Raw genomic sequence first — 56412 nt, 5'->3', positions numbered from 1 at the left:
TCAACGGCCACCAATCAATCGCCAGCCATCGCCGAGAAGGCTGCCAAGGATCTCGGGATCAAGATCGAGTACGTGACGGTCACGACTGACGACGTGACCAAGCGCATCATCACGCAGCCGAACTCCTTCGATTTGGTCGACACAGAGTATTTCAGCCTGCGCAACCTTATCCCGTCAGGCAACCTGATGGGCATGGACGCCAACAAGATCAAACTCGTCGACAAACTCGTACCCGCTATCACTAAGGGCGAGATCGGTGGCAAGAAGATCGGACTTCAGGGCACTGCGCCCAATAAGGTGATGTATTTGGATGGGCAGAACTCGAGGAAGTTCGCGGCCTCTCCCACAGAGTGGATCACCCTGATCCCGACCACCTACAATGCCGACACCCTCGGCATCCGGCCCGACCTGATCGGCCGCTCCATCGAGAGTTGGGCGGAACTCCTGAACCCGCAGTTCAAGGGCAAGGCCTCGATCCTCAACATCCCGTCGATCGGCATCATGGATGCGGCGATGGTCATCGAGGCTTCCGGCAAGCACAAATATGCCGACAAGGGCAACATGACGAAGGACGAGATTGACCTGACGATCGCGACCCTCATCGAGGCCAAGAAGGCGGGACAGTTCCGTGCCTTCTGGACCGATTTCAACGAGAGCGTCAACCTGATGGCGTCGGGCGAGACCGTGATCCAGTCCATGTGGTCGCCGGCTGTCACGGCGGTGCGGCTCAAGGGCATCCAGTGCAAGTTCCAGCCGCTCAAGGAGGGCTATCGCGCCTGGGCCTCGGGCTTCGGCCTGCCAAGGACCCTCAAGGGCAAGGAACTGGATGCAGCCTACGAATTCATCAACTGGTTCCTGTCGGGCTGGGCGGGCGCCTATCTCAACCGGCAGGGCTATTACTCGGCGGTGCTCGACACCGCCAAGGAGAACATGGAGGCCTACGAGTGGGCATACTGGATGGAGGGCAAGCCCGCCGAGAAGGACATCAAGGGTCCCGACGGCGGTCTCCTGGAGAAGGCGGGCGCGGTCCGAGACGGTGGTTCCTACAATGAGCGCATGGGCTCGGTGGCGTGCTGGAACTCGATCATGGACGAGAACGCCTACATGGTCCGCAAGTGGAACGAGTTCATCGCCGCCTGAGCAAGGCATGATCGAGCATGGCTGAAGCCCCTCAGCCATGCCTCTTCCGGTTAAGACCGACGACAAGCAAGCGATGACCCATCACGCGCGTTGGACTTCCTACTGGCAGGCCGCCCCCCTGGCGGCGGTGCTCCTCCTGTTCTTCGTCCTGCCCCTCCTGGTGACCTTCATCGTCAGCTTCTGGAGCTATACGGGCTATTCCATCGAGCCCGGCTTAATCTTCGACAATTACCGCGATGCCTTTGACCGTTGCATTGTCGCCCTGCCCGATCTCTGCACCACGTTCCGCACTTACCTGTCGACGCTCCGGTTCTGCTTGATCGTGTGGCTCCTCACCCTCGTGATCGGCTTCACCATCGCGTATTACCTGACCTTCGAGATCCGGACCATGACTGTCCGTCTCGTGCTGGCGCTTGTGTGCACTATTCCGTTCTGGACCTCGAACGTGATCCGCATGATCTCCTGGGTCCCGCTCCTGGGACGCAATGGTCTCGTCAACCAGTTGCTCGTCGGAGCGGGCATCATGGACCAACCCCTCGACTGGCTCCTCTATTCCAACTTCTCGGTGCTGCTTGCCTTCGTGCATCTCAACACGGTCTTCATGATCGTGCCCATCGCAAATTCGATGTCGCGCATCGACAAGGCCTTGATCGAAGCGGCCAGGGATGCCGGCGCAACCGGCTGGCAGATCCTTTTGTACATCATCGTTCCGCTTTCGAAGACGGGCATCGCCATCGGGTCGATCTTTGTTATCACGGTCGTCATGGGCGATTTCATCACCATCGGCATCATGGGCGGGCAGCAGATCGCGTCAGCCGGCAAGGTCATCCAGACTCAGATCGGCGCACTTCAGTTCCCGATCGCAGCCGCAAACGCGGTGGTGCTGCTAGTGGTTGTCCTGATGATCATCGCCACGCTCATTCGCTTCGTCGACATCAGGAAAGAGCTCTAAGACTATGAGCGAAGGTCGGTCCCGCAGCTTCTATGTTCTGTCTTTCCTGTTCGGGCTCTACGTACTGTTCCTGTACGGGCCGACAGTCACCATCGTGGCCCTGTCGTTCCAGGGACCGGAAGGGGGCATGACGTTCCCCATGAACGGCATGTCTCTTCACTGGTTCCGCAACCTCGGGGCTGGCATCGGCGTGCCTTATGTGGTCGATGCGCTTCTTAACTCCCTCAAACTCGGGGCGCTCGTTACGGTCCTGACCGTCGTGATCTCACTGATGGCTGGCCTAGCTTTCCGACGGAGTTTTCGGGGTCAGAGCATGTTGCTTTACACGGCCATTGCGAGCCTGATCCTGCCTTCCATCATCGTGTCGCTTGGCATCGCCCTTGAGTTTCAGATTATCGACCAGAATGTGAAGGCGGTCGGCGATGCCTACGAGGTTGATGCGATCCAAAACTCCTATCAGACGGCTATGGGCCTTATGTCGTCAGGCCTTGGAGCACATCTGACGTGGACACTGCCATTCGGTGTGCTGATCATGTTCGCAATCTTCAACCGCTTCAACAGCGCATACGAGGAGGCGGCGCGGGACCTCGGGGCCTCGTCCTGGCAGACATTTGCCTATGTCCTCGTGCCAATCATCGCGCCCTCGCTCTTGGGCGTCGCCCTCTTCGGGTTTACTCTGTCATGGGACGAGATCGCCCGATCGAGCCAGGCGGTCGGAGCGGACAACACTCTCCCGCTCAATCTGCAGGGTCTGACGACGACCGTGACGACCCCCGTCATCTACGCCCTCGGCACGGTAACGACGGGGATCTCGTTTGCAGTCATCATCGTGACCGTATCGATCGTGCTCTTGGTCCAGAGGCGCCGCTCTCGACACGGTTCCGATGCTGGTAAAGGCTTGGCTTGAAAATGCGGCTTCTCATCGTCAATCCCAATACCACGTCCTCCATGACGCAAAAGATCGAGGCGGCGGCCAGGGCGGTTGCGCTTGAAGGAACGACGCTCTCGGCGGTCAATCCACTCGATGGCCCTGCTTCCATCGAGGGATATTTCGATGAGGCCTACAGCGTTCCAGGCCTGCTAGGTGAGATCCGGAAAGGCGAGGAGGCGGGCTTCCAGGGCTATGTGATCGCCTGTTTCGACGACACGGGATTAGACGCGGCCCGCTCGCTCGCGGCGGGTCCGGTGGTAGGCATTGGGGAGGCAGCTTTTCACTGTGCCAGCCTTATCGCAGGCCGCTTCTCGGTGATCACCACCTTGTCGCGGTCCGTGCCGGTCATCGAGCACAATCTCGCGAAATACGGCCTTGCCCCGCGTTGTGCCCGGGTTCGGGCATCCGACGTTCCCGTGCTGGCGCTGGAGGACGCGACCAGTAGTGCGCGAACCCGAATTTCCAACGAGATCGAAGCAGCCATACGCGAGGATCGGTGCGAAGCCATCGTGCTGGGCTGCGCCGGTATGGCGGATCTTGCGGCGGACCTTTCAGCCTCTCACGGGCTGCCAGTCCTCGATGGCGTCGCGTGCGCCGTCAAGCTCGTAGAAACTCTCGTAGGGCTGGGCCTCACGACATCCAAGATCGGAGGATATGCTCCTCCCCTGTCCAAGCCTTATGGCGGCCGGTTCGCCGCCGATGGGTTCTGACGGATCGGCACAGCCCTTTCTTGCCCAGTCACTCTGAGGTATCGCGGAATTCGTCCGTCGTGACCGAGAAGTCCGCGAGGGAGGCCGGGCCGAAGCTCGTCGAGATCGCGACGTCGATAGCGTCGCGCCCCGTGGCCATCAGGACCCGTCCGATTCTCGGCGTGTTGTGACGAGCGTCGAACGTGTACCACCGGCCATCAAGATAGGCTTCGAACCAGGCGCTGAAGTCCATCGGATAATCCACGGGTAGAATGCCGATATCGCCGAGGTACCCCGTGCAATAGCGCGCCGGAATGTTCATGCAGCGGCATAAGGTGATGGCCAGATGGGCAAAGTCACGGCAGACACCGACCTGATCGTTGTGTCCCTGCCAAGCCGTCCGCGTTGCACACGCATCCTGATAATTGAATCTGATCCGATCATGCACATAGTCGCAGACCGCCTGAACGCGCGCCCATCCGCCCTTAATGCCGCCAAAGAGATGCCAGGCAGTGTCCGAGAGTTGGTCAGTTTCGCAGTATCGGCTTCCCAGCAGATAGACGAGCACATCGTCGGGCAATTCCTCGACAGGCTGTTGCACTGCGCCCGGAACGACCGGGTCTTGCAACCCGGAGTCACGGATCAGGAAGTCCGCGGAAACCTCAAGCCGCCCAGCCGGCGCGAGCAGCCGAGTGCAGATGTTGCCGAAGGCATCACGATACTGCCTGCGCGCGATCGGGGGATCGCACGTGAGGACATCGGGCGTGACGAGGTCTGATACCCGCGAGGGATGAACATTCAGCATCAGAAGCAGAGGGGTTGGCTGGGGATACTCAAAGGCGATCCGGTAGCCGGCATGGATCTTCATCGAGCACCCTGCGGGTCGGAGATCTGCTGCGCACGGACCGGCGGGGCCGTCCGGCTGACGTGTCGCGTTGGTCTATCCTCCGGAGACGTCACGTTCACCTCGACAGTCATCTCCTCGAAATCGCCCGGCTTGCCCATCCATGTTCCAGAGAGCGGGACGGCCTGCCGGGGATCCCGTGCCACCGCGATGCGGATAAGATCGCGATTGCCGATGATGCCGTTGGTCGGATCGAACTCTACCCAGCCGGCGCCGGGCAGATAGACCTGGCACCAGGCATGGGTCGAGCCTCCGCCGATATGCCCGGATCCGTCCAAGCTCGGGCTGTAGATGTAGCCCGACACGAAACGGGCCGCGAGCCCCAGGGCACGCACGGCCTCGATCATCAGGATTGCGAAGTCGCGGCAACTCCCCCGGTTGAGCATCAGAGTCATCAGCGGATCCTGGATCCCGGTCTCGGAACGCCTGCTGTAGGTGAAGCTCTCCTTGATGGCATAGGTGAGCGTCATCAGGAGTTCGCCCGTCCGCGTCGGGCGGCCCTGATGCAAGAACTTCTGAACCCAACGATGGATCTGATGGTCGGGATCGAGATATTGCCGTTCCATCGTGCGCATCAGATCTGGCATTTCCTCCGCGCTGTAAGCGAAGGGATAGGTCTGGGCATAATCCTCCATTTGAAAGTCCGGCGCGTTCAACGGCTGATGATCGAGGCGAATGTTGCTATCGAACCGCAGCTCGGCCGCTTCTCCGGCGAACCGCGCTATAGCGACGCAATTGCCGAACACGTCATGGATCCAGCGCATGGCACTCGGAGCCGGCTCAATCTCGATCTTGGCGCCTAGGAGCCTTTGATCATAGCTATCGCGGGGCCGGAACATGATGCGGTGTTCACCGAACGACACCGGGCGCTGGTAGCGATACGTCGTTACGTGTCGGACCTCGAGGAGAGCCATTTCATTTGCCCGCTAGGGATGGAATGCTGTCACCGGCCTTCTGCCTGCGAAGAATGTAGAACAAGGATCTGGCTTAAGCAGCCCATAGTTTAGGCGTCATTTTCACCGGCGACAGGCCAACGGGTATCGGTTTGGCTAAGGCTATCCGATCCTGCCTTGTTTCGCTGGCTCGGCGACCTAAGCTTCCAAGATGCTGGCGGGCGGGTCAGGACCATGCGATCCTTGGAACGCGTCCATATCTTCGGAGCACCGGGCTGTGGCTCATCGACGCTTGGACGGGCGCTTGCCCGACACTTAAAAACCCAGCAAGTTGATGCAGATGATGTTTATTGGCTTGCGACTGTTCCGCCTCATCAAAGGAGGCGGCCGCCAACTGAGCGACGAGAGATGTTGGAGTCAGCAACCCGGTGGGCCAAGACCTGGGTGCTTTCCGGTTCGATTATCGGTTGGGGCGATGCCTTGATCCCAGGCTTCGATCTCGTGGTCTTTTTGTACGTCCCTGCTGAAATCAGGATGGCCCGTCTTCGTGCTCGTGAACAGGAGCGCTTCGGACACGAGATCGAGCCTGGCGGCTCGATGCACGAGCAGCATCGGGCCTTTCTTCGATGGGCGGCCGGCTATGACACGGGTACCAGCGGGCGAACTCTCGAGACCGACGCCAACTGGCTGGCCCAGCTCCAATGTCCTGTGATGCCCATGAAGGGCGAATACTCGACTTATGATCAAGTCAGCCACATCTTATCATTATGAAAGCGATCCCGAGATTGGCAGAGGCACGGTCCTGATGCACGGTAGACTGGTCAGACCCGCTCAGATGCGCGCCGGACGAGCGCTTCTCGGATTGTCGCAGGCCGAGCTTGCGGGACGCACGTGCCTGTCCATCGCGGCGATCAAGCGGGCTGAAGCGGATCTTGATCCTGCCGCCTCCGACGCGGCTCTGGCGGCCATCAGAGTGGCTCTGGAGGACCAAGGCGTGCTCTTCATTGATGCTGACGGTGGCCAAGGTCCTGGCGTGCGGCTGAAGTCTTCCGGTCCGCCCGACGAGGGTCTGCGCCCCGATCAACTCACGAGCTACAACGACATTTGAGATAAGCCACAGCGGCCAACCTCATTCGCCCCCTGTCAGAAAGCCAGCCGGGATGCCATGTTAGGACCCGCGATGCTGGAACGCTCCTCATGACTTACCGTGTCCAATGGCAAATGGTTGGACGATCCGGGCAGCCGCTCGACACCGGATGCCTCGGCGAGGGTCTTTGCGCCTACGGCGATGCCGTCGCGGCAGTTGCTGAGTTTCTGCGGTCTTACCCAAACGTGTGTCGGTGCCCGGCCGAAAGCTACTGGATAGCACGCCGGTCGATTGATGCCGATCTGGCGGTGTGGGTTTGGATCGAGCGTCACAGGATCGAAGAGACGGCTGAATTCAGCGCTGCTCGGCTGGCCTTGGACCCGGTAACCGAGCAAACTTCTCGGCCGGTGTGCGCTCAAAGCACTGTGCGTCCAGGGGGCCTGGTTTCTCGCGCCAGCTCCTGAGCCATCGGTCTGACGCTTGGCTTGCGGACGGTTATCCTCTTAACCTGGCTCCAATCGTTGCCGGCTTGTTTGTCCAGCACATGGACGAACTGAACAGCATCTGGAGGGCTTAGAGAATATGAAGCTGTACCGCCTCAACGTCACTACGGACGGGGAGCTTGCCGTAGCATTCACCCTTGCCGAGGATGTAGACAGCCTTCTCCACATCCTCGAATGCCAGGACCATGGCGAAGCCGATGAGGAAAGCCTGCTGCCGTACTTTGACGGGGAGAAGAAGCCGCGGGTGATCAGGAGCCTTGAGGATGTACCCGAGGACTATCTGGACTTCGTCTGCCTCGCCGATAATCCGGAAGAGCTGACAGTAACCGAGTTCCTCGACACGCAGGAATAGTCACCTTGGTCTCAAGGGTCGACTTGCAGCACTACCCATCGATTAGCAAGACAGCGAGATGCTGCCACATGCTCCTGATCTTCTTCTGACCCAGGCAAGCGAACTCGTTATACTGACGTTTCACCACCTCCACGAAGTGAGCGAGCGCGGTATTGACCGTCGAACCAAACGCCGGGCACTCAATTGGGGATCTGGGCTGTGTCGCGCAGACCTTGCTCATTCCCCTAGCTGCACGCGCGCTCGCCTGCCGTCTTCTCCCGCACCGGGGCTTTGCTGACCGGGCGGCCGAGGCGATCGTCGCGCGCCTCGCATACGACCTCACTCCGTTCGAAGCCGATCGCGAGATGCTACGGGGTTTGGTCGAACGCAGTCTGGTCTTGGACCAGATCTTGCGCGGCTTCCTCAATCATCACCCTGACGCTCAAGTGCTTAGCCTCGGGTCTGGCCTGTCGACGCAGTTCGAGCGGCTTGATAATGGCCGACTCCGCTGGGTGGATGTCGATCTCCCCGAGGTCGTCAAGCTGCGGCGCACCCTGTTCCCGCCCCACCCGCGCCGATGCCTGGTGAGCGCCTCTGTGACCGAGGCCGGCTGGACCTCCATCCTTGGTGATCTGCGTGGCCCGACCTTCGTGGTCGCCGAAGGCCTCCTGATGTATCTCAAGCGCGCGCAGGTTTTTCAACTGGCGCGAGACCTGGCAGAGGTGCAATGCGGTGGCCCAGCCGAGTTCGCCTACGACTATTACTGTTCCCATATGGTCGGCCAAGCATGGCTGAATCTGTCGCTGCGCCGGCTCGGGGCCGAGTTCCAATGGGGTTTGGCGAGCCCGGAGGAGCTTTCGCTTGGCGAACCGCGCTGGCGTGTGATCGACACCCACCCCGTGATGGAGCGGCTGGGTTGGCCCTATGATCTGCTTTGGTCGTGGTTTCGCTTGTTCGCGGGCGTTCGGCCCTATGGCATCGCACATTTGCGGCTCTTGGACGACACCCGTCCAGCATGCGAGTTGAGAGCTTGAAGGAGGTTAGTGGCAACCGAGACGCCGCCAGCATCAGCGCGACGCGTAGGGTCGGTCCTCAGCTTTTTACCCGGACATAGCTGCCCGGTGCATCCTCAATGGGGGTGAGCCTGCCCCCGCCGATCTCCCGGGCCGGAACGTGTCTCCCATCCTGCGCCTCGCTCCAGGCCTGCCAATCCGGCCACCAGGAGCCCGGGTGCTCCCGTGCGGCTTCGAGCCAGGTCTCGAGCTCTCCCCCCGGCAGGCCGTCGGTCCAGTACTGATAGCGGTTCCCTGCCGGCGGGTTCACAACGCCGGCTATATGACCCGAGCCGGCCACGACAAACCGGACAGACCCACCTAATAATTGCGCCCCTGCGAATACCGACCGCGCCGGTGCAACATGGTCCTCCCGGGCCGCCAGGTGGTAAATCGGTGTGATCACCTTCGAGAGGTCGAGGGTGACACCGCCCATCTGGATGCGCCGCTGCGAGAGATCATTGTTGATGTAGCAGCGCCTTAGATAGAAGCTGTGATTGGCGGCGGGAATGCGGGTCGAATCCGAGTTCCAGTATAGCAGGTCCAATGGCAGCGGTGTTTGTCCTTTCAGGTACACGTCGACGACGTAGGGCCAGATCAGGTCATTGGAGCGCAGCAGATTGAACGCTGCAGCCATCTTGTGACCATCGAAATACCCGTGCCGAGCCATGTCCCTCTCGATGGCGGCAACCTGTTCCTCGTCCGTGAAGACAGTCAAATCGCCGGCTTGGCTGAAGTCTACCTGGGTGGTGAGGAAGGTGGCACTTTTAACGCAATTGTCCCGTGTCGCGGCCAAATAGGCCAGCGTGGCGGCAAGCAGGGTTCCGCCGACGCAGTAGCCGAGCGCATGGATCGCCCGCTCGCCAGTGGCTTGCTGGACCGCGCCCAGCGCTTCCAAGATGCCGTCATGCATGTAGTCCTCAAAGGACTTGCCGGCGAGTTCCTTGCCTGGGTTCACCCAGGAGATCATGAAAACCGTCTGGCCTTGGTCTACCGCCCATTTGACAAATGACTTCTCGGGACTGAGATCGAGAATGTAGTACTTGTTGATCCACGGCGGCACGATTAGGAACGGGCGCTTGAGAACCTGCTCCGTGGTGGCCTCATATTGGATCAATTGCATCACAGCGTTCTGGTAGATCACCTTGCCTGGGGTGATGGCCAAGTTCTGGCCGACCTCGAACTGAGTCGCGTCGGTCTGCCGAATTTTAAGGCGACCGCTCCCGCGCTCGATGTCTTCGGCAAGCAACTGCATACCCCGCACCAGGTTCTCGCCATCGGACGCGAAGGTCTCATGGAGCAGCTCCGGGTTCGTGAACACCCAGTTCGAGGGCGCAAGCGCATTCATAATCTGCGTCAGGTAGAACCGAGCCTTGTTCCGGGTGTGGGGATCGAGATCGTCGGCCGTATCGACCAGGGATTCGGCCCAATGCGAGGTGATCAGATACGATTGCCGAAGCAAGTCGAAGTAGGGGTTTTCTGACCAAGCCGGATGCTGAAACCGGGGATCTGGGGACACAGAGATTGCTATTGGCTTTTCTTCCCAGGTCTTCAGTCCTGTGAGCCGACGGATTGAGGAATGCCACAACTCCAAACTGTTGTTCCAGAGCGCAACCTGGGCTTCCAAGACCTTGTGGGGTTGCTGCACCCAGGCGCGTTGAAGGTGAGTCAGTGTTCTGAGCACTGGTGCGAGCTCATCGTGGAGGGTGAAATGTGTCGGACTGGTTGCATGCGGCCGCAGCAAGACTGCCGATGCCTTGCTGGCTTCCTCGACGAGCCGTGCCATGTTGTGCGCGAAACGCTGCGGGTTCCTGATTTCGAAGCCAAGGCTCCGTCTTGCCTCAACGTGTTCCTGGCCCATTCTGGCCTCAAGTCTTTGGTTCTCACGGCCCGTCGCAGGACGAGATCCCGATCCATGATACCACGCCGCCTGTTGTAAGATATTATCCTTAATTGAACGAACCGCATCCGAGCAAGGTCATGCCAGCCCAATGATCATGGCTTCGGGCGCAGCCCAGCTGGCAAGCCCTGCGCCGCAGGCGTCCCACGACGCGGCGATCAGGTTTGAGCGCTAGCTCTGACCTCTCTCGAACATGGGCCCGCCTGCACCCGGATGATGATTGCCGATGCAATGCAGGTTCAGGTGGAGAGCATCGCATTGACTCGTGAGCTGCCTTGTACTCGCCGGCCCCATACCGGCCCTTGAATTGAGATCGTCCTAGGGGCGGCGAGGCCCTGATCGAAGTGCCATCCGCTGCGGGTGGCCGTCCCTTCCGCTCGCAATGGGCTTCTAACCGTGGGCTGGTCCGCAGGTGCGCAACTCATCGCAGCTGCAGGTCGGGTTGCGCCGTGAGCACTGATCGGAGGCCGTTAGAAGATTTGCGGAGCGAGCAACAAGGCCATAAATGGAGCAGCTGTGCTGCAAGCCACCGATTGAAAACTGCACGTGATCAAGTACAACTGAGTGGTGTTTCGTAGGTGACGGAGGCGCCTATGATCTCGCATGAAGACTTGATCGGCTTTTGTGATCTCACCCTTGACGAGATCCAAGCTGTGGCCGCGCACGAACGTGTTGCCCCGGCCGCAGCTGCTGTGCTTGGCAATTACCTGCTCCAGAGCCAGCGCGGGTGCGAAACGATCCGGAATATGCTGGTCGCTCAGATTCGTGCGGCCGTTCGGCAGCATGATGTTGCTCATGCTCGGCAGCTTGTCGCGACGCTGCGGCACTTCCTGCATGAGCACCCAGACGCCGCGTTCCGCCAAGCGGCGTGAGACACAACAACAGGATGCTCGCGCAGATACAAGATGTGCGGTCTCTGTACGCGTCGCACCACGGACCAAAGCCGCAGACCCGCTTTGATCCGAAACCTACGCAGTCCCACAGCAGGATAATTTCTCGTGCTAAAGATGATTGTACAATAGGAGCTTTGCTGTACGACGTTCATGCTTGATCGAGGGAAGAAGCCATGCGTGTCCAAGTCATTGCTTCAGCAATCTGCCTGTGCCTCTCGGCTCCCGCCATGGCGCAGGACAAAGCGACAATTCAGAGCCTGAGCGATCAGTTCGCCAAAGCGTTCAATGCCGGTGATGCCGCAGGCGTCGCGGCCCTCTACACGGAAGATGCCGTCATCCTCCCGCCTGGAGGAGAGATGATGAAGGGCAGGAGTGCCATTCAGGCATTCTGGAAGGGCGCTGCGGAGCAGCTTGGCGACGGGACGCTCACGACCGTTGATGTGAAGCCGCTTGGCAATGATACAGCCCGTGAAATTGGCACCTTCTCGTTTCGGTCGAAGGGAGCGCAGCCCCAGGAAGTCACCGGCAAGTATGTGGTGGTCTGGGAGAAGGTCGGGAGTGATTGGAAACTCGCAACCGACATCTGGAACACGAACAAGTAGGCCGTGACTTAGTACGTGCTGGCACCATGCTGGGAGCCATCTAAAGCTCGTGCGCGGAGACACAGAGCCTAACCGGAACTATTGTATCTGGATCGCGTTGGCTTCCGTTCTGCATGAATGGAGGACACTATGTGCCACTATCGCGGATCATATATGTCCGAGGACAGAGCGAGGGCTGAGGCGGATCGCCAACGGGAGCTTGAGGCTCAACGCACCCAGCTGTCGATAAGCTGAAGCAGGAGGCCGACACAGCGGCCCAGAAGGGAGCCTGTTTCGGCAAAGTAGCTATGCGCCCAATTCGGGCGATCATTGTAGGGACTGTGCCCCGCCTTGGCGGGGCATTTCACACCTGAGACGCGATACCGCTAACCCCCTGCGCAACAACCCACGGATAAGAACGACTCAGTGAAAACTCGGCACCTCGCAGCACCGAGTGCAGAGTTTGATTCGACCAGCTATGGCCGGTCCTGATCATCGCACGATAGTTAGGCATCTTTCTTGGTACGATGGCCCTTTGCGGGAGCGGCAGCTTCCGCAGCAGCCTCGACGGGAGCAGTCCTCTTCCGACGCTGCTGGCCCAGGCCCAATGATTTAGCAAGTTCGGAGCGCGCCTTGGCGTAGTTCGGTGCCACCATCGGGTAATCCGCTGGCAGGTTCCACTTGGCACGGTACTGCTGGTTCTGTTGCACCTTTGAAGCTTTCTCGGCCTGAGCTACAACAGGAGGAGGCTGAGAGGGGCTGGCGGTGATGCAAGGTAATAAGAAGGTTGGCGCTGACGCCATCTTGCTCGACAACATGAGTCCCGACACTCTCACAGAGGCTGTCGGGCGGGTGAACCGGCGCGCCATCACGGAAGCCTCCGGCCGGGTCACGCTAGCAACAGCACCGGCGATTGCTGCTACAGGGGTGGACCTGATCTCGACCGGCTGGATCACGCATAGCGCCCCCATCCTCGACCTCGGTCTGGACGTGACCTGAGACAGTCCCCTCGGTGAGTATGATCATACTGCTACTGCCGCTACACTGGGAGCGATCTGACGGCGACAAGAATGTTCTTTTTTTAGAACGTTCTGCTGTGGCAAATTTTCCTCCGTTTGGCCTAACGCGCAGAATTTTCTTCTAATGACCTATCTGCGCTTATCGCAGGTGAGATAGATCGTTGCCGAATGCGGCCCCAACGTTACAAACAGTCACTTGACATTGTTCTTTTTAAAGAACCATTGTCTGGCAGGCCGCGCCGTGCGGGGCGGATGACAATGGAGCGTGGGCGACGCCCGGCAGCCGAATATGGAGACGACGATGCCTTGCCTGTCACAATGGATTAAAACGCGCCGGGCATTCCTGGCCAGCGCTAGCCTCGTGGCAGCCGCCCTGATGGTAAGTCCGCAGGCCTTTGGGCAAAAGGCGCCCGTCGCAGCGCGCGTTGGCGTCATTCCTGTCATTGGAACGGCGCCTCTGTTCGTCGCACAAAACGAAGGTTGGCTAAAGGACGGCGGGCTCACTCTGACCGTCACCACATTCGAATCCGGTCCCAATATGATTCAGGCCCTCGCTTCGGGCACAATCGACATCTATGTGGCCGGTGTCGCTCCCCTGGCCGTGGCTCGCTCGAAAGGCATCGACGTGCGCGTCATTGCGGCGACGGCAACGGCTGAGAACGTGTTCGTGGCCTCTCCGAAACTTGCAAAATACTTCACGCCCGGCACATCCCACGCTGTAGCGTTCAAAAACTACCGCGTCGCGGAGGGCAAGCCGGCACGGCTTGCAACTCAGCCTGCGGGATCGGTTCCGAATACCACTCTGCAATACTGGCTGTGGGAACAGGCGAAGGCGGACAAGGCGGACATTGAGATCGTGCCCATGGGCATCGATGCGACGCAGCAGGCCACTCTCGCTGGGGCCGTCGAGGGTGCGACCATTCGCGAGCCGGCCGTTACCATCGTTCAGGGACGCAATCCCGGCATCAAGCTGGTGGCTTTGGGTGATGAGATGTTCCCTGGCCAGCCTGGGACGGTCGTCGCCGTATCGGGAGCATTCCTCGAGAAGAACCCGGAAGCCGTGCAGAGTCTGGTCAGTGGGCTCGTGAAAGCCGCAGATCTCCTTGCGAAAACCCCCGATCGCGCTGTTCCGCCATTGGAGGCTGCCCTCGGCAAGGGGATTGTCGATAGCGAAACGATCCGCAAGGCCCTTGCCTCACCGGCAACCAAGTTCCAGATCGACCCCCGCACCATCGTCGAGTCGTCGCGCCTCATGCAGGCCTACCAGGTGAAGCTCGGCTCGCTCGATAAGGAATTGCCATTCGAAGGCCTCTTCGAGCCACGCTTCTTCGAGCAAGCCACCAAAAGCAACTAATCTTTGATGCGCCTTCTCCTGCTTTCGTGCCTCGGCCTTCTCATCTTTCTCGGATTGTGGGAGGCCGTTCCGCGTCTGGGTCTCGTCAATGCGGCCATGCTGCCGGGCCCCAGCGCGATTCCAGCCGCCTTTCTGAAGGAAGTCTCAAGTGGTGCTTGGCTGACATCTGTGACTAGCAGCCTCAGCCATTACATCACGGGCTTAAGTGTCGGCGCTGGACTTGGGGTTGCCCTCGGCATCGTCACCGGCATGTACCGGTCGGCGGAGGGCTTCACAGCCTGGATCGTGCGTGTGCTGCGTCCCATCCCGGGTCTTGCCTGGGTTCCGTTCGCCATCATCTGGTTCGGCGTCAGCACGCCGGCGGCCGTGTTCATCATCGCAGTCGGAGTGTTCTGGATCGTCTACTTTGCGGCGCACGGTGCTGTGCGCACCGTGGATCACGATCTCGTGGAAGTGGCGGAAGCATTCGGCTTCCATTCCGGCTTGCGGCGTCTTCAGAAAATCCTGCTCCCGGCCGCTGCTCCCGGTATCCTGGTGGGCCTGCGCACGGCTCTGGGACAGGCCTGGATGGCCGTTGTCGCGGCTGAGATCTTTGGCGTAAGCGGGTTGGGTCAGCGCATGATGCAGGCCTCCAGCCTTCTCGCGACCGATGTGGTCGTGGTTTATATGCTGACCATGGCGGCCCTCTACGGGCTCTTCGACACAGCTTTCGTAGCCCTGCAAGGATGGCTTCTGAGATGGAAAGCGTGATCGAGATTCGAGACCTTTCGCTGGCCTTCGAGAGAAATGGCCAGAAGACAATCGTGCTCGACCGCCTCTCGTTGGATGTGCGCCGCGGCGAGTTCCTCGCCATTGTGGGCCCCTCCGGGGTCGGCAAGTCCACCTTGCTCCGCGTGCTGACAGGACTTGCCCGTCCCAGCGCCGGTACTGCGCGAGTCATCGCGAACAATCCGCAGCGCCGACCCGTGGCCTTCGTGTTCCAGGACTCTCGTCTGCTGCCGTGGCGCCGCGTGATCAGCAATGTCGCGTTCGGCCTGGAACATCCTCATACACCCCGTCGTGAGCGCAAGACAAAGGCAGACAGTGCACTCGAATTCGTAGGCTTAAGCCATCTGGCGCAACGGTGGCCGCACGAAATGTCGGGCGGGCAGCGCCAGCGTGTGTCCCTGGCACGGGCACTCGCAGTCCAGCCCGAGGTTCTGCTCATGGACGAGCCGTTCTCGGCTCTCGACGCCATCACCCGCGAGAGCCTCCAAGATGAACTCATCCGCATCTGGCAGAAGACTGGCAAGACGATCCTGTTCGTGACGCACGACATCGATGAGGCCACGTATTTGGCGGACCGAGTCATTGTTCTCTCAGGATCCCCTGGGCGGATCGTAGCGGAACATCGCATCGACAACCCGCATCCACGCCGGCGTCAGGATGTGGCTCTCGCCCAAACCGCGAAAGCCCTGCGCGACGGCCTGGCGTCAGACATCGTTACGGATGGCGGGATGATCTAGCCTCATTTGCCGCCCTGATAAAGGAGAAGAGATGGCCGGACATGGCTGCCCTTCTCTGTCATTACCAGAGTCATCAATGCCTGTTGTGAGCGCTCTCAGCCATCGCGGAAGATCACGCCGTCAAGGATGTCCAGACCGATCTCCTCGCCGACACTCAGGTTCGTCACAAGAGCAACCTCGACCTCGAGCTTCTTCCCATCAGCTTGCGAGACCTCGATCCGTCGCATGGATCCAAGGCGCCGAATGCCACTGACAATGCCCTGATGGTATCCATGGCCGGCGGGTACCGGCTTCAAATGCCATGGCCGGCAATAGAGACTCGCTTGGCCAATAGTGGATTTCGGTGCGGCTACGGGAGCAGGCTTTCCGTTCACCAGCACTCGCCCATCGCGGATCTCGGCATTGAAGCGAGCGGCCTGACCAAGAAAGGTCATCACGAAGGGCGTTGCAGGATGATCCTGAACATCGTCGGGACTGCCGACTTGCTCCAACCGACCCTGATTGAGAACGGCGACCCGGTCCGCCAGCTCCAAGGCTTCGTCCTGATCGTGCGTGACGAAGACCGTTGTCTTTCCGGTGCGCTCGTGAATGTCGCGCAGCCAGGCGCGGAGGTCCTTACGGACCTTGGCGTCGAGAGCGCCAAAGGGCTCATCGAGCAGAAGGACGCGAGGCTCGACGGCCAGCGCCCTGGCCAAGGCGACCCGCTGGCGCTGCCCGCCGGAGAGCTGTGCCGGGAACCGGTTGTCGAAGCCTGAGAGCTGGACTAGATCGAGCAGTTCGGAAACGCGGCGCTGGATCTCGCTCTTGGAGGGACGGTTCGCCCGCTCACGCACCTTCAGACCATAGGCAACGTTGTCGGCAACGCTCATGTGCTTGAACAGGGCATAATGCTGGAAGACAAAGCCAACCTGACGCTTCTGCACCGGCAGTCTGGTGGCATCCGACCCCCCGAAGAAGACCTGTCCGCGATCCGCCTGCGCCAATCCTGCAATGACGCGCAGAAGCGTCGTTTTCCCGGATCCGGACGGCCCGAGCAATGCCAGGAGTTCCCCAGGCCTCACGGTCAGGTTGACGTCGTGGAGCGCGGCCGAACCCGCGAATACCTTCGTCACGTCTGCGACGCGGATGTCGACCGCCTGACCCTGCTCAGCGATGCGTGCCACTGGCGAGATCGGCTCCATGACGCCACTCGAGGAAAGATTTGAGCGCCAATGTGACGAGGGCGAGGCCGGCGAGGAGCGAGGAGACGGCAAAGGCCGCAACGAAGTTGTATTCATTGTAGAGAATCTCCACGTGAAGCGGAATGGTGTTGGTTAGGCCGCGGATGTGGCCCGAGACCACGGAAACCGCGCCGAACTCGCCCATGGCGCGGGCGTTGCACAAAAGGACGCCGTACAGCAGCCCCCATTTGATGTTGGGAAGCGTCACCTTCAAAAATGTGCGCCAGCCGCTGGCCCCGAGGGTCAGGGCAGCCTCCTCCTCTGCCGTTCCCTGTTCCTGCATAAGGGGAATGAGCTGGCGCGCCACAAAGGGGAAGGTCACGAAGATCGTAGCCAAGACGATGCCCGGCAGCGCGAAGGCGATCTTGATGCCATGCGCCATGAGCCAAGGTCCGAACAATCCCTGCGCGCCGAAAAGGAGCAGGTAGATCAGGCCCGACACGACCGGCGAGACGGAAAACGGCAGGTCGATCAGGGTGATCAGCAGGCTCTTGCCCTTGAACTCGAACTTGGCGATGGCCCAGGACGCCATGAGGCCGAACACGACATTCAACGGCACCGCGATTGCGGCGACGGTCATCGTCAGCCTGATCGCGGCCAGCGCGTCCGCCTCCTGAAAGGCGGCGAGAAAGCCTTCGAGCCCTCGCCTGAAGGCTTCCACGAAGACGACGACGAGCGGCAGAACCAGGAACAGAAGCAGGAAGACAAGCGCGATCGAGATGGCCAGCCATCGGATCGGCTTCTTCTCGGTCACCACGCTCTGCTGCGAGGAAACCGGCAAGGCCAGAGCTGCGCTGAGATCAGACATAGCCGAACCTCTTGCGGCTCCAAGCCTGGATCAGGTTGATCAGCAAAAGCACTGAGAACGAGATCGCCAGCATGATGGTGGCGATCACCGTCGCGCCGGTGTAGTCGTATTCCGACAGCTTGATCACGATCAGCAGCGGGGCAATTTCGGAGACATAGGGCAGGTTCCCGGCGATGAAGATCACGGAGCCGTACTCTCCGACCGCACGGGCGAAGGCCAGGGCGAAGCCGGTCAGCACGCCGGGGAGAAGCGGAGGCAGGAGAACACTCCAAAGGGTGCGCCAGCGGGTTGCGCCGAGGGTGGACGAGGCCTCCTCCAGCTCATTCTCGATTTCTGTGATCAGCGGCTGGACAGTGCGAACGGTAAAGGGAAGCCCAATGAAGACCAGCGCGACGAAGATACCAAGGGGTGTGTAGGCTACCTTGAGACCGAGAGGCTCGAGAAGCGAGCCCACCCAGCCATTCGGTGCGTAAAGGGCAGCGAGTGCAATGCCGGCAACAGCCGTTGGGAGGGCAAAGGGCAAATCGACAATGGCATCAAGGAGCTTGCGGCCCGGGAAGTCGTACCGGGTGAGAACCCAGGCGATCAAGAGGCCGAAGAGAGAGGCGACGCCGGCGGCAAGCAGGGAAATGCTGAAACTCGTCTCGAGGGCCGCAGCGACCCGGGGATCGGTGGCAGTCGCAGCAATACCGGTGATCCCGATGCCTGAGGCCTTCACCACCAGCGCGCCGAGCGGCAGCAACACCAGCAATCCAAGATAGAGCAGCGTGTAGCCGAGCGTGACGCCGAAGCCCGGCAGCACGCTCGCTTGCTTGAGACGCAGATACGATGCCGAGGCCATGGTCAGCGCTTGCTGATCTGATCGAAGAGCCCGCCTGAATCGAAGTTGTTCTTCTGGATATCGTCCCAGTTGCCCTGGAGCGACTCGATCGTGAACAGCTTCAGGTTCGGCAGAGCCGCGAGGTCCTCCGGTTTGGCGGCTTCGGACTTGATCGGGCGATAATGGTGCTTGGCAAAGATCGCTTGGGCCTTGTCGGTATAGAGGAAGCCGAGGAAGGCTTCAGCCACCTTGCGTGTGCCCTTGCCATCGACATTGCCCTCGACGAGAGCGACCGGCGGCTCCGCTAGGATCGACAGCGTCGGCACCACGATCTCGAACTTGTCGCGTCCGAATTCGTCGAGCACGAGGAAGGCTTCGTTCTCCCATGCCGGCAGAACATCCCCGAGGCCGCGCTGCGCGAAGGTTACGGTCGAGCCGCGAGCGCCGGTATCGAGCACCGGGACATTCTTGTAGAGGGCGGTGACGAACTCCTTCGCCTTGTCAGCACTGCCGTCCTTAGTGTGCGAATAGCCCCAAGCCGCCAGGAAGTTCCAGCGGCCGCCAGCGGAGGTTTTCGGATTGGGCGTGATGACTTGGACGCCTGGCTTCACAAGGTCGTCCCAGTCCTTGATCGCCTTCGGGTTTCCCTTCCGAACGAGGAAGACCACGGTCGATGTGTAAGGCAGGGAGTTGTTGGGCAACTTGCTGCGCCAGTCGGTCGGGATCTTCTTCGTTGCCTTTACGATGGCATCGATGTCGGAAGGGATGCCCAACGTCACCACATCGGCGTCGATACCGTCGATGACGGTACGGGCCTGGGCGCCGGATCCGCCGTGGGACGTCCGGATCGAGACGGTCTCGCCCGTTTTTGCCTTCCAATCGTCCGCAAAGGCCTGATTGATCTCACGGTAGAGTTCGCGCGTCGGATCGTACGATACGTTCAGCAATTGCGACTGGGCCGATGCGGGACCAGTCAGAGGCAGAAGGCCGACGCCTCCCAAGACCATCAGACCGACGGCCGGCAGGACGGACCGCAGGCGAGAAGACGTCTTCGCGCCAGCGACTTCTAGGGAATTGCCGTGCATTCTACCCTCCGGGTTGAGATCGAAGCGAGAGCTGGCAGCAAGCTACCCAGGCTCCCTAACAGGGCACTGAAATATCCGCTAAAAAGAACGAGTGTCAAATTCCCCAAGTCAATTACTTTGCTAGTTGTGCTGTGTCGTATGTTCTTTTGTAGTATAGCGACGCACCTTCATAGAATGATGTTCTACGGCATCCCCATTGACGCAGTATGTTTGTACTAGAGACTGCGATGGATGCGTGAAATCCATTTTTATTTGCCCAGGCATTTGCGGCGAACGCGTTGCTTGGTGGTCCAAATGGCTGTCACAGACCGGTTTGGAAGATTCTCCTCTAAAAGCAGACCCTTTTAGCAAACACTTTTATCGCGGCCCGTTCTATAAAACGAACATTTTATTGACTTGGTGCATCGCTTGCTAGACATTTCGATTGCCCAGTCTGTGCATTCACCGATCCACGTAAGCATCCGACACGATTTCATGCGCATCAAACGGCAGAAGTCGAAACCCGAATCGGGCGCGTGCGCCTTGCGACTGGTGGCGAAACGATGAAACACACGTGATCGGACCAATCGATTGCACCCTGCCTTGCACATGCAGCGACCAATCCACGCGTAACGGAGAGAGATCCCTGCTATGACACTTCAAATCGGCCAGATTGCCCCTGACTTCGAGACGGTGACGACCGAGGGCCCGATCCGCTTCCATGAGTGGATTGGCGATTCCTGGGCGGTGCTGTTCTCGCATCCGAAGAATTTCACCCCCGTGTGCACGACGGAACTGGGCGAGGTGGCGCGGCTCAAGCCTGAATTCGATCGACGGGGTGTGAAGGTTGTCGGCTTTTCCGTCGATCCCGTCGAGAAGCACGAGGCTTGGGCCCGTGACATCGAGGAGACGCAGGGAGCGGCCGTCAACTACCCGATCATCGGCGATCAGGACCTCTCGATCTCCAAGCTCTATGGGATGCTGCCGGCCCAAGCCGGCGACACCGCGGAGGGGCGCACGGCCGCCGACAACCAGACGGTGCGCAACGTTTTCATCATCGGTCCCGACAAGAAGATCAAACTCGTCCTGGTCTATCCCATGACCACGGGTCGCAACTTCGACGAAGTGCTGCGGGTCATCGATTCCCTCCAGCTGACGGCCCAGCACCGGGTCGCTACCCCTGCCAATTGGAAGCAAGGCGAGGATGTGATCATCGCCGGCTCCGTATCGGACGAGGAAGCCAAGGGCCTGTATCCGGGCGGCTGGAGAGCGCCAAAGCCTTATCTGCGCATCGTGCCGCAGCCCGCCAAGGCGAACTGATCTGCGGGGGCAATTACCTCTTGCCCCGGATAGGGACACCGCCAGCGTGATTGCTGGCGGCGTCCCAATGCGCTGATGGCCGGGCTCCTGGATGCTCATATGCAAGGTAACGAAATGACCAGCATGAAAGCGCGCGTATCGTGGGTTGAGGGCATGATGTTTACAGGCGAGTCCGGAAGTGGGCATGCCATCGTGCTGGACGGCGCCCCCGAGAGCGGCGGCCGCAATATTGGCATTCGTCCCATGGAACTCATGCTGTTGGGACTTGCCGGCTGCACGGCCTTCGATGTCGTGCTCATCCTCAAGCGTGGCCGCGAGCCTGTCACCGATTGCGTGGTGGACGTGGAAGCCGAGCGCGCATCGACGGATCCGAAGGTGTTTACGACGATTCACCTCAAGTACTATTTGTCAGGGCAAGGACTCTCGCCCGAGAAGGTCGAGCGCGCCATTCAGCTATCCAAGGAAAAGTATTGCTCCGCGTCCATCATGCTGGGTCAGGTTGCGGAGATCACGCACTCCTGGACCGTTGATCCTCGCCAAACCGCGTAATCGCTCGGGACCACTGTCATGACACCTGCTCCTCTCGTTTCAGTCGACTGGCTTTCAGACCGTATCGCAGATTCCTCGGTTCTGATTGTTGACACCCGCTCGGCAGAGAGCGGCGGGCGAGCGGCCTTCGAGGCCGGTCACGTTCCGGGCGCGGTTCACAGCGACTATGCCGGCGACGGCTGGCGGATCGCTGAGGGTGGCGCCGGCGGCCTCCTTCCCGGTGCCGACCATCTGTCCGCCCTGCTGAGCCGTATCGGCATCACGCCGGAGCACCACGTGGTCATCGTATCGGCTGGAGAGGCCGCATCCGATTTCAGCGCAGCCGCAAGGGTCTATTGGACACTGAAAGCCCTTGGCCACAGTCAGGTATCGATCCTCGATGGGGGATTCAAAGCGTGGCGGCAAGCCGGCAGCTTAGAAGAAACCGGCCCGTCTGCGCCAACTGCGAGCCCGCTCTACCCCGTACGGCTCACCGGAAGCCTCCGCGCCGAGCTCCATGCTGTCGAGAAGGTTGTAGCCCATGGCGACGCAACGCTGCTCGATGGGCGCTCACAGGCTCAGTTCGATGGGCGTGAGAAAAGTCCGCAGGCCCTGCGCGCCGGCCACCTGCCAGGCGCCCTCCACCTGGACCACAGCAGAGCCATCCAGCCGGGGACCGGACGTCTACGCCCTGTCGCGGAACTCGAGCAATTGTACGAGCAAGTTCCCCTAGGGCCCGTGGTGAGCTATTGCAACACCGGCCACCTCGCCTCCACGAACTGGTTCATCCTCTCGGAGGTGCTCAAACGCCCGGATGTGAAGCTCTATGATGGTTCGATGTCGGAGTGGACCCAGGATCCCAGCCGGCCTGTCGCGACGAACGTGAGCTGAGACGGACAAAGACCTCAGACGCACTCAAGAGCCTGCGTCAGGTCCTCGATCAGATCATCGGGATGCTCAAGGCCCACTGAGAGCCTGACGAGACCTTCCGAGACCCCCATGTCCGCACGCTCCTCTGCTGTGAAGCGCTGGTGCGTCGTCGTCGCCGGATGAGTGATCAGGCTCTTGGCATCGCCGAGATTGTTGGAGATCCGGACCAAATCGAGAGCGTTCAGGAAGCGGAAGGCCCCTGCCTTGCCGCCTTCGATCTCAAGGGCGAGCAGCGTCGAGCCTCCCGTCATCTGCCGGGCAATGATATCAGCCTGTGGGTGATCGGCGCGGCCCGGATAGATCAGGCGGGGGATCTTGGCATGTCCTGCCAATGCGTCCGCCACGGTCCCTGCCGTCCGGGTCTGGCGCTCGACGCGCAGCGGAAGCGTCTCCAGGCTTTTCAGAAGCACCCAAGCGTTGAAGGGAGACATCGAAGGGCCCGTCTGCCGGAGCAACGTATGGACGTGCGTCTGAATGAACTCCTCGGACGCAAGAATGACCCCGCCAAGGCAGCGCCCCTGTCCATCGATGTGCTTGGTGGCCGAATAGACGACGCAATCAGCTCCGAGTTGCAGCGGCTTCTGCCAGATCGGGGACGAGAACACGTTGTCCACGACCAGCTTCGCCCCGGCGTTGCGCGCAATACCGGCGACGGCTTCAATGTCGATGATCTCCAAGGTGGGATTGGCCGGGCTCTCGAGAAAGAAGACCTTCGTCTCCGGCCGCACGGCCTTTCGCCACGCATCGAGATCCGTTCCGTCGACCAGAGTGGCTGCCACGCCAAACCGCGGCAGGAGCTCAGCGACAACGTAACGACAGGAGCCGAAGAGGGCGCGGGCGGCAACGATATGGTCCCCCGCCTGCAGCAAGCCCATCAGGGCTGCCGTCACGGCAGCCATGCCGGTTGCGGTGGCGCGAGCAGACTCGGCTCCTTCGAAGGACGCGATGCGCTGCTCGAACATCGTGACCGTCGGGTTCGAGAAGCGGGCATAGAGAAAGCCAGGACTCTCTCCCTTGAAACGGGCCTCACACTCTTCCGCGCTGGTATAAACATGGCCCTGCGTGAGGAAGAGCGCTTCGGAGGTCTCGCCGAATTCCGACCGCAGCGTGCCGTCATGGACAAGGCGGGTCTCCGCGTGCAGGGGCCGGCTTCGGCGTGAGCGCGTGCTCATTGTTCGTCCTTCAACCTGGCCTGCTGCTCCTCCTCGGTGGTTCAGCAGGCGTCTGTCTTGATGATTGATGTTTCAGAAAGAGGGCCGGAACCTACTTGGCGCCGGAACTCTGGGGACCGCCGCCATGCTGGCCGGTTGCAAAGGACAGGCCATAGCGGATCCGGGCCCACAGGCGCTCGTGGCCGTAATAGAGCACTAGCTTGGTCACCACCTCGGTTGCGCCAATAGCCGCGGCCAAGCGGATATCCTGGCTCAGGACAAGCGCTGCCCCTATGGTCGCAACCGATCCGATGACCCGCCACGACATGGCCTTGAGAGCGCTGCGCCGCTTCTGCTCGCCCGTCCACTTGATCCAGGCCAACGGGGCGTTGTTCCGGACGACCTGGAGGTTGACGGGCTCCTCGGCAACAGCGCCATCCGCGAGACCGATTGCCACCGTGTCGAAGCTCTCCCGGTCGATGAGGATGAACCCGCCCGTGCGACGGCTCTCGGTATAGGGATCGAAGGCGATGGGCTGGTCCAGGGCAAGAACGACGGTGCCGACGTCATTGGCTCCGAGCGACGACACGGGCACGGCGGCGAGCGAACCAAGATCAATCCGCTGGCGCACGCGCTCAATTCTTGCAGGCACCGCCGCAGCACCGAGTTTCAGAAGAAACTGGTCACCTTCCTTCAGATGCTCCGTCGCCATCCAGAACAGGCGGGCTTCGATTTTGTTGGCAACCTGAGCTTGCCTCTTTACGGAAGCAATGACGTCACCGCGCGAGATGTCGACCTCGTCGGACAGGATGAGTGTGACGGATTGACCGGCAACTGCCTCATTCAGTTCTCCGTCCATCGTCACGATCTGCGCAACGGATGTCTCCAATCCCGATGGGAGAATCCGCACCTGGTCTCCCGACCTGATACGGCCGCTGGTGATAAAGCCGGCAAAGCCGCGAAACTCCGGGTTGGGCCGGTTGACCCACTGCACCGGCATGCGGAACGGCTCCGCATCGGCTTTCTGCTCGACCTCGACGGTTTCGAGATAAGAGAGCAATGTTGGCCCGCGATACCAGGGCGCCTGCGCTGACGGCGCGACGACATTGTCGCCATGCAGTGCCGACAACGGGATGGAAGCGATCTGGTCAAAGCCAAGATTGATCGCGAAGGCCCGAAACTCCGCGTCGATCTGCTTGAACCTCTCCTCGGACCAGTCCACGAGGTCCATCTTGTTGATGGCCAGGGCGACGTGACGGATCCCGAGCATGGAAACGAGAAGGGCATGCCGCCGGGTCTGGCGGGTGATCCCTTTGCGCGCATCGATCAGAAGGATGGCCACATCCGCGGTCGAGGCGCCCGTTGCCATATTGCGCGTGTATTGCTCATGGCCGGGCGTATCGGCGACGATGAAGGTTCGCCGGTCAGTCGAGAAGAAGCGATAGGCGACGTCGATGGTGATGCCCTGCTCGCGCTCGCTGGCGAGCCCATCCACCAGGAGCGCGAAGTCGATACCACCGCCCTGTGTTCCATGCTTGCGCGAGTCGCGCTCCAGCGTTGCGAGTTGGTCATCGAACAGACGCTTGGACTCGTACAGCAGACGCCCGATCAGCGTGGACTTGCCATCGTCGACGGAGCCGCAGGTGATGAAGCGGAGCAAACTCTTGCGCTCATGGGCCGCGAGATAGTCCTCCAGCAGGAAGCTGTCGGGTGCGGGATGGACAGTCATCAGAAATAACCTTCCTGCTTCTTGCGTTCCATGGACGCAGCCGTGTCCTTGTCGATGGCGCGCCCGTGACGCTCGGACGTGCGCGCCTCAAGCGTCTCGCGGATGATGTCCGGGAGAGTGGCGGCCGTGCTCTCCACGGCTCCTGTCAACGGATAGCAGCCGAGCGTCCTGAATCGGACCGATCTCAGCTGCGGCTGCTCGCCGGGATGCAGCGGCAGCCGATCGTCATCGACCATGACGAGCATGCCGTCGCGCTCCACGACCGGTCGTCCGGCCGCGAAATAGAGCGGCACGATCGGGATGTTCTCACGGTGGATGTAGAGCCAGATGTCGAGCTCGGTCCAGTTCGAGAGCGGGAAGACGCGCAGGCTCTCGCCGCGACGCTTGCGCCCGTTGTAGAGCTGCCACGGCTCAGGCCGCTGCCGCTTGGGATCCCAGCGATGATGGGCATTGCGCAGCGAGAACACCCGCTCTTTCGCCCGCGACTTCTCTTCGTCGCGGCGGGCGCCGCCGAAAGCGGCGTCGAACCCATACCGCTCCAGGGCCTGCTTGAGCGCCTGGGTCTTCATGACATCGGTATGGACCTCCGAGCCATGACTGATCGGGCCGATGCTGCGGGACAAGCCATCCGGGTTGGTGTGCACCAGCAGGTCGAGACCCAGCTCCTTTGCCCGGCGATCCCGGAATGCGATCATCTCGCGGAACTTCCAGGTGGTGTCGACATGCAAAAGCGGGAACGGCGGCTTCGCCGGGTAGAAGGCTTTTAGTGCAAGATGCAGCAGGACCGACGAGTCCTTGCCGATCGAATACAGCATGACCGGGTTGTCGCTCTCAGCCACGGCTTCCCGCATGATGTAGATGCTCTCGGCTTCGAGCCGATCGAGATGGGTCAGCCCGGTCTGGAGCAGCGCGCCATCGGAGATAGGCCTCGGGGGAGGAACCTGGTCTGTGGGGCGCACAGCTCCCTCACGCCAGTTGGTCATGGGATTGCTCCTAAACGTTCTGTGTTGGCACGAGGTGCAGGCCACATTCCTTCTTGCTCTCCTGCTCCCACCACCAGCGGCCTGCGCGCTCGGGTTCCCCCAGACGGACGGCACGGGTGCAGGGCGCGCAGCCGATGGATGGGTAGCCCTGGTCATGCAGCGGGTTGTAGGGAATGGCATTGTCCGCCACGTACCTTACGAGGTCTTGGCGGCTCCAATCCGCCAACGGGTTGACCTTGATCAGGCCATAGCCGCTATCCTGGACCGCGAGCGGCACGGCGGCTCGAAACGCCGACTGCTCGGCACGAAGCCCCGTAATCCAGCCTGCCGCTTCGGCAAGCGCCCGGCCAAGGGGCTCGACCTTCCGGACGTCGCAGCAGGCCTTTCGGGCCTCGACGGAATGACGGAAGCCGTTGATGCCCTGGCGGGACACCAGCGCTTCCAGGCTGGAGCGGTCCGGGCTCACGGCATTGATCCGGCGCCCGTAATGATCCTCCGTCTGCGCCCAGAGATCGTAGGTTTCGGGAAACAATCGTCCGGTATCGAGAGTGACGATCTCAATATGAAGATCGAGGCCTGCCCTGAAGATCGCATGGGTGATGGCCTGATCCTCGAGGCCGAAGCTCGTCGTGAAGACCAGCCGGCCAGTGAGCGATCGTGTGGCGAGGGAAAGCCGCTCAGGGAGGCTGGCATCACTTAGGGCAAGGGCCAGAGCCTCCGCCCTTGCCGCTCCTGATGAAGCAAAGTCCATCGCAATATTCTCCAAACTGCGAGATCGAACTTGTTCTTAATAACGAACGGTGTCAAGGTCGGGTTGTTCTGGCCCGAAGAGGCGATCGAGTGATCGAAGGGGCAAGTTGTCCCAAGAAGAGAAGATTCTTTCCTCAAGGCTCAGAACAAGGACAATCCTATTCGACAAAAGGCGGGATGCAGAGATGGATCGCATCGACCGAAAAATTTTGAACCTTCTTCAGCAGAATGGCACACTTTCTGTCGCGGACATCGGCCATCGGGTCGGTTTATCTCAAACGCCATGCTGGAAGCGGATTCAGCGTCTTGAAGCCGAGGGCGTGATCGAGCGACGGGTTGCACTACTGGACCCTGAAAAGCTGGGGCTCGGCCTGACGGTCTTCGTGTGCATCGAAGCCGGTGACCATACCCAGGACGCCATCGACCGGTTCATCGATGCGATTGAAACCATGAACGAGGTCGTTGAGTTTCACCGGATGGCCGGCGACGTCGACTACATCCTCCGCGTCGTGGTCTCGGACGTGAAGGCTTATGACTTGTTTTATAAGCGGTTGATTGGGATCGTCCCGCTCAAGAAAGTCAGCTCGCGCTTCAGTGTCGAAAGGGTCAAGTTCACGACAGCGCTACCGATCGAGATCACGGCGTAAGGTAGGCCGATTATAGCACTATAATCCTAAGTTTATGGATAAACAGAATTCTCTTCTCCCATTTTAGAATCTGACAAAAGAAGTTTTCTTCAGGCTATCGTTCTTTAAAAAGAACATTTCATTGACTTGCTCCGGAGCCCCGCGCGACATTCGGAGCATGTCAGCATCAGCCCTTCTTCCTCAAACGGCTCCCTTTGGAGACGATGACCGGCTCAGCCTCGATCGTGTCCTGAGTGCGGCTTCCCCGATCCAGCGTGCGTGGCTCGCCGGCTTTCTCGCCGGGGTCGATGCGGGCCAGGCGCCCGCCCCTCGTGTCGATGCGCCAGCCCGTGCGGCAGAACCGCTGACGATCCTCTTTGCCAGCGAGTCCGGCAATGCGGAGCGGCTGGCTCAGGACGTGGCGAAGCTCGCCCGCAAGAGCGGCTTCAAGCCGAAGGTCGTCGACTTCGCCGACCTCGACATCGTCGACCTGTCCAAGCAGAGCCGGCTTGTGGTGATCGCCGCGACCTGGGGCGAAGGCGAGCCGCCGGCCCGGGCGACCCGGGCCTATGCCGACCTGATGGGCGCTTCGGCGCCGCGTCTCGAAGGCACCACCTATGCCGTCCTGGCCTTGGGCGATACGGCTTACGCGGAATTCTGCGGCGTCGGCAAAGCCATCGACGCGCGGCTTGCTGAGCTCGGTGCGGTGCGGGCCGTCGACAGAATCGATTGCGACCTCGACTTCGAAGCTCCGGCAGCGGCCTGGATCAAGAGTACTCTCGAAACGCTCGCACCGGCTCTGGAGAACTCGGGCAATGTGGTGGCCGTCGATTTCAGCATCCGTGCCGGCGCCGAGATCAGCCGCGAACCGGTGGTGGCCGAGATCGTCGAGCACGTCAATCTGAACTCCTCCCGCTCGGACAAGGAAACCGTTCACCTGGCGCTCGGCTTCGATGGCACCGCTCCGGCCTACGAACCCGGCGACTCGCTCGAACTCTTCCCCGAAAACGATCCGGCCCTTGTCGAGTCGGTTCTTGCGGCCACAGGGCTTGGTGGCGAAGACGCTCTGCGCGCCACCCTAACGACCGAGCGGGATATCACCACACTCTCCATCAAGACGCTCGAAACCTTTGCTGCCGAGACAGGGCATGCGGACGTGCGCAAGCTTCTGGAGGAGGGACACGCTCGCGCCTGGATTGAGAGCCGCCAACTGATCGATCTGGTCGAGGCCTTTCCTGCATCATTGACCGCTCAGCAGCTCACGGCTATCACGCGCCCGTTGCCGCCGCGCGCCTATTCCATTGCCTCCTCGCGCAAGGAGGTTGGCGACGAAGCTCATCTGCTCATCGCCGCCGTTCGCTATCAGACGCATGGCCGTGCCCGTGGCGGTGTCGCCTCGACCTTCGTGGCGGATCGCCTCAAGGCGGGCGCGGCGACCCGTGTTCGCCTCAAGCCGAACAAGCATTTTCGGCTGCCCGATCCGGCGACCGACATCATCATGATCGGCCCGGGAACCGGTATCGCGCCGTTCCGCGCCTTCGTGCAGGAACGGCGCGTCATCGGGGCCAGTGGAAAGTCCTGGCTGTTCTTCGGCAACCGGCGCTACACGCACGACTTTCTGTATCAGCTTGAATGGCAGGATGCCCTGAAGGACGGATCGCTGGCCCGGATCGACCTCGCCTTCTCGAGGGATACGCCGGAAAAGGTCTACGTCCAGCATCGCCTCTGGGAGCAGCGCCGCGACCTCGTCGGCTGGCTGGACAACGGTGCCCAGCTCTATGTCTGCGGCGATGCCAAGGCGATGGCGAAGGACGTTCGCGCAGCGCTCGTCGCGGCCTTCGCGGACGTGAAGGCCCTCTCGTCGGAGGCTGCCGAGATCGCTATCAGCGACCTTGAGCGCGGCCGCCGCTATCACCAAGACGTTTATTGAGAAGCACCAATGATGTCCAAGGAACTCTCGCGCAACGAGCGCATCAAAGAGGCGAGCGGCTATCTCCGCGGCACGCTCGCGGAAGGCCTCACCGACATCGTGACCGGTGCGATCACCGAGGACGACCAGCAGCTGGTCAAGTTCCACGGCATGTATCTGCAGGACGACCGGGATCTGCGAGCCGAGCGGACGAAGAAGAAGCTCGAGAAGGCCTATTCCTTCATGATCCGCCTGCGCATTCCCGGCGGCGTCTGCACGCCGGCCCAGTGGCTCCAGCTCGACCGGATCGCCCAGGACTATGCCAATGGAACCCTGCGCCTGACGACCCGGCAAACCTTCCAGTTCCATGGCGTGATCAAGGCGAACCTGAAGGCGACGATGAAGGCCATCGACACGGCCCTTCTCGATACGCTGGCAGCGTGCGGCGACGTCAACCGCAATGTGCTGGCCTCCACCAACCCGCATCAGTCCCGCGCCCACAACGCGGCTCTCGATCTCGCCCGGTCGATCTCCGAACATCTTTTGCCGCAGACACCGGCCTATCGGGAGATCTGGCTTGACGGTGAGAAGGTCGTCGGCGGCGAGGAAGTCATCGAGCCCGTCTACGGCCGGACCTACCTGCCGCGCAAGTTCAAGACCGTGGTCGCCGTTCCTCCGTCGAACGAGGTCGACATCTTCGCACAGGACCTGGGCTTCATCGCGATTCTCGATAAGAAGGGCAACGTCAAAGGCTGGAACGTGACGGTCGGCGGCGGCATGGGCATGACCCATGGGGAGGAAGACACCTACCCCCGGACCGCCGACGTGATGGGCTTCTGCCTACCCGAAGATGCTTTGGCCGTAGCCGAAGCGGTGGTGACCGTACAGCGCGACTGGGGCGACCGCACACTTCGCAAGCATGCGCGCCTCAAATACACCATCGAGGATCGCGGCCTTGAGGCATTCCGTGCCGAGGTCGAGAAGCGCATTGGCAAAGCCCTGGGCAAGGCACAGCCCTTCCAGTTCGATAGCAACGGAGATCGCTACGGATGGGTCGAGGGCGAGGACGGTCGCTCCCACCTGACGCTCTTCATCGAGAACGGTCGCCTGCGCGACATTCCGGATGGACCATCGCTCCTGACGGGGTTCCGCCGGATTGCCGAAAGCCATGACGGCGAATTCCGCCTCACGGCGAACCAGAACGTCATCGTCGCCAATGTCTCGCCGGCAAAACGTGCGCAGATCGAAGCGCTCGTGGAGGAATACGGCCTGACGAGTCATGCCACGGCACTGCGCCGCAACGCAATGGCCTGCGTGGCTCTGCCGACCTGCGGCCTGGCGCTGGCCGAGAGCGAGCGCTATCTGCCGTCGCTGGTGACGGCCCTCGAGGAGCGTCTCAGCCTTCGCGGGCTTGCCGAAGACGAGATCACGATCCGCATGACCGGCTGTCCCAATGGCTGCGCCCGCCCGTACATCGCCGAGATCGGTCTCGTGGGCAAAGGCCCCGGTCGCTACAACCTGTATCTTGGCGCCGCGTTCGACGGCTCTCGTCTGTCCAAGCTCTATGCCGCCGACCTCCAGCACGACGAGATCGTTGCCGCTCTCGACCCGCTGTTTGCGGCCTATGCCCATGGCCGAAAGCCCGCCGAACGGTTCGGAGATTTCGTCATCCGTTCGGGCATTGTGGCTGCGACGGGAAACGGGCGGGACTTTCACGCCAACACGGGCCCTCTGGCCGAGGCGGCGGAATGAACGCGCCTCTCCGGCCCGACGATCGGCGTCCTGCGCGCCTCAACCCTCTGCCGAAGCTGCCGATCTTCGTCGATCTCGCCGGGCGTTCGATCCTCGTGGTCGGCGGATCCGATGGAATCGCCTGGAAAGTCGAACTCCTCGCGGCCGCCGGCGGCACGGTCAGAATCCTGGCGGAGGATCCGTCACCCGAACTTCGCGCCCTCGTTCAAAACGATCCGGCGCGCTTCACCCTCGTCCAAAGGCCATGGCGTGAAACGGACTTCGTCGGGGTCTCGGTCGCCATCGCGGATATCGAGGATCAGCGGGACGCCGCAATCTTCGTCGACGCGGCGCGCCGGAACGGCGCTCTCGTCAACATCATCGATCAGCCAGCCTTCTGCGATTTTCAGTTCGGCACCATCGTCAATCGCGCTCCCGTTATCGTGTCCATATCGACCGATGGCGCAGCTCCGATTCTGGGCCAGGCCATTCGCCGGCGCATCGAAGCGGTCCTGCCCTCCTCCCTCGGGGCATGGACGCAGGCCGCGAAGGACTTCCGTGATCGCCTGCGGGACTTCGTGCCGTCGAAGCCGGGTCGACGCCGGTTCTGGGAACGGTTCGTCGATGTCGCATTCGCGAACGGATCCCAAGAACGGGATTTGGACCGCACCCTGGATTGCCTCGCACGCGAGGCTGACCGAGACTCCCCGGAGATGCGGGGACGGGGTGAAGTTGTCATTGTCGGCGCGGGTCCAGGGGATCCCGAGCTTCTGACCCTAAAGGCGATGCGGGAGCTGCAGGCGGCGGATGTCATCGTCTACGATCGCCTCGTCACACCGGCCATTCTCGAATTGGCGCGGCGGGAGGCTCGCCGGGTCCATGTCGGGAAGGAAGGCCATGGCGCATCCTGCCGCCAGGAAGACATCAATGCCCTGATTGTCGATCTGGCGCTTGCTGGTGAACGTGTCGTCCGGCTCAAAGGTGGTGATCCGGCCGTCTTCGGCCGCACCGGTGAAGAAGTCACCGCTTGCCGGGAGGCTGGGGTGCCCGTCCGCATCGTTCCCGGTATTACGACCGCGAGTGCCGCGGCAGCCTCGCTCAATGGATCACTGACTCACCGGGATCACGCTCAACGAGTCCAGTTCGTCACCGCTCATGATCGGCACGGAGATCTACCGGAGAATCTAAACCTCGCGGCATTGGCGGATCCACAGGCGACAACAATAGTCTACATGGGGCGGCGGACAGCGCCCAAGCTGGCGGCGCGGATGATTGAAAGTGGCCTACCTCCCGAGACGCCTGTCGTCGCGATCAGCAATGTGTCGAGAGATGGTCAGGAGAGCATACACACGACCATCAAGGATGTGTCTCGTGGCACCGCTCTGCCCGAAGACGGGCCACTGATTATTGCGATCGGTGCGTCCGTGGCGGCACCACCTGACATCTCACCTTATGCGAACAGCAGGTTCACCGCTCGCAATGGGCAAGGGCGGTTCTCATCGACGAACGAACAGTCGGCCGCTGCACTCGTGGGACACTGACGGCGTTCATATCTTTTCTCACAGCGGCTGGGCCTTTGCCGGGGCTGCAATCTGATCAAAATAAGCAACCCGACCTGCAACAGCCGCTCCGACCGTGAGCCAAAAAAGAAGTATTCCAAGAATCATCTTGCGCCATGAGGGCGAATGTCCACGAGCCATGCAATCGTCAGAGCCTACAATCATCTCCTTTCAACCTTACAGGTTTCATCATGAGGCCGGCAAGTAAACTCAGATTATCGGACGCAATTTGGAATAAGCTTCTCATATAGTCCTATTTTAGGTGATAGTCATCTCGCGGACACCTTGTCGTAGAGGATAGATTTCTGTCGAGAGTGGATAAGGAAAGTTGGGAAGCATAAACTCAAGGAGCAGTCACGAATTGCGCAATCATTGCTTCTGTCGAAAGGATCACAGACCATGGATGTCTCTGTTGAAGCCATCCCCATAGCGAGCGTTGTCGGCGTTTCAGCGACCGTGGATGGGGCCTACATTCTTGTACGTTTTGGGGCTGATAACGATCAGGAGCTTGTACTAGCCTTACCGTACGACGTAGGGTTTGGTCTTCTTCGAGCTTCATCCGCTGCACTTGGAGAAGCCCTCCGGAGGAAACTCGACGATCCTGGTTCGGTCCTGGTCACGCCTCTCGACTGGTGGGAGTTTCAGCCCCTCAAGGACGAGAAGGTCCTTTTGTCGCTCCGGCAACCTGGAGGGCTCGCGACCCACCATATCATCCCCAAGTCCGAAGCTTCTCACATGAGAGACGTGCTTAGTGCCGTATTGCAAGACGGGCGCAAACAGGACCTGAGCAAGCCTCTGAACTGAAGCGTTTCATCCTAAACATGGGGCGAACCAGCGCACCAGCATCAGTCTCGGGCACCCTTCGGAGTGACGGTGACCAGCACTGGTTGAGGTCTGTCTCCCTGGCCTCAAGACTTCGTGCGACTTTATTAGACCCGCACCGTAGACAAGCGGGTTTGCAGATAGCTGACGGAGTTTACAGACGGTCTTGCCACGATCGGTCTGAGCGAACTCGCTCATTCTGGGTTTGTCTTGGACGAGAAATTTCGGCTGTTACTACCAACGGGGTCGGTGAGGTGATGCGTCTCGCAACCACGTCGTACGGGGCTTTGTGAGCCGGACGGTTGATCTGTAGCGTCACTCAGAGACCGAAAGCAAAGGGAGACGTTCACCCGCAAAGACAATCTGCGGGTTGCGCTGGTGGCCTGCGCCCCCTGGTTGGCAATCCGGCCATCGACAAGGAAGCCATCGCGGCGGTAGGCGGCAGCTATAGCGGCTAGTCTCGCCACAGTCCTGAGCTTACAGCGCCCCGTACACTGGCTCACGTTGCGCGCACTGGCGCTTTGCCGCAACGAGGGCTAGCCGCTGCCAAAGCATCAGATGAAGAAGCTCTGTCTGCCAATTGCCGTCGCGGGCGGGTGATACTGCCCAGAACGGGGCCTGGCCGCTTGCGCAGTGTTCAGGGATAACGTGCAGGCCGTGAAAACGGAGCACGACGACATCATCAGGTCTCGGTCATCGAGGACTATCTGGCGGTTCTCAAGGGTACTCGCTACCTTTCCGAGTGATTGATGGACCGCTCATACCGTCTCTGAGGTGATTACAGGTGGCCCTTACCTTCCAACTGTTCAACTGCCCATCCGAGCTGGTGTCGGGAACTTGGGAAGAAGCGGGCGCCAGGTAGACCAACTCGCGCCACGCCCGGTACCTTCGACGGCAGCGTGATCTTAAGCGTGCCACCCGGCTTGGAGGGCTCTCAGGCCCTCTATTAAAGCAGAGGTCCATCCAACAAAACAACGGTTTGTTCGATCTGTTTGCCTGACCTCCAATAAGATGGAGGAAAGAAGCGATCCTGCTGTTGGGTCGCGTTGCTGCAGGGGACTGTTGGGCTCATCCTTTTCTTCGGCCCAGCGGAGGCGCTGGCGAATTGCTGACAAGCAGATGAGAGACGGACCGATGACCAGCTCAGCCGCGATGCCCATGATGGGCAATATGATGCCGGGGATGATGCCTCAGATGCCCATGGGTGGAATGATGCCAACCATGATGCCGATGATGGGTGGCATGATGCCTCAAATGCCAATGGGAGGCATGATGCCCATGATGGGCGGGATGATGCCTCAGATGCAGATGGGTGGGATGATGCCCGGCATGATGTGCCGCATGTCCTGCGAAATGGCAGCCGACGGTTCCATGACCTGCACCATGATGCCAATGGAAGGCATGTCTGCCGACATGTTCAAGATGTGCTGCGAGAACATGACAAGGATGATGGAGATGGGCATGCCCTGCATGATGATGTGCGGCGGCATGATGCTGATCGGCATGAGCTCGGCCATGGGCTCGCAGACCAAGCCAATGAAGAAGAGCGCTTGAACCCATCGGCTTCGAAAGGTGGTGCCGCCCGATCCGGATAGGCGGAATGAACTATCCGACCGTCTCGACGTATGACATCACCAGATACATGATCGCCATCACGTGGCCGGGATTCCGGTAGATGTGCGGCACGTCAGCTTGGAAGATGATCGAGTCGTCCGCATGGAGACTGTAAACGGAGCCGTTGACCTCGATCTCCACATCACCGACTACGACGGTAAGGTTCTCAATCGTTCCCGCCGCGTGGGCAACTGCGTCTTCCTGTGACTGTGCTGAAAGGGTGAGCTTGTAAAATTCGACACGCCGCTCCGCTTCGAAGGGAAACAATGCCCTCGAGGTGAAGCTTCCGTCTGCAGAGGTGAGGATCTTTGCGTTCTTCGAGCGCATGACAACCGTGCCGCTGCCGCTACTTGGGCTTGTCAGCGCCGAAAATGGAACGTTGAGTGCTCGCGCCACCTTCCACAACAATGAAATCGTCGGGACGCTTCGCCCTAGCTCAATCTGGCTTAGCATGGCACGGCTGACGCCAGAAAGATTCGCAAGGCGCTCTAAAGAGTGACCGCGCGATCGTCGTAACCGCTTGAGATTGCTGCTGACGATGTCAGCAAGTTCCTGAGCCTCACTCTCGAGATCGCTCTCGGGTTCATGCGCAACGCCGGCGAGATGATCCTTTGGTACATCTCCCACGGCGACACCTCGTCTTACCGATTCATTAGCCAGGCATTCCCTACCCAGACGGGCACAAAGAACCATACTGCAACCCAAGTACCGGGCACAACGGTCGGCATCGGCGCCACGGGCTGCGTTAGCACTTGGCGCTGGCGCCTCACTTCGTTGAGATCAATGATTTCTGCCGTCGCGGCCATGGCCTATGCCTAGTGTTCATCAAACAGAACGTATGATCCTTTATAAAGAACTGATTGTCAATATTACGGAAGCTTAGCAGCTAGTTTGGCTGCATCATGCTGAAATTGCTTGATTTCCGGAGTTGGCTCGGGTGTCAGCCCTTGTTCTGAGTGACGAACAATCGGACTGAACTGCGCCGTCGCCAGCACGTTCGATCCATCTCGCCTTTTCAATTATGTTGGAACGTTTCGCTTCTAGGCAATTGCTAGTATATGTTGCTATGGAGACTCGTCATCCAGAGTAACGCTGGCCTCGAGTACTGATAGTGCCGGATCTCGCCGTTCTCGATATGCCCGCGGGTCTGCACGACCTCGAACCAGTGCAGATTTCTCAATGTCTGGCCGGCACGCTTGATCGCGGTCTGGATCGCATCCTCAATGCTGCTCTCAGACGAACCGACGAGTTCGACCACCTTGTAGACATGGTCTGACATGACACGCTCCAAATGACGATCCTGCGAGCAGATAGGACCTTATGCCGGGACTGCCAGTCTCACGGTTCTGTAAGATGGATTGGACCGAGTGCATGACTTGCTACGGCAGCTGCGCGCACAACAGCAGAGCGACACTGCCAGCTGTCAGGACGGTGGCCAGCAGAATGCGATCAACCAGGACACTCGGTGTTGGTCTGGGACCCACGACCCGCCGCATCATCGTGCAGCCTGCCTTGTGAAACGAACTTCGCGGAATGACCCTCGCCGAATGATGCAGCTGTGAGGCGCCTGCAAGGGGAAGAGGATCATCGATTGGCTCCCTGTCGAAGAGTGAACGTGTTGTAGTGTTTCGAGGCCGATCGTGGGCTTGAGGCTCCCGTTGAAGCGGCCTCGCTGTTTCGAAGTTCGCCTGCCTGGAAACGAGGGCTGCCGTCATCGTCGCGGAACCCGAGGGCCTCTGCGCTCGACAACTATCACTTTGGTCTCACGCGGGCGGGCGCGAGCCGCGCCTGCCACTCCGGTAGCACCTTCTGCTGCCTTCAGCACCTCCGGCCGAACCTCAGCCTCTGGCAGGCCCATCAACTGCGCTGCAATCTCAACCTGATCCTCGATGTGCCCTGTCAGACCCTGAGCAGCCGCAATAGCTTCCTTCAGCACCGGTGGATCATGGCGCGTTCGTCGACGGCTCCACTCGGTGGCTGTTGGCTTGCGATCCATCTGACCAGTTCCCCTTGACCGAGAGGACAACGCCCAGAGCGGAAATTTGTGCGTTGCACAATTGCCGCAGCCGATCGGAAAGCGGGATTCAGGCGTGCGGCCTCCCCGTTCCGCCTCTCCCGCCGCCATGCGGAAAAGCCTGGTTGCCGTCGGCCAGTTGCCCGTCATGAGCGAGCCTTGAGCACTCCGCGTCATGATCTGCGAAACGCCGAAGCCTGCTTCACCCGATCTCGTCTCATTTCGTGTGGCTGCTCCACGTTCGGCATCACGGACGATCCAAAGCGCCTGAAGGCGGGATACCTCGCCACATCGAAAGTTCGTCTCGACCGAGGGGATCCAGCGACCTATCGTGGTTCTCCCGTGTCTTGTGCGCCTCCCGAGTATCCATGGCCTCTTCCTCCCGACGACCAAAGACCCGCGCGCAGCCTCATGTGGCGCCAACTGTCGACCTCAGTGCCGTCATCATGGCGGCCACGCCGGACGAGCCGCGGGTCCTCACGGTGCGGGCCACTCCACAGCAGCCCGACGGCCTGCCTTCAGGTCCCCTGCAGTCGGAGCATCGCACCCTGGAGATGGGGCTGCGGACCTGGGTGGCCGAGCAGACCCAGCTGACCTTGGGCTATGTCGAGCAGCTCTACACCTTTGGTGATCGCGACCGGACTGAGGCCGATGCCTCAGGCGCGGGGCATGCTCTGTCCATCGCCTATCTGGCGCTCGTGCGCGAAGCCCGGCCGGCAGGCTTGGCGCATGCCGCCTGGCGGAACTGGTACAGCTATCTGCCGTGGGAGGATTGGCGCGAGGGCCGACCCAAGGCCCTCGATGTGATCAAGCCGCGCCTGAAGGTCTGGGCGCGAGCAGGCGGCAAACCTCTTCGACAACTCCGCGAGGAGCGGATCGAGCTCACGTTCGGATTTGAGGCCGAGGGCTGGTCCGACGAGCGGGTTCTCGAGCGCTACGAACTGCTGTTTGAGGCCGGCCTCGTTCCCGAGGCTCTCCGCGACACCCAGCCACCTGTCCCGTCGAAGGTGCGGCTGGCGCCCGGTCTCCCGATGGCACTGGACCACCGGCGGATTCTGGCGACAGCCATCGGCCGCCTGCGCGGCAAGATCAAGTACCGGCCAGTGATCTTCGAGCTGATGCCGGCCTCCTTCACCCTGCTTGAACTCCAGAAGACGGTCGAGGCTCTGTCGGGCGTTCGGCTTCACAAGCAGAACTTCCGGCGCCTGGTCGAGGTGCAGGGGCTGGTGGAGGAAACCGGCGAGGTCACGACCGAGACAGGCGGGCGCCCGGCCCGGCTGGTGCGCTTCCGGCGCGAGGTTCTGATCGAGCGCCCGGCCCCTGGCGTGCGGTTGCCCCGCTTACGGTGATCCCGAGGACGCCGAAAATAGCTTGACGCGGGCTTATACTCGTGTCTAGCATTACTCATGTGCCGGCTATCCAGCCGGCTTTCTTGTTACCGTATAATGCTCTAGTCGAGCATAAATATGACTCATTAATGCTCGTCGCGAGCATAGGAGGCTCCAATGTCCGCTGCTGCTGTGATGGCGCCTGCGTCGCTGCCCCTGCCCGATCTCTACGCCCGCGTGCGGCATCACGTTCCGGCGATGGAATGGCCCGTGTTCGCCCACGATATTGAGGCCATCCTTGCGCTCAAGCGCGAGCACAATGCAGTCATCCTCGCCCATAACTACCAGACGCCCGAGATCTTCCATACGGTGGCTGATATCGTCGGCGACAGTCTCGCGTTGGCGCGAGAAGCGGTGACCACGGACGCCGATGTGATCGTGCTCGCCGGCGTGCACTTCATGGCGGAGACCGCCAAACTGCTCAATCAGGACAAGACGGTGCTCATTCCCGACGCTGAGGCCGGCTGTTCCCTGGCCGAGTCGATCACAGCAGAGGATGTGCGCGGGTTGCGGGCACGCTACCCGGGCGTTCCTGTCGTCACCTACGTGAACACCTCTGCGGCGGTAAAGGCCGAGTCGGACATCTGCTGCACCTCAGGCAACGCCAAGAAGGTCATCGAATCGCTGGGCGTCAATCGGGTGATCATGCTGCCGGACGAGTTCCTGGCCCAGAACACGGCTGCTCTTGTTCCTGACGTCGAGATCATCACCTGGGCCGGCCACTGCGAGGTGCATGAGCGCTTCACCGCGGAGGATATCCGTGAAGTGCGTCAGAGCTATCCGGATGTCGTGGTGCTGGCCCATCCGGAGGCGCCACCGGAGGTGGTGGCAGCGGCGGACTATGCTGGATCGACGGCCGGCATGGCGGACTTCGTCGGCGAGAAGCGCCCGGCCCGGGTTGCCCTCCTGACGGAGTGCTCGATGAGCGACAACGTGGCGGCTCTCTATCCGGAGGTTGAGTTCGTGCGGCCCTGCAATCTGTGCCCGCACATGAAGCGCATCACCCTGCCCAAGATCCGGCGGGCTCTCGAAACACGTCAGCACGAGGTCATGATCGATCCGGCAGTGGCCGAGCGGGCCGGGCTGGCCGTCGAGCGCATGCTTTCTGTGCGCTGAGGGCTAGCCATGAGAACAACCCATCCGCATGATCGTGTCGTGATCGTGGGTGGCGGCATCGCGGGGCTGGCGACAGCCCTGCAACTGGCGCCGCTGCCCGTGACCTTGCTGGTCGCCTCCCCTCTTGGGCAGCACGCCTCCACGCCTCTGGCGCAGGGTGGGATTGCGGCTGCTCTCGGGGACGACGACCACCCCGCCCTGCATGCCGCCGATACCCTGCAGGCCGGCGCTGGTCTCAGCGATCCCGATGTGGCGGCTCGTGTCACAGAAGCCGCGACATCCTGCATCGAATGGCTGATTGCTCAAGGCGCCGGCTTTGATCGAGCCGGGTCTGATGCACAATTGATCCTGGGACTGGAAGCTGCCCACTCCCGCCGGCGGATCGTTCATGCCGATGGGGACAGAACCGGCAAAAGGGTTCTGGAGACCCTCATCCAAGCCGCCAGGAGCGCTCCCTCCATCCAGATCATGGAAAACCGCCGCGTCACCAATTTGGCGCTCGACGCCAATGGCGCGGTGGCCGGCGTGTTCTGCGTCGGACCCGATACTGGCGCTGAACCTGTCCTAGTCCTCGGCCGGGCCGTGGTGCTGGCAACAGGCGGGATCGGAGGCCTTTACGCCCATACCACCAATCCCCTCAGTGCCCAGGGTGGAGGTCTGGCGCTGGCAGCCCGGGCAGGGGCGGTGTTGCGCGATCTCGAATTCGTTCAGTTCCATCCCACGGCCATCGTGGCTGATCTTGATCCGATGCCGCTGGCCACCGAGGCCCTGCGCGGCGAAGGTGCTGTGCTCGTCAACGGCCGTGGCGAGCGCTTCATGCAAGACATTCCCGGAGCGGAACTGGCGCCGCGCGATGTGGTCGCGCGGACGATCTTTGCCCAGATCCGCGCGGGTGAGGGCGTGTACCTCGACACCCGTCCTGCACTCGGGGAACACATCACCAGGAAATTCCCCGGCGTGACGGCTTTGTGCCGGGGTGCCGGCATCGATCCGGTGCGCGACCCGATCCCAGTGCGCCCGGCCGCCCATTACCACATGGGCGGGATCAAGGTGGACCATCAGGGTCGTAGCTCTGTCGATGGGCTCTGGGCCTGTGGCGAAGTCGCCTCAACCGGCCTGCACGGGGCCAACCGGCTGGCAAGCAACTCGCTTCTCGAGGCGCTGGCCTATGCGGCCTGGATTGCTGACGATATTGAGGGATCGGCATCCCGGTTGCCTGCGAGCCAGCCCCTCTCACCTCCTGTAAGGCGTCAATACAAATCGGGTGGACAGCCGTCTCTGGATCTGCGGCAGATCCGCTCGGGCATGGATCGGCACGTTGGTGTGCTCCGCGAAGCGGCCGGGCTGCAGCAGGCCATTCGCCACTTCAACGCGCTCACCCAGGAGGCCCATGCAACGGGCGAGCGCGATGGTGCCTTGGTCAGCCTGCTGATTGCAACCGCCGCCTACCGCCGAAACGAGAGCCGAGGTGCTCATCAGCGGCTCGACCACCCTCACCTGATGCCGGAACAGCATACCGAGATCACCCTCGATCGGGCGCTGCGCATCGCAGCCGAGATCGCCAACGAAATGGCAGCACCTGCCAGGAGAGTCGCATGAAGCCGATCCTCACCCCGCTAGGCATTTTGGCGCCGCTGCCGCGCCTTTTGATTGAGCCGATCGTGCGCGCTGCCCTGCTCGAGGATCTGGGCCGGGCAGGCGACATCACGACGGATGCCGTCATTCCCGCAGCGGCTAGGCTGCGGGGGGCAATCGTGGCCCGTGAACCCGGTGTGGTCGCGGGCGTGGATGCAGCGCTGCTGGCCTTCACCCTGATCGACCCTGCCGTCGCGGTCGCCGTCGACCGCCCCGACGGCAGTCGGGTCGAACGGGCAGAGGCCGTTCTCCACCTGGAAGGTCCGGCCCGGAGCATACTCTCGGCGGAACGTGTGGCTCTCAACCTGCTCTGCCGGATGTCAGGCATTGCAACAGCGACCGCAGCGCTCGTTGAAGCCATTCGGCCCCATGGACATGCCCGGATCGTCTGCACGCGCAAGACCACGCCGGGACTGCGGTCGCTCGAGAAGCACGCCGTTCGGGCTGGCGGAGGAGCCAACCATCGCTTTGGCCTCGACGACGCCGTCCTGATCAAGGACAACCACATCGCCATCGCTGGAGGCGTCCGGCCAGCTCTTGAGCGAGCCCGTGCCGCCGTCGGCCATCTGGTCAAGATCGAGATTGAGGTCGACACCCTTGATCAGTTGAATGAGGCGCTGGAGATCGGCACTGACGCGATCCTGCTCGACAACATGAGCGCGGACACGCTCACAGAAGCCGTTCGACGAGTGAACCAGCGCGCTATCACGGAAGCTTCGGGGCGGATCACCGTGGCCACGGCACCCGCCATCGCCGCGGCGGGCGTGGATCTGATCTCCACCGGCTGGATCACCCACAGCGCGCCCATCCTCGATCTGGGCCTAGACGTCACCTGATGAGCTTTGGCCCGATGGACCTGGGCTCCCAGTGAAAGTTGCTAGACTACGCGCTCCAGCGGATCATCCAACGGGTGCTGGATGGGGTGCCCTGACCGCGCTACCACGATGGCTGTCGTTGCGTGCTTCAGAGCATCTCGATTTGAAGCCCGTCATAGGCTGTCTCGATATGCGGCGGCAGTTCGCGGCGAAGCGTCTCGTACTCGAGAGCGTTCGAAAGCTCAGGTCGATGAAATCAAGGAATAAATCGGCTACTGGCTTCAGCAGTCGTTGTTTTTACAAGGCCGTAATCGTGCAGGATCTGACGCTTCGGTTTAGCGGCGACGTGGGTTGGTTGATCCGGGTTGGCCGATGTCGCTGATGTAGCCGACGCGATCACAGGACGCTTCGAAGTGCCTCAGCGCTCTACTCAACTTTCGCGTCATGACCGAGGAAGTGATTTGACCAGACTTTCGGATGTCCGGTATTCGCACAACGTGTCGGCGCCTGGTTTTCCGGAGAGCGGATCGAGCTTGGCACGGGGTTCCTGGTGTTCAGACGCTCCGTTCGCTGGCTCCGGCGCGTCTTAAGCGACGTCTGCTCTCGTCTCTGCGAACCTCCGGGCTGAGGGGCTCGAGCTAGTTCCGGGCGAGTTCTGATAGCGCAGCGAGTTGCTGCAGGTAGGGCTGCCGCGTAATGCGGTACTGGTCCCTGAGCTTTGTAAGTAATCGGGCTTTCAGCGCGGCACCGAGCGAGCTCCGGCTGAGGATCTCCCGCTCCCGCTCATAATCCAGGTCGAGGTCGACCAGCGCATCAATCAGCCCTTGCCGTGGAAGTTCATCCTCCGGCAATTCCATACAGGATGATGGCGTTTCCTCGCCCGGACCGACGTTGTACAATTCTCCAGCAGTCACACTTTGCTCCTCCGGATTGCCGAATTCCACGACAGTTCACAATTAGCGGCTGGCTGACCTTGCCTCCGGCTCGAATTAAGAAGCTCCCTCCAGGGAGCAGACCGCGATGAAGATGGAAATGACCCCGAGCAAGGGGACGAGTTCATTGAACACCGACGCCATGACGCCCTCGAAATGATAACGGCCCGAGCTCACGCACTAAGCTGGAACACTATGCGACAGTAACGGCCATCCAGAGGAAAAGGGTTGCTCGCGACAGCTTCTAATATCGGCATATTGAGCCTCAATTTTAAGCACCGGACAATCGGATTAGCCTTGCTGGAGGCGACTTGTCTTCCTGAGAGTGATCTGAAGCGCGGCTCGCGGGTACGTCATGTGCATCCTCGCGTCCGACCGCTCGCATCAGTCGAACCGATGCTCTCATAAGTTGATACAGCAGGCCGACCATCGCACGCGTCCGAACTCACCATGTGCGAAAGAAGCATCGCATCAATGCCTCCACTCAATACGAGGACCACCGCCACATATGCGATCAAGACAGGTCTCCGCCAACATCGCAGGGCTTGACGGTCTGATCAAAAGCGGCGAAACGGTCCGCGTCTCTGCCGGCCGCTCTTATCCAGCTCTCGTATGCGGAACTCAAGCTCGTGGCGATCCGAGGCTGACGCGAGATACTTCGCATCACATTCCTCATCACTCGGCAGGAGCTCGTGTTTGATCCAGCTCAGATGACGCCCCAGGTGTATGGACAGCGGCGGCAGATTGCCAGCAGCAAGTTTACAAAGCGAGAACAAAACCATGTCATGGCTCCTCATATGAAAATGGAGCCTTCCTGGTGTTTCCTGTATCGGCTTATTGCAGTCGTCTTCAGATGTTACCTAGAGGTAGCGCGCTGAGATGAAGGGTCCGTTATTCGGACCTCAGCTCCCTTGAATGCGAGAGCCTCTGCGCTTGATCACCACGATTTCTGTCTGGCGATTTCGAGCGGGCACTATTCGGCTTTTTCTGGTGTGAGCCGGCGCCAGCAGCACATGGGTTCTCACCTCTTCCTCCGGCAGGCCGATCAGCTGTGCGGCAATTTCGATTTGGCTTTCGACCTGATCCGTCAGACCTTGGGCCGCTGCAATCGCCTCATCGAGCGCTGGAGGATCGTGGCGCGTCCGTCGCCGGGACCATTCAGCAGGTGCGGTTTTTTCGTGATCCATTGCCCCCTCTCCAGCATCCGAACAGCAAACGACAGAGAAGGCATTTTGTGCAATGCACAATTGTCGCAGGCTCAGACACAGCCGGATTTCTGCATTACCAGGTTCGATTACCTGCGCCACACAGCACGACAACCTTGTTGTAACCAACTTCAATGCTTGTGAAACCGAGCGCCCCCAGCTGCCGGTCGCTACTGGCGTGTTGGCATCCCGCCTCACAGGCCCCGGCATGGATCTGGAAAACGGCGCAGAATCGATGGCAAGATGTGAGCCGGGTCGACTTCAATGACCCTCTAGCGGCTCCCCTCCATAAGGCGGACGGGGAATGCTCTTGTGGGCGGCCCGCAGGGCTGCCGACCAGCGCTCGCTCAAGTCATGGAAGTAAGGCTCACCCGGCTCGATGCGGTGGAGAACCTCAAAGGCGAGCGCGTCCCGCCGTGCAATCGCCAGATCAATCGGGAGCCCGACCCCGATGTTCGAGCGCATGGTCGAGTCCATTGAGATCAAGCTGATCTTCAGGGCCTCGTAGAGATCCGTGTTGTAGCGAACCGCGCGATCCAGGATGGGCTTGCCGTATTTGTGTTCGTCGATCTGGAAATAGGGGGCATCCGACCCGCAGCGAATGAAGTTTCCGGCTGAGTAGACGAGGTAGAGCTCCATTGGCCCGCCTGCAATCTGCCCGCCGAACAGGAATGTCACGTCGAACCTGAGGCTCGCCTTCTCCAAGGCCTCCTGCTCCATTGCCCGCACTTGCCTGACGGCTCTGCCGATCAGCAGCGCGGCCTGGAACAGCGTCGGCACGGTCTGCAGCGTTTCAGCCTCGTTGGTCTCGTCGTTGCGTAGCCCCTCCGCCAGCAGCCCTAGGACAGACTGTGACAGGGACAGATTGCCGGCACTGGCGAGGACCAGAACGCGCTCTCCTGGAACAGCCAGCGTTGTTAGCTTGCGGTAGGTGGAGATGTCGTCGAGCCCCGCATTGGTGCGGGTATCGGCAATCAGCACCAGGCCTTGCTCCACCAGAACACCGACGCAATACGTCATCGACGGCCCCCATCTGTATCACCAGTGATCGGAGAATGCCGAGCTTGGTCCTGTCATGCAACAAGTGTCTGCCCAGGGATCCGGCGCTCTCGAAGCTTATTGGCACAAGAAGACCAACAAGCTAAACTGTACGGGAGTTACGCATTCTCGCTGTAAGCTGAAGCATTCATGCCAAACGAGGGCTCTTATAACGCTTATGCAAGCCACACGTTCCAGATGAAAATTTAGGCTTGCTTGCCACTTACTTCGGCGCGAAGGTCCGCGGGCGAGGCGTCTGCCGCGTTGCAGAGGCGTCGGCGATAGGAGACACGCCATGACGAACCGTCAGCAAGACCAAGGCAATCAGGGCCAGGATCGAAATCAACAAAGCCAGAACAACCAGGGCCGGAACGCTCAGGGCGCGGATCAGAAGAACCAGGGCCAACCTCGGGATCAGCAGAACCAGAGCGGCCAGGATCGGAAGCAGCAGGAACAACAGAACCAAGGTCGGAATCCGCAAGGTTCAGATCAGAATCGGGACGAAAAGCAACGCTGATCATTGGCAGCGAACACCGCACGAGCAAGGCATCTCGTTCAGCCTCAACGACCCGACCGGCTCAAGGAAAAACTCGAGCCGGCCGTGATCTCGGCAGAGTTGTGCCCTAAGGCACTGGAGCGGCGGCTGGCTATGGCTGGTCCGAGGTTCGTAAGGCTTGACCCTGCCATTATTGCATCGAGGGTTTCGACATCGTCCCAGCCCGCCGAGACAAGCACGGCGTGAGCCACAATCAGCGGGCGAACCTCAATCAGACGTAGGTCGCTTCAGGATTGGGCGAACGGCGGCTGGCCGGGTATTTGCATCATCGCTGCTCAGGTTCGGTGATCGCTAAATCGGCTTGCCAGAGCGCAGTTTGTCATCGATGGCGAGGGGATTCTGAGGAACAGCCCCTTCGCTTCTCCGCACGGGCACCGGGTTCAGTGCCTGCGGGCATAGATCTTGCTTAGCCGAAGCGACTCTCCTGTTCTGAGGCTGGCATGCTGAACTTTCTCCGCCCATTCCTTGAAACCTTGAACGAGGCCGAGCGCGATCTCAGGCGTCAAGGCTACGTTGTCATCTATGGTGGAATGACATCCATCATCGTACCGATCGGCTCAAGCGAGCGAACGCCGCGGCCGCCTGGCAAGCCCCTGTGGCTGTGGGGAGCGGCTCCAGCGGCGTTTGGGCTCTGATCGGCACCCCCTGACCTGTCTCGCCCTGCGAGAAATCCGCTGCAGCGACGGCCACGCGGACCTCGGTCTATGTTCAGTGCAAATTTGCAGCGCGGATTGCTCGATCCGAACACCTCAGCATGCACTTTGGACGCCTCCGTCCTACCTTTATTCTTGCCCGGAGAGCCTTTCGTGACGCCTTGGCATAGCTACGCCAGGGTGATGCCTTCGGATTCGCAGAAGGATCATGGTGATGTACGAGAGACCCATCATCCCGGCACAGCTTCGCGCCGGACGAGCGCTCCTCGGATTATCCCAGACTGAGCTCGCTGGACGCGCGTGTCTGTCCCTGCCGACCATCAAGCGAGCTGAGGCAGATGATGAACTGGGTGCCTCCGCAGCCGCTGTCGCTGCCATCCGGGTTGCCCTGGAGGATCAGGGTGTGATCTTTCTCGAGGCAGCAGGAGGTGACGGGCCGGGCGTTCGCTTGCGTAGCTTTGGGCCACCTGACGAGGGCCTGAGGCCCAACCAGCTGACGAGCGACAACGATCTCTAATCCAGTGGTCGCCAATTGCGTCAGCTCTGTTGGAAGACAGAAAGGTATGCCAATTTAAGCCTCGTGATGCCTGGGAGCTCCTAATGGTCTATCGGGTCCGATGGCAACTCGTCGGACGGTCCGGGCAGCCGCTGGATGGTGGCTGCGCGGGTGAAGGCTTTTGCGCTTATAACGATGCCATGGCGACAGTGGTTGAGTTCCTGCGGCCTTACCCGGAGGTGTGCCGGTGCTCGCCGGAGAGCTATTGGCTGGCGCGCCGGTCGCACGAGGCTGATCTGGCAGTCTGGATCTGGGTTGAGCGTCACGAGGTCGAAGCGGCTGCAGGCGCCATGAGCCCCTGGATGCACCAGAGTGGAGGGATGGCCATAGCTTCGACACCGGCGTTCGATTAGTCGGTCTGCCGAACGCACCGAGTCGACGTCAGGTATGGCCAGGCTCTTTAACCCGGATCTAACCCCATCAGCTTCCCTGTTGAGCATTTGCAGGAACTGAACAATTGCAGAAGGGCTTGCAGCACATGAAGCTATACCGTCTCAACGTCACTGCGGATGGGGAGCCCACTGCGATTTTTGTCCTTGCGAGGATGTGGACAGCCTTCTCCAGACGTTGGAGGCGCAGGATCACGGTGAAGCCGATGAGGAGAGTCTGCTGCCTTACGTCGACGGAGAGAAAAAGCCGCGAGTGATCAGAAGCCTCGATGACGTGCCAGAGGAATACCTGGACTTCGTTTGCCTGGGTGACAATCCGGAAGAATACACCGTGACCGAGTTCTTCGACACGCAGGAGTAGCCACCCGAGTGGTGCAGGGTCGCGAGACCGGCGCCCGAGGCAAATCCAGTATACCGCATCAGGTCTTTCGGTCGGGCGCTGAAGAGTTGATCGAGCGTTGGAGCGCCATGGAAGATGTCGCCGATCAGTGGCGTGGAGAGCACCAAGACGCAACGGTCGGGTGCAGTGTTCATGCACTGCATAAGAACTTTAGGTGAGAGGAGTATGGCCGCCCTCTCCGGCCAGCCTTTTGCCCAGCGCAGCGATCATTGGCTTCAAGTGGAAGCTGTCCTGCGGCATCACCCCTACGGGCCAGCCAGCTTCCTCGACGGCTTGTGCGGTAACGGGGCCGATCGCAGCAACGACGATCCGGTTCATCGCCACATCAAGTGCGGACGCCGTGGTAAATTTCCGCGCGACCTCCTGAAGCCGACGCACCTGCGCCGTGCTGGTAAACGCGATCAGATCGATGGCTCCCGAGCTGGTGCACGTTCGTCATCCTGCTGAGATGGTCGCTGATTGCAGCTTAGATCGGATGTTCTGCGTAATCGTCGTCAGATGGGATGCGGTCACAACAGCGCCGCTACTCTGAGCGCTAGCCTTACCACCATAAACCGGCCCCCTCAGGGGAGAAGGTGCCGTAGGTCCCATGGGCATAGATCAAAGGCCTCGCGGCTGCCTTGGTGACGATTCCGACCACAGTTCCGAAGAACACGGTGTGCGTGGACATTGTTACCACCTCGGTCACCCTGCAATCAAAGCCTGCAAGGGCACTCTCAAGAACAGGAGCTCCAGTAACGAGCGGCGCCCATTGGCCCGTCGCGAAGCGCTCGTCGCCCTTTACGCCAGTCTCCCCTGAGAACCGCCGCGCCATGTCATCGTGGCCGCTGGCCAGCAGGTTGACGGAGAAACACCCGCTCTGGTGAATAGGCTCGTGAGCACTCGCGCCGGAGTTGATGCAAATCAGGATCGTCGGCGGATCGGCGGAGACTGAACAGACCGCTGTTGCGGCGAGGCCTGCACGGCTGCCTTCATGCTCGGTTGCAATGATCGCCACCCCTCCGGCCAAATGGCGCATGGCCTGCTTGAACTCGTCTGCCGATGTCGTACCACACCCTGAGGAGTAAGTTCTGCGGATCGGGAGATTGGGCTCTCAAAGCGTTCGGCGCTTACATTCATGGGCTTCAATCTCAACTCAAGAACTTCGATGTTCACATCAAATCCGGTTGTTGGCATGCCCTTGCTGAACCGGCGGATGATTGCTTCAGAACAGCATCACTAGTTCGCTCTCATCATTGGCGAGCGTATCGGCTGGGCCATCAAAGATGATCGTGCCGGTTTTCAGGACCACTGCCTTGTCCGCAACTGTCAGAGCTTGCTGCACATTCTGCTCGATGAGAACGACGCATTTCCCAAGTTTGTCGCGAAGGTCTCGGACAGAATGAAAGACGAACTCCGTCATCCCCGGCGACAATCCTGTTGACGGTTCGTCCAGAATGATAAGTTTGGGATCTGTCATCAGCGCCATGCCGATTGAAAGCATACGCCGCTCGCCGCCACTCAAGGTGTAGGCGGGTTGCCGAAGGCGCCCCTCCAGCTTTGGAAAGAGGCCAAGGACATGCCGGAGGCGCTCGTTCAGCCACCGCTTATCCCTCTGACGAACATGTCCCCCCAGCCGCAAGTTGTTCTCGACACTCATGGTCGGGAATACGGAATCATCCTGAAAGGACACAGCAATTCCTGCCTCGACGCGGCTACGAGAGGAAAGTGGTGAGAGATCACGCCCGCCGAGGACGAGACGCCCCTCCCAGACCGGGATGAGGCCGATCAGGGCCCGGACCAATGACGACTTACCCGCGCCATTGTGGCCGAAGACGGCAGTAATGGAACGGTCGGGAACCTCGAAGGTCACCCCGCGCAGGATCGGGTCGGTTCCATAGCCGCTGACGAGTTGCTCAACCTTCAGCATCACGCCACCTTCAGTTCGCGGTGTCCGAGATACACCCGCATAAGATCTCGATTGCCGATGATGTCAGCAGGCGTACCGGCCGCGATTACCCTCCCTTCCTCCATGAAGACGACCCAGTCGGCCAGATCACGAACCACTGTCATGTTGTGCTCAACCAGACAGACCGCCCGGTTTTCGCACTCCGCAAAGGATCGGATATGCTCCAGGAACGTGCCGAGGCGGCGCGGATCAACACCGGAGGTCGGCTCATCCAGGAGCATGACCCGCGGTGCGAAGGCATCAATCCGGGCCAGGGCCAACATCTTGCGCTGCGCATAGGACAGTTGCCCTGCGGGCGTATTGGCATGCTGCTCAAGGCCGAACCGCTCTAGCAGTCGCCAGGCGGCATCCAGGTTTTCAATCTCGTCTCTTCTTGAGCGCTCAGGGTGGGCAAGCCATCCCAGCGCCGTCGCCCCATGTTGGTTTGCTCGAGCGGCGAGGATATTCTCGATGGCACTCAGCCGACCCCAGACCCGCACATCCTGGAAGGTACGTGCAAGGCCCAGTCGAGCAATCTCTGCCGCGGTCCGACCGATGATCGATGTCCCTCCGATCGAAGCGGTGCCGGAATCGCTCTGTTCGACGCCGCTCAGGATGTTGAACGTGCTGGTCTTGCCGGCGCCGTTGGGGCCGATGATGGCAACGATCCTGCCATCAAACAAATCGAGGCTTGCATCCGCGACGGCTGTGACGCCTCCGAAGGACTTGCGAAGACCACGGCAAGTCAAAACTGGAGCGCTCTGCTGGTCCATCCGGGATCCGGTTGCGGGATGTGGCTGTGCCGGAACAGGGGTGTGTGCACCAGGAACGGTGGACGGGATGGTCTCTCCGGCCTCCCCTGCCCTGCGCGTCGGCAGAACGTATTTGGGCAAACGCTCCGCAATCAGGCCGGTGCTGCGAATAGCCAGAACGCCAATCAGCGCGACCGCGAAGAAGACCTGCCGCAAATGGGCAGTCATATCAAAGGGCACACCCAACACGTTGTCGAGAAGAATGCGGAGCAATTCGAGGAGCGCCATGATGAGAACCGCGCCGACACTTGCGCCCAGCAAACTATACTGGCCACCGACGATGAGCATGACCAGAAACAGCACAGTCGCATCGAGTTCGAACTGCGTGGGACCGACATAGTTGAAGTGGCTGGCAAACAGGGCGCCCGCAAGCCCCGTAAGCCCTGCTCCAATCACCAGGACGCTGGCCTTGATCAGCATCGTATCTCGCCCATAGGCCTCAACGGCGACGTCATCCTCGCGGACGGCCCGTATCAGACGTCCGTAAGGGGACTGGATCAGCGTATAACAAAACCAGAAGGATAGAGCGGCAAAGCCAACCATGACGGCCAGCTTCACCTGAGGATAAGAGATGACCACTGACCCTATGTTGAGGCCGGTGCTGGACGATAGCCAGGAGCCGAACGCCAAGCCAGGAACAGATAAAATCCCGTCTGGCCCTCCAGTGACCGGCAGATTGATGACGAGCGTCACAAAGATCAGCTGCACCGCAAACGTGACAATCATGAAGTAGCGCCCGCGGTTGCGCAGCGCGGGCCAAGCCACAACGGCTCCCCCAAGTGCAGCCAGGGATATGCCGGCGAGCAGCATCGCGGGAAAGCCGGCTGCCGGTAGAAGGCGCGTGCCTGCGATCGCAGCACCATAGGCTCCCAAGCCATAGAAAACGGCATGCCCCAGGTGGAGCATCCCGCCCAACCCCTTGATCAGCATGTAACCGTGCACTGCAATCATGAGGATTGCCGTCAGGGTCAGCACGTCGATGATGTAGGCCATGGAATTCCTCGTGCCGGGTTGGCTGCCAATCAGGCCCGCTGGCGCACAGGGCTGAAGCTGCCGAACAATCCTTGGGGCCGCAGGAGCAGGACCGCGATGACGATGGCGTAGGTCACGACCTCCTGCCAGCTGGACGAGAACCCCCAGACAGCCAAGTGGAAGCAAATGCCCAGGAGCACTGCGGCAAGGACGGGGCTGGTAAAGGTGGCAAGCCCACCCACAATGATGGCTGCCATCCCGAGAAACACCGGCGTGGTGGCTATATACGGGTCGACACCGTTCTCGGCTATCTCCGGAACGACGGCTGCGCCGACGATGAGACCCGCAATCCCGTACGTCCAGCGGTAAGTCGCGTCCGTGCTGATCCCGATACCCTGGGCCAAGGTCCGGTTGTCGGCCACGGCGAGGATAGTTCTACCGCGACCCGTGCGGTGGCAGAAGTACGCCACTCCGGCGAGTGCGACAAGGCTGAGGATCATTTTGGTGATCTGGACCGCGTTGAGGCGCGTTCCGCCGATTTCCCAGCCCGGGATGATGTCGTCGATCAGAAAAAACTTCTGTGCCGACATGGTGGCGGCGAGGATATGCTGGACAGCAATGTGCAGGCATAAGGCCACCAGCACGAGCACGAAGAGAGCAGAATTGCGCTTGATGAAATGGCGGTACACGGCGGTGTAAATTCCGATGCTCGCAAGCGGCGCCACAATCAGAGCCCCTGCAGCACACCACAGGAAGGGCCACTCCAACTGGGTCTTTAGGATCAGGGCCGTATAGGCAGTAATGAGATAGACGGCGGCGAGGCCGAAGTCGATCATGCCGACGGTCCGCCAGATCAATGCGAGAGCCAAGGCAATCAGCGCAATGCTGAGCCCGAATGCAGTTCCGTTGATGAGATAGGGGACAAGTGACATACCGGTGGTCCAGGCCACTTCAAGTGGCGATTGGTCAGTGCTGCGGCCAACACCTCATAAAACCGTGCCAGCCTGCGCCGGCACGGTTAGCATCAGTCCGCAGTGTTATTGAAGCTGGCTTGGAGTCAGGCTCTGCTCCAGCTTGCGGCCGCCGCCAGCGACGCTGAACAGGGCGAGAGGACGCACGGTGTTGCCATCGGGCAGGAAGCGGTACTCATTGACCGGGGTCTTGACCGTCTGGAGCTCGCGCAGTTTCGTGATCAGGTTGCGACCTGAGATCTCCTTGCCCTCCTGCTTTAGCTGCTGGGCCAGAGAGGTCACAATCCAAGCGAAATCATAGCCCATACCGACGTACCCGCCGTACGATTTGGTGGCCTCGTGCACCGACTGGGGCGCCCCTTCAGGCACGTCATGACTCACGAAGAAGAAGTTGTTTTCGGCCAGCTTGAGGTTGTAAACATCGGGTGTGTCGCCGGCCGTATAGGTGATGAAGAGTCCCTTGAATCCGAGCTCACGGCCGGCGCGAATGCCGAGGGGAACCGTGCCGCCACCGATCGGCGCCAAGTAGATGGCATCCGGCTTGGCCTCGAGAATTTTGGTGGTTTGTGCCCTGAGATCGGCAGGCGCATTGGGGTGCCCTTCGGCAGCCACGAGCTTGATGCCGACTTTCCCGAACTCGATTTCGCATTGGTCGCGCATCTCGATACCAAATTCATAGTTCACGTAGAGGATGCCGAAGGTCTTGACGTCCGGATAGCGCTCCTTGACGTGCTTTGCGGCCACTGCACACTGGAGCGTGGTGACCGCCTCGATCTGCTGGGTCAGCTTTGAGCTTTTCACCACATTGACGCCAGAGGAGGTCGTGAAGGCCGCAACTCCCGCTTCGTCGATCAGAGAGCCGTTTTGCACCATCACGTTGGTGCCCCAGCAGATCAGGGCCTGGATCTTGTTGACCTGGAAGGCCTTATTGAAGGAGAGCCTGGCCTGTGCCGGATCGTTGTTTCCAATATCGACAGGAACCGGTTCAAGCTTGATACTATCGGTACCCGCTGAAGCGTTCGCGGACTGGAGAACGAGCTCGGCACCTTTCCAGAGAGCGGTGGCAAACTTCGCAGGGCCTTGAGCCGTGCTCTGACAGATGCCGACTGGAATTGTCGTTTGTGCTTGCGCTGGTGGCGTCAGAATGCTGCCGATGGCAAAGACCAGTCCGCTGAAAACAGCGGCTTTAATGGGATTCAGGTGTTTCAGCATCGTTGATGTCCTTCCGATTGTGCACGCCTGAGACCAATCACGGGCGGAGGCACGGCATGGGTAACGGGAGCATTCCTGCTGACAGGAGCTTAGATTCCGAGATGGCTGCGAAGGGTGCTGCCGTTGTAGTCCTTGCGGTAGACGCCGAGGCGCTGAAGTTCAGGCACAACCAGATCCACGAACTCGGTGAAGGATTCCGGCAGGAAGGCCGGTGAGATCACGAAGCCGTCTGATGCACCGGACCGGAAGGTTTCGGCGAGCTCTTCAGCGATCTGTTTGGGCGTGCCACAGAGCTGTGGGACCATGACACTCTCGCCGTATCGGCGCCCGGCATCCCTTAAAGTCATGCCTTCTTCCTTGGCGACGCGTGACACCATGGCGATGTTCCCCTGAGTGCCGGAACTGCGAAGTTCGCTCACGGGCGCATCCAGATCGAGCGTCGACAGATCCACATTGGCATGGGCCGATAGCGTTGAGAGTCCCACGAGGGGTTCGACAAGGCTGTTATGGGCGTCCCGCTTCTCACGCGCTTCCGCCTCGGTCTGGCCAACGAACGGCATCACCGCAGGAAGAACCTTGCACGCGGTCTCAGGGCGCCCAACCTGTGCCAAATCCTCACGAATGCTTTGGGTAAAGCGGCGCATCAGCTCGGTACTGGGCGAAATGTTGAAGATAACTTCAGCCCATTTAGCTGCGAAGGTTCGTCCTCTATCGGAGGAGCCGGCCTGGATGATCACGGGTCGTCCCTGCGGACTGGCTGGGATATTGAGGGGTCCGCGCGATTTTAGATATGTGCCGTTGTAGTTGACGTAGTGGACCTTCTCGGGATCGGCGTAGATGCCCTTCTCGGCATCCAAGATGAGCGCGCCAGGCTCCCAGCTGTCCCAAAGCTTACAGGTCACCTCGAGGAATTCATCGGCGCGGTCGTATCGCTGGTCATGATCGAGATGGCTCTCGATGCCGAAATTCATCGCCTCTCCGTCGTTCATCGACGTGACGACGTTCCAAGCGGCGCGTCCGCCAGAGAGGTGATCGAGTGTCCTGAACTCGCGCGCGATGTGGTACGGCAGGTCATAGGTGGTAGAACGGGTGGCCCCTAAACCGATCCGTTCCGTGACAGCTGATATGGCGCTGAGGACGGGCACCGGATCCATCCGGGTTGAGTCCTGATCGCCATACCGAATTCCGATCGTTTTATCATTCCCGAAGCGGTCGGCGATTCCAAGCCGATCGGCGAAGAAGACGAGGTCGAATTTGCCTCGTTCCAGTGTCTGAGCAATGTCCATGTAGTAGCGCGCCGATAGGAACGGCACGTCATGCTTTGGATTGCGCCACAAACTATGGCTATGGACAACGGGGCCGGCAATGAGAAAGCCCGCGAGATGCATTTCCTCTCTAGCCAAGCTTAGACCCTCCGTCGGCCCGATCTGTTTTGTAAACCGGACGAAACCTACGCTAGTTTGGGTCCTTGTCAACGGACACGTTCGCTATAAGAAACGACCGCCACAGCAGTAGACTTGAGGCAAATGGTCCGAAAGCAACCAGAAGTTGGATTGTCGTCTCGCGTGACGTGAGGCGACTTTGCGATGGTGCGTGCTGCGGCTGTCGCCGGGATAGCGGCGAACTGGGGTCGTACTTCGCCTATTCCTTGCGCATCATGTGGACCATCTCGATGCGGCTCAGGATTGCCCAAGCGGATGCCATCGACTTGAATCCGAGCGTTGGCCGCACTCGACGTTTGACAGCGCGCTGATCCTGCTCGATGCGATTATTCAAGTAGGCACTTTGCAGGATCCGGATCGGCTTCAGTTTTCGCCTCGATCGATCTTGAATTCGCTCTGTCGTATCGCATAGCAGGACGGTCTCGCGGTCCGTCTGGCTGCCGTCACCGAAAATTCGCTCTGACCGGCTATGCCGCTTGGGAGCCTCGCATAGAATGCGCCTGGCGGCCGTCAGATTCATCGCTCGCTGAACTAAAATCTACCGTATCGGAGTTGCTGTTGATTGCTCGAAAGAGATATCGCCACTGGCCTCTGACCCTGATGTTTGTCTCATCAACGTGCCACCATCCGGTGACGGTTCGCTTACGTGAATTGAATCGCTCCAGCGGTTCCGGCGGGTACCAGATGACCGTCTATGAATGGTCACGTGATCGACCAAGATGGCCCGTCCGGCCACCATCTCTTTGAGATTTAAGAGGCTCAGGCCGTAAGCGAGATACCACCGGACACATAGCAGAATCACCGAGCGGTCGAAGTGACTGCCTTTGAACATCATAAGCCGCCAGAGCTCGCCGAAGGCATAGGCCGAACACAATTACTGATGGCTCTGCGACAAATGCCGAGAAGATATTGTTGTCGCTGTGGCCGCCGAGAGGGCTTGCCGCCCATCAGGTCCTCCCCAAATCTGAAGCTTCTCACATGAGTGACATGCTAAGTGCCTTATTATACCAAGTCCCTGAAGGTCTGACTCTTTCGTGATTTCTCGGACCGGGATGGGTGTGATTCATTTTGGTGAACCTGG

The 56412-nt window shown here is 60.5% G+C and carries 53 protein-coding genes and 4 pseudogenes (1 of these 57 only partly in view); 31 read left to right on the top strand and 26 right to left on the bottom strand.

Annotated features, from left to right (window positions below; genetic code table 11):
• The 4 genes in view from JKL46_RS24015 to JKL46_RS24000 are tightly spaced (at most 37 nt apart) and all read left to right on the top strand, a layout consistent with a single transcriptional unit that may run on beyond the window.
• Positions 1–1140 carry the 3' portion of an ABC transporter substrate-binding protein gene (locus tag JKL46_RS24015; RefSeq protein ID WP_425493296.1) on the top strand. Its footprint begins 156 nt before the window's first position, so only the last 1140 of its 1296 coding nucleotides appear in the window; its start codon lies beyond the left edge, outside the window; the stop codon is at positions 1138–1140.
• 37 nt (positions 1141–1177) lie between these two features.
• Positions 1178–2092: an ABC transporter permease gene (locus tag JKL46_RS24010; RefSeq protein ID WP_201838136.1), complete on the top strand. Its 915-nt coding sequence runs from the start codon at positions 1178–1180 to the stop codon at positions 2090–2092.
• A 4-nt stretch (positions 2093–2096) separates the two neighbouring features.
• On the top strand, positions 2097–2999 hold the full coding sequence (locus JKL46_RS24005; RefSeq protein ID WP_201838134.1) for an ABC transporter permease: 903 nt from the start codon (positions 2097–2099) through the stop codon (positions 2997–2999).
• Between the two features lie 2 nt (positions 3000–3001).
• Positions 3002–3733 (top strand): aspartate/glutamate racemase family protein, encoded by a 732-nt coding sequence (locus tag JKL46_RS24000; protein ID WP_201838158.1) that lies wholly within the window; start codon positions 3002–3004, stop codon positions 3731–3733.
• Positions 3734–3761: 28 nt separating this feature from the next.
• Here JKL46_RS24000 and JKL46_RS23995 read toward each other — a convergent pair whose 3' ends face one another.
• A complete protein-coding gene (locus JKL46_RS23995) occupies positions 3762–4580 on the bottom strand; it encodes a transglutaminase domain-containing protein (RefSeq protein WP_201838132.1) in 819 nt (272 codons plus the stop codon).
• Positions 4577–5530 (bottom strand): transglutaminase family protein, encoded by a 954-nt coding sequence (locus tag JKL46_RS23990; RefSeq protein WP_201838130.1) that lies wholly within the window; start codon positions 5528–5530, stop codon positions 4577–4579. Before JKL46_RS23990 ends, JKL46_RS23995 begins: the two co-directional genes overlap by 4 nt.
• A 222-nt stretch (positions 5531–5752) precedes the next feature.
• Here JKL46_RS23990 and JKL46_RS23985 point away from each other — a divergent pair, with 222 nt between their 5' ends.
• The 4 genes from JKL46_RS23985 to JKL46_RS23970 all read left to right on the top strand — a co-directional run bounded on the left by JKL46_RS23985 (position 5753) and on the right by JKL46_RS23970 (position 8464).
• The gene (locus tag JKL46_RS23985) at positions 5753–6280 is read left to right on the top strand and encodes an AAA family ATPase (RefSeq protein WP_201838128.1); all 528 of its coding nucleotides are present in this window, start codon (positions 5753–5755) and stop codon (positions 6278–6280) included.
• A 34-nt stretch (positions 6281–6314) separates the two neighbouring features.
• Positions 6315–6617: a helix-turn-helix domain-containing protein gene (locus JKL46_RS23980; protein WP_201838126.1), complete on the top strand. Its 303-nt coding sequence runs from the start codon at positions 6315–6317 to the stop codon at positions 6615–6617.
• Between the two features lie 561 nt (positions 6618–7178).
• Entirely contained in the window at positions 7179–7451 is a 273-nt protein-coding gene (locus JKL46_RS23975; RefSeq protein ID WP_201838124.1) for a hypothetical protein, read from the top strand.
• A gap of 152 nt (positions 7452–7603) precedes the next feature.
• Positions 7604–8464, top strand: coding sequence for a class I SAM-dependent methyltransferase (locus JKL46_RS23970; protein WP_201838122.1), 861 nt, complete (start codon positions 7604–7606; stop codon positions 8462–8464).
• A gap of 58 nt (positions 8465–8522) precedes the next feature.
• Here JKL46_RS23970 and phaC read toward each other — a convergent pair whose 3' ends face one another.
• On the bottom strand, positions 8523–10343 hold the full coding sequence (phaC, locus tag JKL46_RS23965) for a class I poly(R)-hydroxyalkanoic acid synthase (RefSeq protein WP_201838120.1): 1821 nt from the start codon (positions 10341–10343) through the stop codon (positions 8523–8525).
• A gap of 632 nt (positions 10344–10975) precedes the next feature.
• On the opposite strand from phaC, the gene JKL46_RS23960 reads away from it, so the two are divergent.
• Positions 10976–11254: a hypothetical protein gene (locus JKL46_RS23960; RefSeq protein WP_201838118.1), complete on the top strand. Its 279-nt coding sequence runs from the start codon at positions 10976–10978 to the stop codon at positions 11252–11254.
• 194 nt (positions 11255–11448) lie between these two features.
• Positions 11449–11877, top strand: coding sequence for a YybH family protein (locus tag JKL46_RS23955; RefSeq protein ID WP_201838116.1), 429 nt, complete (start codon positions 11449–11451; stop codon positions 11875–11877).
• A 485-nt stretch (positions 11878–12362) separates the two neighbouring features.
• Here JKL46_RS23955 and JKL46_RS23950 read toward each other — a convergent pair.
• Positions 12363–12554 (bottom strand): annotated as a pseudogene (locus JKL46_RS23950) (MucR family transcriptional regulator); the annotation flags it as partial.
• A gap of 88 nt (positions 12555–12642) precedes the next feature.
• Here JKL46_RS23950 and JKL46_RS23945 point away from each other — a divergent pair.
• The 4 genes and pseudogenes from JKL46_RS23945 to JKL46_RS23930 all read left to right on the top strand — a co-directional run.
• Positions 12643–12855: pseudogene (locus JKL46_RS23945) on the top strand (carboxylating nicotinate-nucleotide diphosphorylase); the annotation flags it as partial.
• A gap of 321 nt (positions 12856–13176) precedes the next feature.
• Positions 13177–14229 carry an ABC transporter substrate-binding protein gene (locus JKL46_RS23940; protein ID WP_425493295.1) on the top strand — a complete coding sequence of 351 codons (1053 nt, stop codon included), beginning with the start codon at positions 13177–13179 and terminating at the stop codon, positions 14227–14229.
• A 6-nt stretch (positions 14230–14235) separates the two neighbouring features.
• Complete coding sequence (locus JKL46_RS23935) at positions 14236–14979, top strand: ABC transporter permease (protein WP_201838114.1); 744 nt, start codon at positions 14236–14238, stop codon at positions 14977–14979.
• Entirely contained in the window at positions 14967–15734 is a 768-nt protein-coding gene (locus JKL46_RS23930) for an ABC transporter ATP-binding protein (RefSeq protein ID WP_201838112.1), read from the top strand. Before JKL46_RS23935 ends, JKL46_RS23930 begins: the two co-directional genes overlap by 13 nt.
• Positions 15735–15829: 95 nt before the next feature.
• Here the strand turns inward: JKL46_RS23930 and JKL46_RS23925 are convergent, their stop codons facing one another.
• Genes JKL46_RS23925 through JKL46_RS23910 form a run of 4 tightly spaced genes read right to left on the bottom strand, consistent with a single transcriptional unit; the run spans position 15830 to position 19589 of the window.
• Positions 15830–16897, bottom strand: a complete 1068-nt coding sequence (locus JKL46_RS23925; RefSeq protein WP_343074107.1) for a sulfate/molybdate ABC transporter ATP-binding protein — start codon at positions 16895–16897, stop codon at positions 15830–15832.
• Positions 16881–17762, bottom strand: a complete 882-nt coding sequence (cysW, locus tag JKL46_RS23920) for a sulfate ABC transporter permease subunit CysW (protein ID WP_201838108.1) — start codon at positions 17760–17762, stop codon at positions 16881–16883. The genes JKL46_RS23925 and cysW overlap by 17 nt, the downstream gene beginning before the upstream one ends.
• Positions 17755–18603, bottom strand: coding sequence for a sulfate ABC transporter permease subunit CysT (cysT, locus tag JKL46_RS23915; RefSeq protein ID WP_201838106.1), 849 nt, complete (start codon positions 18601–18603; stop codon positions 17755–17757). The genes cysW and cysT overlap by 8 nt, the downstream gene beginning before the upstream one ends.
• A gap of 2 nt (positions 18604–18605) precedes the next feature.
• Positions 18606–19589 carry a sulfate ABC transporter substrate-binding protein gene (locus JKL46_RS23910; RefSeq protein ID WP_201838154.1) on the bottom strand — a complete coding sequence of 328 codons (984 nt, stop codon included), beginning with the start codon at positions 19587–19589 and terminating at the stop codon, positions 18606–18608.
• 708 nt (positions 19590–20297) lie between these two features.
• Between JKL46_RS23910 and JKL46_RS23905 the strand changes: the two genes are divergently transcribed.
• The 3 genes from JKL46_RS23905 (at position 20298) to JKL46_RS23895 (ending at position 22385) form a co-directional block, all read left to right on the top strand.
• The gene (locus tag JKL46_RS23905) at positions 20298–20966 is read left to right on the top strand and encodes a peroxiredoxin (protein ID WP_201838104.1); all 669 of its coding nucleotides are present in this window, start codon (positions 20298–20300) and stop codon (positions 20964–20966) included.
• A 75-nt stretch (positions 20967–21041) separates the two neighbouring features.
• Positions 21042–21515: an OsmC family protein gene (locus tag JKL46_RS23900; protein ID WP_425493294.1), complete on the top strand. Its 474-nt coding sequence runs from the start codon at positions 21042–21044 to the stop codon at positions 21513–21515.
• An 18-nt stretch (positions 21516–21533) separates the two neighbouring features.
• Complete coding sequence (locus tag JKL46_RS23895) at positions 21534–22385, top strand: sulfurtransferase (RefSeq protein WP_201838102.1); 852 nt, start codon at positions 21534–21536, stop codon at positions 22383–22385.
• A gap of 14 nt (positions 22386–22399) precedes the next feature.
• Here JKL46_RS23895 and JKL46_RS23890 read toward each other — a convergent pair whose 3' ends face one another.
• From JKL46_RS23890 to JKL46_RS23875, 4 genes are all read right to left on the bottom strand, one after another.
• Complete coding sequence (locus tag JKL46_RS23890) at positions 22400–23596, bottom strand: O-succinylhomoserine sulfhydrylase (protein WP_201838099.1); 1197 nt, start codon at positions 23594–23596, stop codon at positions 22400–22402.
• A 91-nt stretch (positions 23597–23687) separates the two neighbouring features.
• The gene (gene cysN, locus JKL46_RS23885) at positions 23688–25304 is read right to left on the bottom strand and encodes a sulfate adenylyltransferase subunit CysN (RefSeq protein ID WP_201838097.1); all 1617 of its coding nucleotides are present in this window, start codon (positions 25302–25304) and stop codon (positions 23688–23690) included.
• A complete protein-coding gene (cysD, locus tag JKL46_RS23880) occupies positions 25304–26287 on the bottom strand; it encodes a sulfate adenylyltransferase subunit CysD (RefSeq protein WP_281400019.1) in 984 nt (327 codons plus the stop codon). Before cysD ends, cysN begins: the two co-directional genes overlap by 1 nt.
• Positions 26288–26297: 10 nt before the next feature.
• Positions 26298–27038, bottom strand: coding sequence for a phosphoadenylyl-sulfate reductase (locus JKL46_RS23875; protein WP_201838095.1), 741 nt, complete (start codon positions 27036–27038; stop codon positions 26298–26300).
• 184 nt (positions 27039–27222) lie between these two features.
• On the opposite strand from JKL46_RS23875, the gene JKL46_RS23870 reads away from it, so the two are divergent.
• From JKL46_RS23870 to JKL46_RS23845, 6 genes and pseudogenes are all read left to right on the top strand, one after another.
• Positions 27223–27684 (top strand): Lrp/AsnC family transcriptional regulator, encoded by a 462-nt coding sequence (locus JKL46_RS23870; RefSeq protein WP_201838093.1) that lies wholly within the window; start codon positions 27223–27225, stop codon positions 27682–27684.
• 157 nt (positions 27685–27841) lie between these two features.
• Positions 27842–29593: a diflavin oxidoreductase gene (locus JKL46_RS23865; protein WP_201838091.1), complete on the top strand. Its 1752-nt coding sequence runs from the start codon at positions 27842–27844 to the stop codon at positions 29591–29593.
• 24 nt (positions 29594–29617) lie between these two features.
• A pseudogene (locus JKL46_RS23860) lies at positions 29618–31324 on the top strand (NADPH-dependent assimilatory sulfite reductase hemoprotein subunit); the annotation flags it as partial.
• Positions 31321–32844 (top strand): siroheme synthase CysG, encoded by a 1524-nt coding sequence (gene cysG / locus JKL46_RS23855; protein ID WP_201838087.1) that lies wholly within the window; start codon positions 31321–31323, stop codon positions 32842–32844. The pseudogene JKL46_RS23860 and the gene cysG, both read left to right, overlap by 4 nt.
• A 417-nt stretch (positions 32845–33261) precedes the next feature.
• Positions 33262–33666, top strand: coding sequence for a hypothetical protein (locus JKL46_RS23850; protein WP_201838085.1), 405 nt, complete (start codon positions 33262–33264; stop codon positions 33664–33666).
• Between the two features lie 1152 nt (positions 33667–34818).
• On the top strand, positions 34819–35238 hold the full coding sequence (locus JKL46_RS23845) for a hypothetical protein (RefSeq protein WP_201838083.1): 420 nt from the start codon (positions 34819–34821) through the stop codon (positions 35236–35238).
• Between the two features lie 51 nt (positions 35239–35289).
• Here JKL46_RS23845 and JKL46_RS23840 read toward each other — a convergent pair whose 3' ends face one another.
• Together JKL46_RS23840 and JKL46_RS23835 are read right to left on the bottom strand one after the other, a co-directional pair.
• Entirely contained in the window at positions 35290–35925 is a 636-nt protein-coding gene (locus JKL46_RS23840) for a helix-turn-helix domain-containing protein (RefSeq protein ID WP_343074106.1), read from the bottom strand.
• 424 nt (positions 35926–36349) lie between these two features.
• Positions 36350–36577: a dodecin gene (locus tag JKL46_RS23835; RefSeq protein ID WP_201838078.1), complete on the bottom strand. Its 228-nt coding sequence runs from the start codon at positions 36575–36577 to the stop codon at positions 36350–36352.
• A gap of 1103 nt (positions 36578–37680) precedes the next feature.
• On the opposite strand from JKL46_RS23835, the gene JKL46_RS23830 reads away from it, so the two are divergent.
• The 4 genes from JKL46_RS23830 to nadC all read left to right on the top strand — a co-directional run bounded on the left by JKL46_RS23830 (position 37681) and on the right by nadC (position 42287).
• Positions 37681–38661: an NUDIX hydrolase gene (locus tag JKL46_RS23830; protein WP_201838076.1), complete on the top strand. Its 981-nt coding sequence runs from the start codon at positions 37681–37683 to the stop codon at positions 38659–38661.
• Between the two features lie 156 nt (positions 38662–38817).
• Positions 38818–39816: a quinolinate synthase NadA gene (gene nadA / locus JKL46_RS23825; RefSeq protein ID WP_201838074.1), complete on the top strand. Its 999-nt coding sequence runs from the start codon at positions 38818–38820 to the stop codon at positions 39814–39816.
• A gap of 9 nt (positions 39817–39825) precedes the next feature.
• Positions 39826–41415, top strand: coding sequence for an L-aspartate oxidase (locus JKL46_RS23820; protein WP_201838072.1), 1590 nt, complete (start codon positions 39826–39828; stop codon positions 41413–41415).
• Entirely contained in the window at positions 41412–42287 is an 876-nt protein-coding gene (gene nadC / locus JKL46_RS23815; protein ID WP_201838070.1) for a carboxylating nicotinate-nucleotide diphosphorylase, read from the top strand. The genes JKL46_RS23820 and nadC overlap by 4 nt, the downstream gene beginning before the upstream one ends.
• 617 nt (positions 42288–42904) lie before the next feature.
• Here nadC and JKL46_RS23810 read toward each other — a convergent pair.
• From JKL46_RS23810 to JKL46_RS23795, 4 genes are all read right to left on the bottom strand, one after another.
• Entirely contained in the window at positions 42905–43210 is a 306-nt protein-coding gene (locus JKL46_RS23810) for a hypothetical protein (RefSeq protein ID WP_201838068.1), read from the bottom strand.
• A gap of 545 nt (positions 43211–43755) precedes the next feature.
• Positions 43756–43980 carry a DUF3563 family protein gene (locus tag JKL46_RS23805; RefSeq protein ID WP_201838066.1) on the bottom strand — a complete coding sequence of 75 codons (225 nt, stop codon included), beginning with the start codon at positions 43978–43980 and terminating at the stop codon, positions 43756–43758.
• A 120-nt stretch (positions 43981–44100) separates the two neighbouring features.
• Entirely contained in the window at positions 44101–44385 is a 285-nt protein-coding gene (locus JKL46_RS23800; RefSeq protein WP_201838064.1) for a hypothetical protein, read from the bottom strand.
• Positions 44386–44664: 279 nt separating this feature from the next.
• Positions 44665–45423 carry a proteasome-type protease gene (locus JKL46_RS23795; RefSeq protein ID WP_201838062.1) on the bottom strand — a complete coding sequence of 253 codons (759 nt, stop codon included), beginning with the start codon at positions 45421–45423 and terminating at the stop codon, positions 44665–44667.
• A 313-nt stretch (positions 45424–45736) separates the two neighbouring features.
• Here JKL46_RS23795 and JKL46_RS23790 point away from each other — a divergent pair, with 313 nt between their 5' ends.
• From JKL46_RS23790 to JKL46_RS23775, 4 genes are all read left to right on the top strand, one after another.
• Positions 45737–45958 carry a hypothetical protein gene (locus tag JKL46_RS23790; RefSeq protein ID WP_201838060.1) on the top strand — a complete coding sequence of 74 codons (222 nt, stop codon included), beginning with the start codon at positions 45737–45739 and terminating at the stop codon, positions 45956–45958.
• 906 nt (positions 45959–46864) lie between these two features.
• The gene (locus JKL46_RS23785; RefSeq protein ID WP_201838058.1) at positions 46865–47167 is read left to right on the top strand and encodes a helix-turn-helix domain-containing protein; all 303 of its coding nucleotides are present in this window, start codon (positions 46865–46867) and stop codon (positions 47165–47167) included.
• Positions 47168–47346: 179 nt separating this feature from the next.
• Positions 47347–47559: a hypothetical protein gene (locus JKL46_RS23780; protein ID WP_201838056.1), complete on the top strand. Its 213-nt coding sequence runs from the start codon at positions 47347–47349 to the stop codon at positions 47557–47559.
• 193 nt (positions 47560–47752) lie between these two features.
• On the top strand, positions 47753–47956 hold the full coding sequence (locus tag JKL46_RS23775; protein WP_201838054.1) for a hypothetical protein: 204 nt from the start codon (positions 47753–47755) through the stop codon (positions 47954–47956).
• Between the two features lie 189 nt (positions 47957–48145).
• Here the strand turns inward: JKL46_RS23775 and JKL46_RS23770 are convergent, their stop codons facing one another.
• The 8 genes and pseudogenes from JKL46_RS23770 to JKL46_RS23735 form a co-directional block, all read right to left on the bottom strand.
• Positions 48146–48373: a uroporphyrinogen-III synthase gene (locus JKL46_RS23770; RefSeq protein ID WP_343074105.1), complete on the bottom strand. Its 228-nt coding sequence runs from the start codon at positions 48371–48373 to the stop codon at positions 48146–48148.
• A 163-nt stretch (positions 48374–48536) separates the two neighbouring features.
• A complete protein-coding gene (locus tag JKL46_RS23765; RefSeq protein ID WP_201838052.1) occupies positions 48537–49013 on the bottom strand; it encodes a flavin reductase family protein in 477 nt (158 codons plus the stop codon).
• A 186-nt stretch (positions 49014–49199) separates the two neighbouring features.
• The gene (locus JKL46_RS23760) at positions 49200–49904 is read right to left on the bottom strand and encodes an ABC transporter ATP-binding protein (RefSeq protein ID WP_201838050.1); all 705 of its coding nucleotides are present in this window, start codon (positions 49902–49904) and stop codon (positions 49200–49202) included.
• The gene (locus JKL46_RS23755) at positions 49904–51727 is read right to left on the bottom strand and encodes a branched-chain amino acid ABC transporter ATP-binding protein/permease (protein WP_201838048.1); all 1824 of its coding nucleotides are present in this window, start codon (positions 51725–51727) and stop codon (positions 49904–49906) included. Before JKL46_RS23755 ends, JKL46_RS23760 begins: the two co-directional genes overlap by 1 nt.
• A 29-nt stretch (positions 51728–51756) precedes the next feature.
• Entirely contained in the window at positions 51757–52638 is an 882-nt protein-coding gene (locus tag JKL46_RS23750) for a branched-chain amino acid ABC transporter permease (protein ID WP_201838046.1), read from the bottom strand.
• Between the two features lie 105 nt (positions 52639–52743).
• Complete coding sequence (locus JKL46_RS23745; protein WP_201838044.1) at positions 52744–53889, bottom strand: ABC transporter substrate-binding protein; 1146 nt, start codon at positions 53887–53889, stop codon at positions 52744–52746.
• A gap of 89 nt (positions 53890–53978) precedes the next feature.
• Positions 53979–55277 carry an LLM class flavin-dependent oxidoreductase gene (locus JKL46_RS23740; RefSeq protein ID WP_201838042.1) on the bottom strand — a complete coding sequence of 433 codons (1299 nt, stop codon included), beginning with the start codon at positions 55275–55277 and terminating at the stop codon, positions 53979–53981.
• Positions 55278–55536: 259 nt separating this feature from the next.
• Positions 55537–56163 (bottom strand): annotated as a pseudogene (locus JKL46_RS23735) (IS6 family transposase); the annotation flags it as partial.
• Between the last annotated feature and the right edge of the window lie 249 nt (positions 56164–56412).

Source organism: Microvirga zambiensis WSM3693, assembly GCF_016735695.1.
Taxonomy (GTDB): Bacteria; Pseudomonadota; Alphaproteobacteria; order Rhizobiales; family Beijerinckiaceae; genus Microvirga; species Microvirga zambiensis.
This window is presented reverse-complemented; position numbering and strand designations above follow the sequence as displayed.

Coding starts and splice junctions, on each gene's coding strand:
- JKL46_RS24010 (WP_201838136.1), top strand. CDS start 1,178: ATGCCTCTTCCGGTTAAGACCGACGACAAGCAAGCGATGACCCATCAC.
- JKL46_RS24005 (WP_201838134.1), top strand. CDS start 2,097: ATGAGCGAAGGTCGGTCCCGCAGCTTCTATGTTCTGTCTTTCCTGTTC.
- JKL46_RS24000 (WP_201838158.1), top strand. CDS start 3,002: ATGCGGCTTCTCATCGTCAATCCCAATACCACGTCCTCCATGACGCAA.
- JKL46_RS23995 (WP_201838132.1), bottom strand. CDS start 4,580: ATGAAGATCCATGCCGGCTACCGGATCGCCTTTGAGTATCCCCAGCCA.
- JKL46_RS23990 (WP_201838130.1), bottom strand. CDS start 5,530: ATGGCTCTCCTCGAGGTCCGACACGTAACGACGTATCGCTACCAGCGC.
- JKL46_RS23980 (WP_201838126.1), top strand. CDS start 6,315: ATGCACGGTAGACTGGTCAGACCCGCTCAGATGCGCGCCGGACGAGCG.
- JKL46_RS23975 (WP_201838124.1), top strand. CDS start 7,179: ATGAAGCTGTACCGCCTCAACGTCACTACGGACGGGGAGCTTGCCGTA.
- phaC (WP_201838120.1), bottom strand. CDS start 10,343: ATGGGCCAGGAACACGTTGAGGCAAGACGGAGCCTTGGCTTCGAAATC.
- JKL46_RS23960 (WP_201838118.1), top strand. CDS start 10,976: ATGATCTCGCATGAAGACTTGATCGGCTTTTGTGATCTCACCCTTGAC.
- JKL46_RS23955 (WP_201838116.1), top strand. CDS start 11,449: ATGCGTGTCCAAGTCATTGCTTCAGCAATCTGCCTGTGCCTCTCGGCT.
- JKL46_RS23940 (WP_425493295.1), top strand. CDS start 13,177: ATGCCTTGCCTGTCACAATGGATTAAAACGCGCCGGGCATTCCTGGCC.
- JKL46_RS23935 (WP_201838114.1), top strand. CDS start 14,236: ATGCGCCTTCTCCTGCTTTCGTGCCTCGGCCTTCTCATCTTTCTCGGA.
- JKL46_RS23930 (WP_201838112.1), top strand. CDS start 14,967: ATGGAAAGCGTGATCGAGATTCGAGACCTTTCGCTGGCCTTCGAGAGA.
- cysW (WP_201838108.1), bottom strand. CDS start 17,762: ATGTCTGATCTCAGCGCAGCTCTGGCCTTGCCGGTTTCCTCGCAGCAG.
- cysT (WP_201838106.1), bottom strand. CDS start 18,603: ATGGCCTCGGCATCGTATCTGCGTCTCAAGCAAGCGAGCGTGCTGCCG.
- JKL46_RS23910 (WP_201838154.1), bottom strand. CDS start 19,589: ATGGTCTTGGGAGGCGTCGGCCTTCTGCCTCTGACTGGTCCCGCATCG.
- JKL46_RS23905 (WP_201838104.1), top strand. CDS start 20,298: ATGACACTTCAAATCGGCCAGATTGCCCCTGACTTCGAGACGGTGACG.
- JKL46_RS23900 (WP_425493294.1), top strand. CDS start 21,042: ATGGCCGGGCTCCTGGATGCTCATATGCAAGGTAACGAAATGACCAGC.
- JKL46_RS23895 (WP_201838102.1), top strand. CDS start 21,534: ATGACACCTGCTCCTCTCGTTTCAGTCGACTGGCTTTCAGACCGTATC.
- JKL46_RS23890 (WP_201838099.1), bottom strand. CDS start 23,596: ATGAGCACGCGCTCACGCCGAAGCCGGCCCCTGCACGCGGAGACCCGC.
- cysN (WP_201838097.1), bottom strand. CDS start 25,304: ATGACTGTCCATCCCGCACCCGACAGCTTCCTGCTGGAGGACTATCTC.
- cysD (WP_281400019.1), bottom strand. CDS start 26,287: ATGACCAACTGGCGTGAGGGAGCTGTGCGCCCCACAGACCAGGTTCCT.
- JKL46_RS23875 (WP_201838095.1), bottom strand. CDS start 27,038: ATGGACTTTGCTTCATCAGGAGCGGCAAGGGCGGAGGCTCTGGCCCTT.
- JKL46_RS23870 (WP_201838093.1), top strand. CDS start 27,223: ATGGATCGCATCGACCGAAAAATTTTGAACCTTCTTCAGCAGAATGGC.
- JKL46_RS23865 (WP_201838091.1), top strand. CDS start 27,842: ATGTCAGCATCAGCCCTTCTTCCTCAAACGGCTCCCTTTGGAGACGAT.
- cysG (WP_201838087.1), top strand. CDS start 31,321: ATGAACGCGCCTCTCCGGCCCGACGATCGGCGTCCTGCGCGCCTCAAC.
- JKL46_RS23850 (WP_201838085.1), top strand. CDS start 33,262: ATGGATGTCTCTGTTGAAGCCATCCCCATAGCGAGCGTTGTCGGCGTT.
- JKL46_RS23845 (WP_201838083.1), top strand. CDS start 34,819: ATGACCAGCTCAGCCGCGATGCCCATGATGGGCAATATGATGCCGGGG.
- JKL46_RS23835 (WP_201838078.1), bottom strand. CDS start 36,577: ATGTCAGACCATGTCTACAAGGTGGTCGAACTCGTCGGTTCGTCTGAG.
- JKL46_RS23830 (WP_201838076.1), top strand. CDS start 37,681: ATGGCCTCTTCCTCCCGACGACCAAAGACCCGCGCGCAGCCTCATGTG.
- nadA (WP_201838074.1), top strand. CDS start 38,818: ATGTCCGCTGCTGCTGTGATGGCGCCTGCGTCGCTGCCCCTGCCCGAT.
- JKL46_RS23820 (WP_201838072.1), top strand. CDS start 39,826: ATGAGAACAACCCATCCGCATGATCGTGTCGTGATCGTGGGTGGCGGC.
- nadC (WP_201838070.1), top strand. CDS start 41,412: ATGAAGCCGATCCTCACCCCGCTAGGCATTTTGGCGCCGCTGCCGCGC.
- JKL46_RS23805 (WP_201838066.1), bottom strand. CDS start 43,980: ATGGTTTTGTTCTCGCTTTGTAAACTTGCTGCTGGCAATCTGCCGCCG.
- JKL46_RS23800 (WP_201838064.1), bottom strand. CDS start 44,385: ATGGATCACGAAAAAACCGCACCTGCTGAATGGTCCCGGCGACGGACG.
- JKL46_RS23795 (WP_201838062.1), bottom strand. CDS start 45,423: ATGACGTATTGCGTCGGTGTTCTGGTGGAGCAAGGCCTGGTGCTGATT.
- JKL46_RS23790 (WP_201838060.1), top strand. CDS start 45,737: ATGACGAACCGTCAGCAAGACCAAGGCAATCAGGGCCAGGATCGAAAT.
- JKL46_RS23785 (WP_201838058.1), top strand. CDS start 46,865: ATGTACGAGAGACCCATCATCCCGGCACAGCTTCGCGCCGGACGAGCG.
- JKL46_RS23780 (WP_201838056.1), top strand. CDS start 47,347: ATGGCGACAGTGGTTGAGTTCCTGCGGCCTTACCCGGAGGTGTGCCGG.
- JKL46_RS23765 (WP_201838052.1), bottom strand. CDS start 49,013: ATGCGCCATTTGGCCGGAGGGGTGGCGATCATTGCAACCGAGCATGAA.
- JKL46_RS23760 (WP_201838050.1), bottom strand. CDS start 49,904: ATGCTGAAGGTTGAGCAACTCGTCAGCGGCTATGGAACCGACCCGATC.
- JKL46_RS23755 (WP_201838048.1), bottom strand. CDS start 51,727: ATGGCCTACATCATCGACGTGCTGACCCTGACGGCAATCCTCATGATT.
- JKL46_RS23750 (WP_201838046.1), bottom strand. CDS start 52,638: ATGTCACTTGTCCCCTATCTCATCAACGGAACTGCATTCGGGCTCAGC.
- JKL46_RS23745 (WP_201838044.1), bottom strand. CDS start 53,889: ATGCTGAAACACCTGAATCCCATTAAAGCCGCTGTTTTCAGCGGACTG.
- JKL46_RS23740 (WP_201838042.1), bottom strand. CDS start 55,277: ATGCATCTCGCGGGCTTTCTCATTGCCGGCCCCGTTGTCCATAGCCAT.